This is a genomic window from Pseudenemella bisphenolivorans (assembly GCF_051133435.1).
GTDB lineage: Bacteria > Actinomycetota > Actinomycetes > Propionibacteriales > Propionibacteriaceae > JAAYAO01.
In genome coordinates this window covers 114,459-168,947 of record NZ_JBPGNY010000006.1, presented here as the reverse complement: position 1 = coordinate 168,947, position 54,489 = coordinate 114,459, and the positions used below count along the sequence as shown (strand labels likewise).

Annotated in this window: 57 protein-coding genes and 2 tRNA genes (2 of these 59 running past the window's edge); 24 read left to right on the top strand and 35 right to left on the bottom strand. The window is 67.7% G+C overall.

Features of this window, described 5'->3' with window-relative positions:
- The 6 genes in view from ACR4XW_RS14840 to ACR4XW_RS14815 are tightly spaced (at most 54 nt apart) and all read right to left on the bottom strand, a layout consistent with a single transcriptional unit that may run on beyond the window.
- Positions 1–620 carry the 5' portion of a hypothetical protein gene (locus tag ACR4XW_RS14840; RefSeq protein ID WP_434761344.1) on the bottom strand. 262 nt of this gene lie to the left of the window's left edge, so the window shows 620 of its 882 coding nt (coding positions 1–620); the start codon lies at positions 618–620; the stop codon falls past the left edge of the window.
- The gene (locus ACR4XW_RS14835; protein ID WP_434761343.1) at positions 620–955 is read right to left on the bottom strand and encodes a hypothetical protein; all 336 of its coding nucleotides are present in this window, start codon (positions 953–955) and stop codon (positions 620–622) included. Before ACR4XW_RS14835 ends, ACR4XW_RS14840 begins: the two co-directional genes overlap by 1 nt.
- Positions 952–1,368 carry a YbaB/EbfC family nucleoid-associated protein gene (locus tag ACR4XW_RS14830; protein ID WP_434761342.1) on the bottom strand — a complete coding sequence of 139 codons (417 nt, stop codon included), beginning with the start codon at positions 1,366–1,368 and terminating at the stop codon, positions 952–954. Before ACR4XW_RS14830 ends, ACR4XW_RS14835 begins: the two co-directional genes overlap by 4 nt.
- Entirely contained in the window at positions 1,365–1,736 is a 372-nt protein-coding gene (locus tag ACR4XW_RS14825; protein WP_434761341.1) for a hypothetical protein, read from the bottom strand. Before ACR4XW_RS14825 ends, ACR4XW_RS14830 begins: the two co-directional genes overlap by 4 nt.
- A 10-nt stretch (positions 1,737–1,746) precedes the next feature.
- Positions 1,747–2,367, bottom strand: coding sequence for an oligoribonuclease (gene orn / locus ACR4XW_RS14820; protein ID WP_434761415.1), 621 nt, complete (start codon positions 2,365–2,367; stop codon positions 1,747–1,749).
- Positions 2,368–2,421: 54 nt separating this feature from the next.
- Positions 2,422–3,600 (bottom strand): MFS transporter, encoded by a 1,179-nt coding sequence (locus tag ACR4XW_RS14815; protein ID WP_434761340.1) that lies wholly within the window; start codon positions 3,598–3,600, stop codon positions 2,422–2,424.
- Between the two features lie 88 nt (positions 3,601–3,688).
- Here ACR4XW_RS14815 and ACR4XW_RS14810 point away from each other — a divergent pair, with 88 nt between their 5' ends.
- Entirely contained in the window at positions 3,689–5,611 is a 1,923-nt protein-coding gene (locus ACR4XW_RS14810; RefSeq protein WP_434761414.1) for a penicillin-binding transpeptidase domain-containing protein, read from the top strand.
- A gap of 9 nt (positions 5,612–5,620) precedes the next feature.
- Here ACR4XW_RS14810 and ACR4XW_RS14805 read toward each other — a convergent pair.
- Positions 5,621–5,697, bottom strand: a tRNA-Arg gene (locus ACR4XW_RS14805).
- A 318-nt stretch (positions 5,698–6,015) separates the two neighbouring features.
- Here ACR4XW_RS14805 and ACR4XW_RS14800 point away from each other — a divergent pair.
- From ACR4XW_RS14800 to ettA, 5 genes are all read left to right on the top strand, one after another.
- Entirely contained in the window at positions 6,016–7,455 is a 1,440-nt protein-coding gene (locus tag ACR4XW_RS14800) for a PrsW family intramembrane metalloprotease (RefSeq protein WP_434761339.1), read from the top strand.
- Between the two features lie 13 nt (positions 7,456–7,468).
- Entirely contained in the window at positions 7,469–9,394 is a 1,926-nt protein-coding gene (locus ACR4XW_RS14795) for a dynamin family protein (protein WP_434761338.1), read from the top strand.
- A complete protein-coding gene (locus ACR4XW_RS14790) occupies positions 9,394–11,091 on the top strand; it encodes a GTPase (protein WP_434761337.1) in 1,698 nt (565 codons plus the stop codon). The genes ACR4XW_RS14795 and ACR4XW_RS14790 overlap by 1 nt, the downstream gene beginning before the upstream one ends.
- Before the next feature lie 141 nt (positions 11,092–11,232).
- A complete protein-coding gene (locus ACR4XW_RS14785; RefSeq protein WP_434761336.1) occupies positions 11,233–11,724 on the top strand; it encodes a single-stranded DNA-binding protein in 492 nt (163 codons plus the stop codon).
- A 278-nt stretch (positions 11,725–12,002) separates the two neighbouring features.
- The gene (ettA, locus tag ACR4XW_RS14780; protein ID WP_434761335.1) at positions 12,003–13,685 is read left to right on the top strand and encodes an energy-dependent translational throttle protein EttA; all 1,683 of its coding nucleotides are present in this window, start codon (positions 12,003–12,005) and stop codon (positions 13,683–13,685) included.
- 76 nt (positions 13,686–13,761) lie between these two features.
- Here the strand turns inward: ettA and ACR4XW_RS14775 are convergent, their stop codons facing one another.
- Together ACR4XW_RS14775 and ACR4XW_RS14770 are read right to left on the bottom strand one after the other, a co-directional pair.
- Positions 13,762–13,983 carry a helix-turn-helix domain-containing protein gene (locus ACR4XW_RS14775; RefSeq protein WP_434761334.1) on the bottom strand — a complete coding sequence of 74 codons (222 nt, stop codon included), beginning with the start codon at positions 13,981–13,983 and terminating at the stop codon, positions 13,762–13,764.
- Positions 13,983–14,594: a DUF2975 domain-containing protein gene (locus ACR4XW_RS14770; protein WP_434761333.1), complete on the bottom strand. Its 612-nt coding sequence runs from the start codon at positions 14,592–14,594 to the stop codon at positions 13,983–13,985. The genes ACR4XW_RS14775 and ACR4XW_RS14770 overlap by 1 nt, the downstream gene beginning before the upstream one ends.
- Positions 14,595–14,731: 137 nt before the next feature.
- Between ACR4XW_RS14770 and ACR4XW_RS14765 the strand changes: the two genes are divergently transcribed.
- Positions 14,732–15,514, top strand: a complete 783-nt coding sequence (locus tag ACR4XW_RS14765; protein ID WP_434761332.1) for an alpha/beta fold hydrolase — start codon at positions 14,732–14,734, stop codon at positions 15,512–15,514.
- Positions 15,515–15,584: 70 nt separating this feature from the next.
- Here ACR4XW_RS14765 and ACR4XW_RS14760 read toward each other — a convergent pair whose 3' ends face one another.
- Positions 15,585–15,926 carry a non-heme iron oxygenase ferredoxin subunit gene (locus ACR4XW_RS14760; RefSeq protein ID WP_434761331.1) on the bottom strand — a complete coding sequence of 114 codons (342 nt, stop codon included), beginning with the start codon at positions 15,924–15,926 and terminating at the stop codon, positions 15,585–15,587.
- A 10-nt stretch (positions 15,927–15,936) separates the two neighbouring features.
- The gene (locus ACR4XW_RS14755) at positions 15,937–16,407 is read right to left on the bottom strand and encodes a MarR family winged helix-turn-helix transcriptional regulator (RefSeq protein ID WP_434761330.1); all 471 of its coding nucleotides are present in this window, start codon (positions 16,405–16,407) and stop codon (positions 15,937–15,939) included.
- Positions 16,408–16,536: 129 nt separating this feature from the next.
- Between ACR4XW_RS14755 and ACR4XW_RS14750 the strand changes: the two genes are divergently transcribed.
- Positions 16,537–18,372: an AMP-dependent synthetase/ligase gene (locus ACR4XW_RS14750; RefSeq protein ID WP_434761329.1), complete on the top strand. Its 1,836-nt coding sequence runs from the start codon at positions 16,537–16,539 to the stop codon at positions 18,370–18,372.
- A gap of 54 nt (positions 18,373–18,426) precedes the next feature.
- Here the strand turns inward: ACR4XW_RS14750 and ACR4XW_RS14745 are convergent, their stop codons facing one another.
- The 6 genes from ACR4XW_RS14745 to pyrR are packed head-to-tail and all read right to left on the bottom strand — an operon-like array spanning position 18,427 to position 23,164.
- Positions 18,427–19,143: an HAD family hydrolase gene (locus ACR4XW_RS14745; RefSeq protein WP_434761328.1), complete on the bottom strand. Its 717-nt coding sequence runs from the start codon at positions 19,141–19,143 to the stop codon at positions 18,427–18,429.
- Positions 19,136–19,987, bottom strand: coding sequence for an acyl-CoA thioesterase (locus tag ACR4XW_RS14740; RefSeq protein ID WP_434761327.1), 852 nt, complete (start codon positions 19,985–19,987; stop codon positions 19,136–19,138). Before ACR4XW_RS14740 ends, ACR4XW_RS14745 begins: the two co-directional genes overlap by 8 nt.
- Before the next feature lie 6 nt (positions 19,988–19,993).
- A complete protein-coding gene (locus ACR4XW_RS14735) occupies positions 19,994–20,392 on the bottom strand; it encodes a globin (RefSeq protein ID WP_434761326.1) in 399 nt (132 codons plus the stop codon).
- Entirely contained in the window at positions 20,389–21,672 is a 1,284-nt protein-coding gene (locus ACR4XW_RS14730; protein WP_434761325.1) for a dihydroorotase, read from the bottom strand. The genes ACR4XW_RS14735 and ACR4XW_RS14730 overlap by 4 nt, the downstream gene beginning before the upstream one ends.
- Positions 21,669–22,616 (bottom strand): aspartate carbamoyltransferase catalytic subunit, encoded by a 948-nt coding sequence (locus tag ACR4XW_RS14725; RefSeq protein ID WP_434761324.1) that lies wholly within the window; start codon positions 22,614–22,616, stop codon positions 21,669–21,671. Before ACR4XW_RS14725 ends, ACR4XW_RS14730 begins: the two co-directional genes overlap by 4 nt.
- Positions 22,616–23,164 (bottom strand): bifunctional pyr operon transcriptional regulator/uracil phosphoribosyltransferase PyrR, encoded by a 549-nt coding sequence (gene pyrR / locus ACR4XW_RS14720; RefSeq protein ID WP_434761323.1) that lies wholly within the window; start codon positions 23,162–23,164, stop codon positions 22,616–22,618. The genes ACR4XW_RS14725 and pyrR overlap by 1 nt, the downstream gene beginning before the upstream one ends.
- A 68-nt stretch (positions 23,165–23,232) precedes the next feature.
- On the opposite strand from pyrR, the gene ACR4XW_RS14715 reads away from it, so the two are divergent.
- Positions 23,233–23,517, top strand: coding sequence for a hypothetical protein (locus tag ACR4XW_RS14715; protein ID WP_434761322.1), 285 nt, complete (start codon positions 23,233–23,235; stop codon positions 23,515–23,517).
- Entirely contained in the window at positions 23,504–23,902 is a 399-nt protein-coding gene (locus tag ACR4XW_RS14710) for a DUF5130 family protein (protein WP_434761321.1), read from the top strand. The genes ACR4XW_RS14715 and ACR4XW_RS14710 overlap by 14 nt, the downstream gene beginning before the upstream one ends.
- A gap of 481 nt (positions 23,903–24,383) precedes the next feature.
- Here the strand turns inward: ACR4XW_RS14710 and ACR4XW_RS14705 are convergent, their stop codons facing one another.
- Positions 24,384–25,514, bottom strand: coding sequence for a Nif3-like dinuclear metal center hexameric protein (locus tag ACR4XW_RS14705; protein WP_434761320.1), 1,131 nt, complete (start codon positions 25,512–25,514; stop codon positions 24,384–24,386).
- A 35-nt stretch (positions 25,515–25,549) separates the two neighbouring features.
- Positions 25,550–28,213 (bottom strand): aminopeptidase N, encoded by a 2,664-nt coding sequence (gene pepN, locus ACR4XW_RS14700; RefSeq protein ID WP_434761319.1) that lies wholly within the window; start codon positions 28,211–28,213, stop codon positions 25,550–25,552.
- 124 nt (positions 28,214–28,337) lie between these two features.
- Between pepN and ACR4XW_RS14695 the strand changes: the two genes are divergently transcribed.
- Positions 28,338–28,946 carry a mycothiol-dependent nitroreductase Rv2466c family protein gene (locus tag ACR4XW_RS14695; protein ID WP_434761318.1) on the top strand — a complete coding sequence of 203 codons (609 nt, stop codon included), beginning with the start codon at positions 28,338–28,340 and terminating at the stop codon, positions 28,944–28,946.
- Between the two features lie 22 nt (positions 28,947–28,968).
- Here the strand turns inward: ACR4XW_RS14695 and ACR4XW_RS14690 are convergent, their stop codons facing one another.
- Positions 28,969–29,148 (bottom strand): hypothetical protein, encoded by a 180-nt coding sequence (locus tag ACR4XW_RS14690; RefSeq protein WP_434761317.1) that lies wholly within the window; start codon positions 29,146–29,148, stop codon positions 28,969–28,971.
- A gap of 47 nt (positions 29,149–29,195) precedes the next feature.
- Between ACR4XW_RS14690 and ACR4XW_RS14685 the strand changes: the two genes are divergently transcribed.
- The 5 genes from ACR4XW_RS14685 (at position 29,196) to ACR4XW_RS14665 (ending at position 32,723) form a co-directional block, all read left to right on the top strand.
- Complete coding sequence (locus ACR4XW_RS14685) at positions 29,196–30,038, top strand: Fpg/Nei family DNA glycosylase (RefSeq protein WP_434761316.1); 843 nt, start codon at positions 29,196–29,198, stop codon at positions 30,036–30,038.
- Entirely contained in the window at positions 30,038–31,573 is a 1,536-nt protein-coding gene (locus tag ACR4XW_RS14680) for a hypothetical protein (protein ID WP_434761315.1), read from the top strand. The genes ACR4XW_RS14685 and ACR4XW_RS14680 overlap by 1 nt, the downstream gene beginning before the upstream one ends.
- Positions 31,574–31,741: 168 nt before the next feature.
- Positions 31,742–32,188, top strand: coding sequence for a hypothetical protein (locus ACR4XW_RS14675; RefSeq protein ID WP_434761314.1), 447 nt, complete (start codon positions 31,742–31,744; stop codon positions 32,186–32,188).
- On the top strand, positions 32,185–32,520 hold the full coding sequence (locus tag ACR4XW_RS14670; RefSeq protein WP_434761313.1) for a winged helix-turn-helix domain-containing protein: 336 nt from the start codon (positions 32,185–32,187) through the stop codon (positions 32,518–32,520). Before ACR4XW_RS14675 ends, ACR4XW_RS14670 begins: the two co-directional genes overlap by 4 nt.
- A 2-nt stretch (positions 32,521–32,522) precedes the next feature.
- The gene (locus ACR4XW_RS14665) at positions 32,523–32,723 is read left to right on the top strand and encodes a hypothetical protein (RefSeq protein WP_434761312.1); all 201 of its coding nucleotides are present in this window, start codon (positions 32,523–32,525) and stop codon (positions 32,721–32,723) included.
- Positions 32,724–32,732: 9 nt separating this feature from the next.
- Here ACR4XW_RS14665 and ACR4XW_RS14660 read toward each other — a convergent pair whose 3' ends face one another.
- From ACR4XW_RS14660 to ACR4XW_RS14640, 5 genes are all read right to left on the bottom strand, one after another.
- Positions 32,733–33,818 carry a branched-chain amino acid aminotransferase gene (locus ACR4XW_RS14660; RefSeq protein WP_434761311.1) on the bottom strand — a complete coding sequence of 362 codons (1,086 nt, stop codon included), beginning with the start codon at positions 33,816–33,818 and terminating at the stop codon, positions 32,733–32,735.
- A 19-nt stretch (positions 33,819–33,837) separates the two neighbouring features.
- Positions 33,838–34,662, bottom strand: a complete 825-nt coding sequence (locus ACR4XW_RS14655) for a glycosyltransferase family 2 protein (protein WP_434761310.1) — start codon at positions 34,660–34,662, stop codon at positions 33,838–33,840.
- A 291-nt stretch (positions 34,663–34,953) separates the two neighbouring features.
- A tRNA-Gly gene (locus ACR4XW_RS14650) sits at positions 34,954–35,027 on the bottom strand.
- 63 nt (positions 35,028–35,090) lie between these two features.
- A complete protein-coding gene (locus ACR4XW_RS14645; protein ID WP_434761309.1) occupies positions 35,091–36,293 on the bottom strand; it encodes a type II toxin-antitoxin system HipA family toxin in 1,203 nt (400 codons plus the stop codon).
- On the bottom strand, positions 36,286–36,498 hold the full coding sequence (locus ACR4XW_RS14640; protein ID WP_434761308.1) for a type II toxin-antitoxin system Y4mF family antitoxin: 213 nt from the start codon (positions 36,496–36,498) through the stop codon (positions 36,286–36,288). Before ACR4XW_RS14640 ends, ACR4XW_RS14645 begins: the two co-directional genes overlap by 8 nt.
- A gap of 286 nt (positions 36,499–36,784) precedes the next feature.
- On the opposite strand from ACR4XW_RS14640, the gene ACR4XW_RS14635 reads away from it, so the two are divergent.
- From ACR4XW_RS14635 to ACR4XW_RS14625, 3 genes are read left to right on the top strand one after another with little or no spacing between them, the layout of a single operon-like run.
- Positions 36,785–37,438, top strand: a complete 654-nt coding sequence (locus tag ACR4XW_RS14635) for a succinate dehydrogenase cytochrome b subunit (protein ID WP_434761413.1) — start codon at positions 36,785–36,787, stop codon at positions 37,436–37,438.
- On the top strand, positions 37,435–39,351 hold the full coding sequence (locus ACR4XW_RS14630; protein WP_434761307.1) for a fumarate reductase/succinate dehydrogenase flavoprotein subunit: 1,917 nt from the start codon (positions 37,435–37,437) through the stop codon (positions 39,349–39,351). The genes ACR4XW_RS14635 and ACR4XW_RS14630 overlap by 4 nt, the downstream gene beginning before the upstream one ends.
- Positions 39,348–40,097: a succinate dehydrogenase/fumarate reductase iron-sulfur subunit gene (locus tag ACR4XW_RS14625; RefSeq protein ID WP_434761306.1), complete on the top strand. Its 750-nt coding sequence runs from the start codon at positions 39,348–39,350 to the stop codon at positions 40,095–40,097. The genes ACR4XW_RS14630 and ACR4XW_RS14625 overlap by 4 nt, the downstream gene beginning before the upstream one ends.
- Positions 40,098–40,114: 17 nt before the next feature.
- On the opposite strand, the gene ACR4XW_RS14620 is transcribed toward ACR4XW_RS14625, so the two are convergent.
- From ACR4XW_RS14620 to ACR4XW_RS14605, 4 genes are all read right to left on the bottom strand, one after another.
- Positions 40,115–40,642 carry a T6SS immunity protein Tdi1 domain-containing protein gene (locus ACR4XW_RS14620; RefSeq protein ID WP_434761305.1) on the bottom strand — a complete coding sequence of 176 codons (528 nt, stop codon included), beginning with the start codon at positions 40,640–40,642 and terminating at the stop codon, positions 40,115–40,117.
- Positions 40,643–40,778: 136 nt separating this feature from the next.
- Positions 40,779–41,423 (bottom strand): cation efflux transmembrane domain-containing protein, encoded by a 645-nt coding sequence (locus tag ACR4XW_RS14615; protein WP_434761304.1) that lies wholly within the window; start codon positions 41,421–41,423, stop codon positions 40,779–40,781.
- A 106-nt stretch (positions 41,424–41,529) separates the two neighbouring features.
- Positions 41,530–42,753: a TsoY family (seleno)protein gene (locus ACR4XW_RS14610; RefSeq protein WP_434761303.1), complete on the bottom strand. Its 1,224-nt coding sequence runs from the start codon at positions 42,751–42,753 to the stop codon at positions 41,530–41,532.
- 206 nt (positions 42,754–42,959) lie between these two features.
- Positions 42,960–45,158 carry a metallophosphoesterase family protein gene (locus ACR4XW_RS14605; RefSeq protein ID WP_434761302.1) on the bottom strand — a complete coding sequence of 733 codons (2,199 nt, stop codon included), beginning with the start codon at positions 45,156–45,158 and terminating at the stop codon, positions 42,960–42,962.
- 149 nt (positions 45,159–45,307) lie between these two features.
- Here ACR4XW_RS14605 and ACR4XW_RS14600 point away from each other — a divergent pair, with 149 nt between their 5' ends.
- Positions 45,308–46,075, top strand: a complete 768-nt coding sequence (locus ACR4XW_RS14600) for a fructosamine kinase family protein (protein ID WP_434761301.1) — start codon at positions 45,308–45,310, stop codon at positions 46,073–46,075.
- Between the two features lie 22 nt (positions 46,076–46,097).
- On the opposite strand, the gene ACR4XW_RS14595 is transcribed toward ACR4XW_RS14600, so the two are convergent.
- From ACR4XW_RS14595 to ACR4XW_RS14575, 5 genes are all read right to left on the bottom strand, one after another.
- A complete protein-coding gene (locus ACR4XW_RS14595; protein WP_434761300.1) occupies positions 46,098–47,369 on the bottom strand; it encodes an AI-2E family transporter in 1,272 nt (423 codons plus the stop codon).
- A gap of 36 nt (positions 47,370–47,405) precedes the next feature.
- Positions 47,406–47,780 carry a hypothetical protein gene (locus ACR4XW_RS14590; protein ID WP_434761299.1) on the bottom strand — a complete coding sequence of 125 codons (375 nt, stop codon included), beginning with the start codon at positions 47,778–47,780 and terminating at the stop codon, positions 47,406–47,408.
- A gap of 111 nt (positions 47,781–47,891) precedes the next feature.
- On the bottom strand, positions 47,892–48,698 hold the full coding sequence (locus ACR4XW_RS14585; RefSeq protein ID WP_434761298.1) for an alpha/beta fold hydrolase: 807 nt from the start codon (positions 48,696–48,698) through the stop codon (positions 47,892–47,894).
- A gap of 19 nt (positions 48,699–48,717) precedes the next feature.
- Complete coding sequence (locus ACR4XW_RS14580) at positions 48,718–49,833, bottom strand: CobW family GTP-binding protein (protein WP_434761297.1); 1,116 nt, start codon at positions 49,831–49,833, stop codon at positions 48,718–48,720.
- Positions 49,830–50,081 (bottom strand): type B 50S ribosomal protein L31, encoded by a 252-nt coding sequence (locus tag ACR4XW_RS14575; protein ID WP_434761296.1) that lies wholly within the window; start codon positions 50,079–50,081, stop codon positions 49,830–49,832. The genes ACR4XW_RS14580 and ACR4XW_RS14575 overlap by 4 nt, the downstream gene beginning before the upstream one ends.
- A 67-nt stretch (positions 50,082–50,148) precedes the next feature.
- Here ACR4XW_RS14575 and rpmB point away from each other — a divergent pair, with 67 nt between their 5' ends.
- Genes rpmB through rpsN form a run of 3 tightly spaced genes read left to right on the top strand, consistent with a single transcriptional unit; the run spans position 50,149 to position 50,854 of the window.
- Positions 50,149–50,385 (top strand): 50S ribosomal protein L28, encoded by a 237-nt coding sequence (rpmB, locus tag ACR4XW_RS14570; RefSeq protein WP_434761295.1) that lies wholly within the window; start codon positions 50,149–50,151, stop codon positions 50,383–50,385.
- Positions 50,385–50,555 carry a 50S ribosomal protein L33 gene (rpmG, locus tag ACR4XW_RS14565; RefSeq protein ID WP_434761294.1) on the top strand — a complete coding sequence of 57 codons (171 nt, stop codon included), beginning with the start codon at positions 50,385–50,387 and terminating at the stop codon, positions 50,553–50,555. The genes rpmB and rpmG overlap by 1 nt, the downstream gene beginning before the upstream one ends.
- Complete coding sequence (gene rpsN, locus ACR4XW_RS14560) at positions 50,555–50,854, top strand: 30S ribosomal protein S14 (RefSeq protein ID WP_434761293.1); 300 nt, start codon at positions 50,555–50,557, stop codon at positions 50,852–50,854. Before rpmG ends, rpsN begins: the two co-directional genes overlap by 1 nt.
- Before the next feature lie 12 nt (positions 50,855–50,866).
- Here the strand turns inward: rpsN and ACR4XW_RS14555 are convergent, their stop codons facing one another.
- Positions 50,867–52,288 carry a TIGR01777 family oxidoreductase gene (locus tag ACR4XW_RS14555; RefSeq protein WP_434761292.1) on the bottom strand — a complete coding sequence of 474 codons (1,422 nt, stop codon included), beginning with the start codon at positions 52,286–52,288 and terminating at the stop codon, positions 50,867–50,869.
- Between the two features lie 402 nt (positions 52,289–52,690).
- Between ACR4XW_RS14555 and ACR4XW_RS14550 the strand changes: the two genes are divergently transcribed.
- On the top strand, positions 52,691–54,489 hold the 5' end (the start) of the coding sequence (locus tag ACR4XW_RS14550; RefSeq protein WP_434761291.1) for a SpaA isopeptide-forming pilin-related protein. 2,572 nt of this gene lie beyond the right edge of the window; the window shows 1,799 of its 4,371 coding nt (coding positions 1–1,799); its start codon is at positions 52,691–52,693; its stop codon lies off the right edge, out of view.

The window sequence follows — 54,489 nt, the reverse complement described above, 5'->3', positions numbered from 1 at the left end:
ATCCACATGAACATGCTCGACATCCGCGCCGCGCACCAGCCGGTGAAGGTGGCGATACTGCCGCCCAGGCTCGGCACCGACGCGGCTAGGGCGATCAGCGCGGACGCGATCACCTCGGCCAGCAGGTCGACGATGGCCCCCCAGATGATCTCGCGCAGGGCCCCGATGATCCCACCGACCATGATCGACGTGTCGCCGAACGACTTCGCGGTCCCCGCAGCGCTGCTGAAGACCTGGCTGATGTAGGGGTGGACGTCGTTGCGGTAGGCGTCCGCGCCGTCACCGGTCCAGCCCGGGAAGTCACCGATGGTGCCTTGGTGTTCCAGGCCGACCTGTTCGAGCATCTCGCCCACCGCGATCCAGTCATCGCCGTTGGTGCGGATCGCGGCGGGGTCGCCGAGCAGGGCGTCGACCACCTCGCGCAAGGGGGTGCACCAGCTCAGGATCCAGTCCAACAGGAACTCGAGCGGAGCCTTGACGACCGCGGCAACCGGGTTCATCACCGCGCCGATCACTTCCAGCCCGGCCGACCCGACCGATGCGGCGGCGTTGATGCCACCGCCGAGCCCTTCGGCCTGCTGACAGGCCTCGACGGCCTGGACGATCTCGTAAACCGGCATCAGCGCACCTTCCCGTCCAGTTCGCCCACCTCGTCCTCGATCTCCTTGGCCTTCTGGGCGTGGGTGAGTTCGGCATCGGCGTAGGTCTGCAGAATGTCGCCGATCGTGGCGGCGGTGTACTCCAAAGCGGTGCCGGTTTCCTTCACCACGTGACGGGTTTCGGCATTGGCCACCATCATCCAGAAGCCGATGATTCCGTAGTACATCAGCCCGTAGGCCAACAGCACCTTCGGGTTGGACGCCTTGGCGACGATGTCCCCTTCGGCCGTCTCCTGCATGCTGACGAGATGGGACCGGTGGCGGTCGAGTTCGTCCGGATCAACGGTGAAACTCATGTCGTCTCCTCATCCTGATCGGGTTCGCCGAAGGGGTTGAAGTCGCTCACGGGCAGGTCGCTGTCGGCGAGGATCTGCTGAATCTGCTCGTCGGCCTCGGCACACGCCGCCTGATACTGCTCGGCGAAGGCGGCGGTCAACTGTTCCCGGGTGGCCTTGCCGGCGTCGGGACGAAAGCGCAGCCCGAGCAGTTGCCCACCGGCACCGACCCGGACGCCGATCACGCGGTCGCCGGCCTCGGCCTCCACCTGCTGGATGCGCTCGTTGAGGGCCGCGCCCTGGCGTCCGATGTTCTCGATCCGGTCCTCGAACCGGCGCTGCCAATCGTGCGGGTCACCGCTTTGGTGGTACTTCAACCGGTCCGGGTCGTTGAGAAAGGCCCGCAGCATCTCGGAGATCTCCGATGAACTCACTCCAGTTCCTCCGCTCGTTCGCGGACATTGCCCGGCATTCCCGACATCAGGTCGATCCCCAGCCCCGACAGGGCATTGGCGTTCTGCGTTGCCAACCGGGCCTGGGCCTCCTCGTACAGACTCATCACGTGCTGCGGCAGGCTGCTCTTGGCCACCGAAACCGCCGCATCGGTGAACTCGAAAGCCACGATCCGAGCCCCTTGAACGCGCATCCGGGCGTAGTTGTTCATCACCTCGACCTCGGTGGCCGCCTGAACGCTCTCGGCCAGCTTGGCCAGTTCTGCAGCCTTGGCCTCGAGTTTCTCGGCGAACGCCACATGGAAGTCGGGCGAGTCCGGGGGCGTGCCGCCGATCGAGTCAGAAGACATGCGCGGGACGTTAGCGACCGACGGGGTCACTGTCGACCGTGGGCGCCAAGCTCCCGGCGTACTTCTCGGACAGGTGCTTCAACGCTTCGGTGCTCAAACCGGGCGGGGCGATGAACACGGCCTCGCGGTAGTACCGCAGCTCTTCGATCGACTCCTGAATGTCGGCCAGGGCACGGTGGTTGCCCGCCTTGGCCGGAGCGTGGAAGTAGGCGCGCGGGAACCAGCGGCGGGCCAATTCCTTGATCGAGGACACGTCCACATTGCGGTAGTGCACGTGGCCTTCCAGGGTGGGCATGTCGCGGGCCAGGAAGGCCCGGTCGGTGCCGATGGTGTTGCCGGCCAGCGGCGCCTTGCGCTCCTCGGGAACCCACTCACGGATGTAGTCCAGGACGAGTTTTTCGGCCTCGGCCATCTCCAGTCCGTCGGCCAGCTGCTCCAGCAGCCCGGAGCTGGTGTGCATCTCGCGGACGAAATCGCCCATGCATTCCAGCGCCTCGGCGGGTGGTTTGATCAGCACGTCGATGCCGTCACCGAGCACGTTCAGGTCACCGTCGGTGACCAGTGCGGCCACCTCGATCAGGGCGTCGGTGTTCAGATCGAGGCCGGTCATCTCGCAGTCGATCCACACCATGCGGTCATTACTCACAGCCAGCACCTTAGACCCGAGTCGGCCTCGGGCGCGCGGTCACTCGGGGTTGCGGCGCGGCAGGAAGTGCCGCAACCAGCCCCCACCGAGGAAGCTCAGTACCCCCACCACCAGGCTGGCGACGAAGAGCGGGAAGGCCACCGTGACCGCACTGATCACCAACGGGCCACCGGCGTTTCCGGCGTCGGCCATCAACCGCCACCCGGCCAGGAATTGGGTGCGACCGACCGCCGGGGAGGCGTCCGAACCCATGGTCATCACCACTCCGGACGAGATGCCGTTGCCCAGGCCCAGCAGCGCACCGACCAGGCCGATGGTGAACGCGGTGGTCGCCAGCGGCAGCACCAACAATCCGACGCCCATGATCACCATCGACGGCAGCACCACGTACCGCCTGCCGAACCGGTCCATGATCGCGCCGCCGAAGTAGAACAGCGTCATGTCGACGCCCATCGAAATGCCGAACAGCAAGGTGCTGACCGCGGGGTCCAATCCGACGTGGTCGGACCACAACGGCAGGATCGCCTGCCGGGCCGAGCGCACCAACATCAGGCTCAACGCACCGACACCCAGGGTGGCGAGCACCCGGCGGTGTTCGTGCAGCACCGACCACAGGCCGACCTTCGGTGGGGTGGTGCCGGCCGGGGTCGGGTCGGCGGGCAGGTCGGGTAGGGCCAGGGTGACCAGGCCGGCGGTGATGCTCATCACCGCTGCCAACAGGTAGGCCGGGGTCATACCCCAGACCGCGACGATGCCGGCGGCGATCAGCGGTCCGACGAAGAACCCGATTCGGAACACCCCGCCGAGGGTCGACAGGGCCCGGGCCCGCCAGTTCGGTGGCACCGCCACGGTCAGGTACGACAATCTGGCCAACCCGACCACTGCGGTCGCGAGGCCGACGACGAACACCGCCGCGCCCAGCATGAACAGGTTCTTGGCCTGCCAGGCGGTCAGCAGGGCGGCGGCGTCCAGCACCGCGGCTGCGAGCAGGGCCCGCTTCTCGCCGATCTTGGCCGCGATCACCCCGGCGGGTAGGTCACCGACGAGTTGGCCGATGCCCATCAGGGCGGTGATGAAGGCCGCCATTTCGAGTGAGCCGCCGAGTTGGCGGGCGGTGAGCGGAATCAGCGGGAGGATTCCGCCGACCCCGATGGTGGCCAGGGTGGTCGGCAAGTACGTCGCGATCAGAAATCGCAGATTGTTCTTCGGTCCGGCCACGAGGCCGATCCTCGCATGAAATGTCGATCCGACCCACCCGAGTGTGCTGCGGTGTGCACCATGCCGGCTCGGTCATACTTGCCGGGTGATGAAGCGGATCGCGATGGTGTTGGCCCTGGTGATGGTGATCGGGCTGGCCGCGTGCACCGAAACGCCGTCCCGTCCGCCGGTGTGGCCGACCGCGCAATCGGTGGCCGAGGCACTCAGCGCCGGTGACCTCTCCGAGGTGGCCGGGCCACCCGGGGTGGATCTGCAGGCCGAATGGGACACCATCATGTCCGGCATGGACGGGATCGTGCCGACCGTCACCCCCGACACCCCGACGCTGAGCGATGACGAGCAGGTGGCCACCGTCCCGTTGTCGATCGAGTGGCCCTTCGAATCCGACCACTGGGCCTACAACACCACCGCCACCTTCCGTCTGGTCGACGACACCTGGCAGTTGCAATGGACCCCCGCGCTGATCCATCCGAAACTGACCAACGGCACCCGGTTGGTGCATCAGTACCTGTCGGCCGATCGGGCCAACATCATCGGACGCGGCGCCGAGCCGCTGGTGATGAGCCGCGAGGTGCTCGAGGTCGGCATCGACAAACAACAACTCGGTGGCGCCGATGCCACCGCCTCGGCCAGGAAACTGGCCCAATTGCTGAAGATCGATGTCAACAACTACGTCGCCAAGGTGAAGGCTGCCGGCCCGATCGCGTTCGTCGAGGCGCTCGTGGTGCGGGGCGGGTCACCGGCGGCGCTGCCCAAGGAGATGTCGGCCATCCCGGGTGCCCGGGCGATCCCGTCGGAGCGGATCCTGGCCCCGTCGCGCACCTTCGCCCAAGGCCTGCTGGGCGGTGTCGCCCCGGTGACCGAGGAGGACGTGAAGAAATCGGGGGGACGGATCAACCCCGGCGACGTGACCGGGGCTTCGGGCTTGCAGGCCCGCTACAACGAACAACTCCGCGGCGAACCGGGCGACCGAGTGGTGCTGGTCGACCGCATACCCGAATCGGCATCACCTTCGCCGAGTACCACCCCGTCACCGCAAACCCCGTCCCCGACCCCGCAGCCGGAGAAGAAGACCTGGGAGGAACTGTTCCGCACCCGGCCCAGCCCCGGGCAGCCGCTGCGGGTGACCCTCGATCTGAATCTGCAGATGAAGGCCGAGAAGTTGCTGGCCGGAGTGAAACCGTCGGCCTCGATCGTGGTGGTCGACAAGCAGACGGGCGCGATTCTGGTCGCGGCCAACAGCCCCGCCGATGGGGCCAACCCGAACGCCAGCTTCGGCCGGTATGCCCCCGGGTCGACCTTCAAACCCGTCACTGCCTTGGCTCTGGTGCGCAAGAAGGGGTACACCGCGAACACGACCGTGAGCTGCACCTCGACCTACACCGTCGACGGACGAATGTTCAAGAACTACGCCGACTTCCCCTCCGGCGCGACCGGACGCACCAGCATGGCCGGGGCAATGGCGACCTCGTGCAACACGGCCTTCATCGCCGAACACCACAAGATCACCCCCAAGGACCTGAGGGAGGCTGCCGCCAGCCTGGGCGTGGGTACCGACTACGACGCCGGGTTCCCGGTCTTCTACGGGTCGGTTCCGGACCCGGTCAACCAGGTGGGCAAGGCCGAATCGCTGATCGGACAGGGCCTGGTCGAATCCTCCCCGGTGGCGATGGCGGGCATGGTCGCCTCGATCGGATCGGGTAAGACGGTCATCCCGTACTTGGTGGAGGGTCAGCAGCCCAAACCATCGGGCAAGCCGCTCACCGCGGCCGAGGCGGCCGAACTGCAGAAGATGATGAAGGCCGTGGTCGACAACGGCACCGGCAGCCGCCTGCGCAGCGTGCTGTTGGCCGGCAAGACCGGCACCGCCGAATACGGCACCGACAACCCGCCGAAGACCCATGCCTGGATGGTCGGGTGGAATCAGCAGGTCGCGATCGTTGTTTTCGTCCACGACGGCAAGTCCGGCTCGGGAACCGCCGGTCCGCTGGTCAAGGCGATGCTGGAGTGACCGGTGCTGTGGCACCCCTGCCCCGACTCGAACGGGGGACCGGCGGATTAGAAGGCCGCTGCTCTATCCAACTGAGCTACAGGGGCAAGCGCGCCCGGCTACGCCGGGCACGACCGAAGAATTATCCCATGACCCACAACCAACCAAAATCCTCGCCACGATGGGGACGGGGTCACCCTGGCTTGGGTCCAGCAGTGGAGTACTGACTCGGCGAGCCGGGAGGGAAGACCACGCCGGCAACCGCACCGTGCCGACCGTCCGGGTACCAAAACCTCCAACTCAGACGCCGAAAACCACGGTTCCGACCCGATTCGCCCGTCCTGAGTTGGGGGTTTGCGTACCCCAACCGCCTCACACCGCCTCGATCGGGCGCGACGCCCTCACCGGCAGGTACCCTGAAACTCATGGCCACCGACCCCGACACCCGAGCGCGCCGCAAATCCGGGCTGCCGCCGAAGCCGAATCCCGGCGTGTCCTGGCCCGAGCGGCTGATCAAGACCCCGTTCACCTGGGTGTCGGTCGGGCTCGTGGTGACCTACATCGTGCTGTTGGTGCTGCTGTACAACCAGGTCGTCCACGACCGCGAGGTTGCCGGCGGGGTGCTGCCCGGCATGGGTGCCGAAGCCTGGGACAAGGGCGCCGCCTGGGGTCTGATCAGCCTGATCCCGTTCGCTCTGGCCTTCATCCTGTCCGACCGTTGGCGTCCGCAACGGCTGTGGATCTGGCTGCTCGCGCTGGGCTGGGGCGCCTGCGTGGCCACCTTCTTGTCGATGCAGATCAACACCTGGGCCGCCGGCAACCTCAGCATCGAGGGCAGCGGCGACCCGGCCACCGCCTCCCGGGCGGCGATCTTCGTCGCCCCCTTCGTGGAGGAAGCCACCAAGGGTTCGGTGCTGTTCCTGCTGGCGATCCTGCTGCGATACCGCTGGGTGTCCCGACTCAGCGCAGTGTCCCTGGCCGGGCTGAGCGCGATCGGCTTCGCCTACGTCGAGAACATCCTCTACTACGGCCGCGCCTACCGGTACGCCGCCGAAACCTACGGGGTGGCGTCCCCGGACGAAGCCCTGCGTCAGATCTTCTTCCTGCGTGGGGTGATGACCCCCTTCGCCCACCCGCTGTTCACGATCATGATCGGCATCGGACTGGGTCTCGCGCTGCGCACCAAGAGCAAAACCGTCCGCATTCTGGCCCCACTGGTCGGCTTCCTGGCCGCCGCCTTCCTGCACATGTCCTTCAACGCCACGGCAACCCTGGTGCAGGGCCCGGTGCTGCTGATGATGTGGGTCACCGCGCTGCTGCTGGTGGTGCGCCTGGCGGTGATGGTGGTCCGTGAGGTCAACAAGCAGGGACGGCTGGTGCACTACCGCCTCACCGAATACGTCCAGATGGGCTGGCTGGAACCCGGCGACCCCGACAGTGTCTCCGGTCTGCGCAAGCGGATCCGCGCCCTGTGGTACGCCATCTGGCACCCGGTGCGGAACCTGCCCCCGACGATCGCCTGGCACAGCACCCTCAGCGAACTGGCCTACCTGCGCGACGCCATGGTGCGCGGCCTGGTCGACCAGGCAGGCTGGCAGCGGGAACGCGAACTACTGGAACAGGCCCGCGCCCTGCGTGGTTCCGGAGCGATCATTACCCCGGAAGGAAAGCCGGATTACCCGTGGCGTGTGCTGCGTCGTCGCGGTGGCCTGAAACAATGGTCGACACCGCAGCAGTGGGCACCTCCCACCGGAGCCCCGGCATCGACCCCACAGGTCACCGCCGGCACCCCGGGAAGTGCGCCACTGGGGCATTCGTCGAAACAGTACTCGGCGGTCGACCCGACATGGGGGCCGCCACAGTAGTAGGGAGGCGCAGGTGGTCGAGAGCCTGGAAGAAGCACTCACCCGTTTGCGCTCCGCCATCGACGACGTGCGGCTACCGCTGCCGTTGCCCGGTGCCGAGCACGCCCAACGCATCGCCCAACAGATGCGCAACCAACTCGACGACTACGTCCTGCCGCGCCTGGCAACCCTGAACGCCCCGTTGCTGGTGGTCGTCGGCGGGTCCACCGGTGCCGGAAAATCCACCCTGGTCAACTCCCTGGTCGGACGGCGGGTCACCACCCCCGGCGTGATCCGCCCCACCACCAGATCACCGGTGTTGGTGCACCACCCCGCCGACGAGCAGTGGTTCAGCGCCGACCGGATCCTGCCCGGCCTGGCCCGCACCGCCACCGAGGCGCACGACTCGTCCACCCTGCGGCTGGTACCCGAACCGTCGCTGCCGCAGGGCATCGCGATTCTGGACACCCCCGACGTCGATTCGGTGGTGGCCGAGAACCGGGCCCTGGCCGCGCAGATGCTGGCCGCGGCCGACCTGTGGCTGTTCGTGACCAGTGCCGCCCGCTACGCCGATGCGGTGCCCTGGGAGTTCCTGCACGAAGCCGCCGCCCGCAGCGCGATGGTCGCGGTCGTGCTCGACCGGGTGCCCCCGGCCGGGATGAACGAGATTCCCGCCCACCTGGGCCAGTTGATGACCGAACGCGGCCTGGGGGAGTCGCCGCTGTTCGCGGTACCCGAAACCACCACCGACGAGGACGGGCTGTTGCCCGATGCGGCGGTCTCTCCGATCCGGGGCTGGCTGGCCGGCCTGGCCGCCGACCGCAGCACCCGCGAGGAAGTGATCCGGCGCACCCTGGACGGTGCGATCGGGGCGCTGGCCGAGCACGCCGTCCCGCTGGCCCAACAGGTCGACGACCAGGTGCACACCGTCGTACAGCTCAGCGAGGAGGCCGACGCGTCCTATGCCGAGGCGGTACGCACCATCGCGGTGCAATCGGCCGACGGCACCCTGCTGCGCGGTGAGGTGCTGGCCCGCTGGCACGAGTTCGTCGGCACCGGCGAGGTGCTGCGGGTCGTGGAGGAGAAGATCAGCTGGCTGCGTGACCGGCTCACCTCGTGGATCCGCGGTCGGCCACCGGGCACCGATGACCTCGAGGTGGCGGTCGAATCCGGCCTCGAAGCACTGATCCGGGACGAGGGGGAGGCCGCCGCCGAACGGGTCGAACGCTCCTGGCACGCCCACGTCGCCGGTCGACAGTTGCTCGACCGCTCCCCGGTCGACCTGGGACGGGCCTCCCCGCACTACTACTCCGGCGTGGCCACCACGATCCGCGACTGGCAGCGGTCGGTACTCGAACTGGTCGCCGGTGAGGGCATGAAACGCCGCTCCCGGGCCCGGTTCGCCGCCCTCGGGGTGAACGCGGTCGGTGTGGCGCTGATGATCTTCATCTTCTCCCAAACCGGAGGTCTGGTCGGTGCCGAGGTCGGCGTGGCCGGCGGCACCGCGGTACTGGCCCAGCGCTTGTTGGAGGCGATCTTCGGTGACGACGCCGTCCGGCGGCTGGCCAAGACCGCCAAGGAGGACCTCGACAACCGCATCGAGGCCCTGATGGCCGGCGAGTTGCTGCGCTACCACGAACGCCTCAGCGAACTGGGCCTCGACACCTCGGCCGGGGATCGGATTCGCGCCGCCGCGGCCGCGGTGGCCAGGGCCCGCGAAGGTGGGCCGTTGATGGTGGGCTCGGGCGGCACTGCCGAACTCGGGGCCGCCGAACAGCCCGCCATCGGTGGGGCACGTCCCGCTCTGCCCGGGGTGAACACCGCCGGAGTGCAGGCCCCGATTCTGGAAGGTGAGTTGTTGCCGCAATCCCAACACGCCGAACCCCAGCTTGCTGAGCCCCAACATGCCCAGCCGCAACCTGCCGAATGGTCCGAGCAATCCGAACGGGACGTGCGCTGATGGCCCGCACGACAAGCCCGTCGCTACCCGAACGCACTCGTGCGCTGGCCGAGGCGGCCGACCTCTCACGCGGACGAGCCCCCGACGCGGCGGTGGAGGAGGCCGAACGGGTGGTGGCCCAGGCCGACCACCGGCTCGCCTTCTCGGGTGAAGCGACCGTGGTGGCGCTCGGTGGGGCCACCGGGTCGGGCAAATCCAGCCTGTTCAATGCCCTCACCGGCACCGAACTGTCCTCGGTCAGCATGCGCCGTCCCACCACCTCGACCACCACCGCCGCGGTCTTCGGATCCGAGCCGACCACCGATCTGCTCGACTGGCTGGACGTGCGCACCCGCCACCAACTCAGCGGTGATGACCCGACCCTGGCCCTGCCCGCGCCGAAACGCCGGCTGGCCTTGCCCGGACGAGCCGGGCCACCCGCCCCGTCGCTGGACGGGCTGGTGTTGCTGGACCTGCCCGACCACGACTCCACCGAGGCCGCGCACCGGCTAGAGGTCGACCGGATGGTGCAACTGGTCGACGCGGTGGCCTGGGTGCTCGACCCGCAGAAGTACGCCGATGCGGCTCTGCACGAGAACTACCTGATCCCGATGGCCCGCCATGCCGGGGTGATGCTGGTGGTGCTGAACCAGATCGACCGGTTGAGCGAGGCCGAACTCGAACGCTGCCTGACCGACCTGCGCCGGCTACTGGACGCCGAAGGTCTGGCCGAGGTGGAGATCCACGCGACCTCGGCGCGTACCGGGGCCGGAGTCGGCGAACTGCGCGCCCGACTGGCCGAACTGGTCACCGCGAAGGCCGCGGCCGCGAACCGGCTCGCCGCCGACGTGCGGGCGGCTGCCGATGATTTGGCCGGCGCCACCGCTGCCGGCCCGCAGACCGAACTGGCCGACACCGATCGCAAACGGCTGATCGGCGCCCTGGCCGAGGCCGCCCGGGTGCCTGCGGTGGTGGACGCGGTCGACAGTGCCTGGCGCCAGCGCGGCGCCCAAGCCACCGGCTGGCCGGTACTGGCCTGGATCGGACGATTCAAGCCCGACCCGTTGCGCCGACTGCACCTCGACCGGCTGCGCAAGGGCGTCGGCGGCGCGGTGGAACGCAAGGAGATCGACCCCTCCCGGGTGGGCCGCACCTCGTTGCCGGCCGCTTCGGGGGTGCAATCGGCCCGGGTCGAGACCGCGGTGCGCGAGATCACCCGCAGCAGCGCCGAGGCGATGCCGCGCGGCTGGTCGATGGCGGTTGCCCAAGCCGGACGCTCCCATCTGCCCGAGTTGCCCGATCGACTCGACCGGGCCGTGGCCACCACCGATCTGGGGATGGATCGCAAACATCGCTGGTGGTCGGCGGTGCGGGTGGTGCAGTGGCTGGTGCTGCTCACCGCCCTGGTCGGACTGATCTGGTTGGGGGTGGCTTTCCTGCTGCTCTACCTGCAGATGCCGCCGCTGCCCGAGGTGTTGTGGTGGGGTGTGCCGGCTCCGACGGTGCTCGCCGTCGGCGGTGTGTTGGCCGGGTTGTTACTGGCACTGTTCTCCCGCGTCGGGGTGGTGGTCGGGGCGAAACGTGCTGCGCACCGGGCCCGCCGGGCGCTGTACCTGTCGATCGCCGACGTGGCCAACGATCTGGTGCTGATGCCGATCGAAACCGAACTCGACCGGCATCGGGACGCCCGCGAAGCCGCCCTGCGCGCCGCAGCCTGAGGGGCGCAGCCACGGGCACGTGGACGACGACTTTCCACAGCTCGAATTCGCCTCGAAGCACTCTCCACAATTTCGTTTCGCCGAGGGAACTCACCGATCCGGGTGCCCACTGTGTTGGGTAAGCAGAAAGGAGGCCCCCGGATGGAGCCCCAGATCACGATCACCGGCAATCTCGGCAATGAGGTCGACCACCGCACGGTGAGCGACCACCTGAACCTGGCCACGTTCCGGTTGGCGAACACCCCACGGGTGATGCGCAACGGCAACTGGTTCGACCAACCCACCACGTGGCTGACCGTGCAGTGCTGGCGACAACTCGCCGACAACGTGCGCGATTCCCTGCGCAAGGGCGACCCGGTCGTGGTGCACGGCAAGTTGCGCACCGCGACCTGGACCTCGAAGGAGGGCGAGGAACGCGAGCAGTTGCACATCGAGGCGTACTCGGTCGGCCACGACCTCACCCGCGGCACCGTCGAAGGGTTCCGCCGCAATGAGAAGGCCGCCAAGGCCCAGGCCGAGCGCGACGAGGCCTCCCGACAGGCGCTCGAGGACGCCGAAGGTTTCGAGGTGGCAGACGCCGAGGTAGCAGGTGCGGCGGCCGAGCCGATCGATTCCGAGGAGGCGGCTGCCTGAGTGAGCGCTGCGGCGTGGCAGGGGTCGGCTGACGTTTCCGGTCCGGGTGCGGGCGTCCGTTGCATGGCACGCGGCGGCTACGCACCCAGGACGTTTCCGGGTTCGGGCGTGGGTCGTCCCCTGCAATGGCCGTGGTTGGACCCCTGTGGGGCCGGGCGGTCCCGTCCGCGTGACCGGGCGGTTCCACCCGGTCGGCGATGCGAGGTGATTTGCGGTTCGGGTAGGTTGGGTGCCGCCTGTGTCCGGGCACCCCACGATCACGCACTGAAGGTTGGTTCATGGCTGAGTTCATCTACACGATGCACAACGTCCGCAAGGCGATCGGCGACAAGGTCATTCTCGACAACGTCACCCTGTCGTTCTTCGAAGGCGCGAAGATCGGCGTCGTCGGCCCCAACGGTGCCGGTAAGTCCACCATGCTCAAGGTGATGGCCGGTCTGGAGACCCCCAACAACGGTGAGGCGATGCTCGCCAAGGGCAAGTCGGTGGGCATCCTGCTGCAGGAGCCGCCGCTGACCGAGGACAAGACCGTGCTGGAGAACGTCCAGGAAGCGGCCGCCGAAACCAAGGCCATGCTGGACCGGTTCAACGAGGTCTCCGAGGCCATGGCCGACCCGGACGCGGACTTCGACGCCCTGCTGGAGGAGATGGGCAACCTCCAGACCGAACTCGACCACCGCAACGCCTGGGACCTCGACTCCCAGCTCGATCAGGCGATGGACGCGCTGCGCTGCCCGCCGCCGGACACCCCGGTCAGCGTGTTGTCGGGTGGTGAGCGCCGTCGGGTGGCGCTGTGCAAGCTGCTGTTGCAACAGCCCGACCTGCTGCTGCTCGACGAGCCCACCAACCACCTGGATGCCGAGTCGGTGAACTGGCTCGAAGGCCACCTGAAGACCTACCCGGGTGCCGTCCTGGCGATCACCCACGACCGGTACTTCCTGGACAACGTCGCCGAGTGGATCTGTGAGATCGACCGCGGCCGGCTGCACCCCTACGAGGGCAACTACTCCACCTACCTGGAGACCAAGCGCAAGCGGTTGACCATCGAGGGCCAGAAGGACGCCAAGCGCGCCAAGATCCTGGAACGCGAGCTCGACTGGGTGCGATCCAGCCCGAAGGCCCGTCAGGCCAAGAACAAGGCCCGTCTGGCCCGCTACGAAGAACTCGCCGCCGAGGCCGAGCGCAACCGCAAGATGGACACCGCCGAGATCAACATCCCGCCCGGCCCGCGCTTGGGCACCGATGTGCTGCAGGCGGTCGACCTGACCAAGGGCTTCGGCGACCGAGTGCTGATGGACAAGCTCTCGTTCACCCTGCCGCGCTCGGGCATCGTCGGCGTGATCGGCCCCAACGGTGTCGGCAAGTCGACCCTGTTCAAGATGATCGTCGGCGAGGAGACCCCCGACTCCGGCGAACTGAAGGTCGGCTCCACCGTGTCGATCTCCTACGTCGACCAGGGCCGTGGCGGTCTGGACCCGAACAAGAACGTGTGGGAGGTCGTCTCCGACGGTCTGGACCACATCAAGGTCGCCAACTTCGAGGTGCCCTCGCGCGCCTACGTCGCGTCCTTCGGGTTCAAGGGCCCCGACCAGCAGAAGCCCACCGGCGTGCTGTCCGGCGGTGAGCGCAACCGACTGAACCTCGCCCTCACCCTGAAGATGGGCGGCAACCTGCTGCTGCTCGACGAACCGACCAACGACCTGGACGTGGAGACCCTGCAGTCGCTGGAAGACGCGCTGCTGGAGTTCCCGGGCTGTGCCGTGGTGATCTCCCACGACCGCTGGTTCCTTGACCGGGTGGCGACCCACATCCTGGCCTGGGAGGGCACCGAAGAGGATCAGGCCCAGTGGTTCTGGTTCGAGGGCAACTTCGCCGACTACGAGAAGAACAAGATCGACCGGCTCGGCGAGGAAGCGGCCCGTCCGCACCGCGCCACCCACCGCCGCCTCACCCGCGACTGAACCGCACCGACTGCTGAGAGTCGGCCGCGTCCGACGAGGGCCGCCACCGGATGTACTCGGTGGCGGCCCTCGTCGGTCATGGCTCGATGCTGAACACATCTCCCGGCGAGCACTCCAGCGCCTCGCACAGGGCGGTCAGGGTGGTGAACCGGACGGCCTTGGCCCGGTTGTTCTTCAGGATCGACAGGTTCACCGGGGTCACCCCGACCTGCTCGGCCAACGCCGTCAGCGTCATCGACCGGGCCTCGAGCAACTCGTCGAGGTGACACACGACCCGGTGCGGCTCGTCGGCGCCCATCAGATCACGCCCTCTGCGTCTTCCTCCAACCGCACCCCGCGCTGGAAAACCTCGGCCACCACGGTCAGCAACACTCCGAATCCGACCACCAGCAGTGAGCCATACGACAACTGCGCCAGCCACATCACACCGTGGGCCGGCACCACCTCACCCAGCAGAATCGGATTGATCAGACCGTTGTAGAACATCCACACGATGGCCCCGGCCATCACCACCACGCCCGCGACCCGCAACCGGGTGACGTTCTCGGCCCGGAACGGGGTGCCGTCCTGAACCGAGCGCAGCAGCCGTCCGAGCAGATACAGCACCCACCACACCACCGCGGTGAGCAGCACTCCGCGGCCCAGGTGCGCCAGCCAGGCGGTGGTCGAGGCCTGAGCGATCTCGACGGTGAGGGTGCTCTCCCAGACCCGCGCACCCGACAGCGGGGTGGTCAGATCCATGCCGTGGGGGAGCATCACCGACGTGACCAGAGTGCTGCCCCGGATCCACTGCACCAGCGGCCGGATAATCGTGAGCACCGGCAGGGTGATGGCCACCAGCGCCATCAGCAGATAGCTCCAACCGAAATCCGACTGGCTGAAGGCCGGTATCCGCAAGCGTTTGGGCATCGGGGTCTCCTCACTGGGGCTCATATCGAAAAACGATAACAATGAATCTCGATATGCGCAACGACTTTCGATATGCCCGGGTCCGACACTCGACGGAGGTGCTCCGAGCCCCCAGGGGCGCGTGACATCCTTGGGGTATGACTCTCACGATGCATCGTTTCGGCCCGGCGACCGGTCTTCCCGTGGTGCTGCTGCACGGCTTTCCGCTGGATTTCCGGATGTGGGAAGCGGTGATCGCCGAGTTGCCCGGGGTGCCGGTGATCGCGGTCAATGCCCCCGGTTTCGGTGGCTCGGGCATCCCCGAGGGTGAGCCCTCTCTCGATGCCTATGCCGAACTGCTGGCCGCAGGCTTGGCCGAGGAGAGCGTCACCCGGGCGGTCGTGGTGGGCCTATCGATGGGTGGGTATGCCGCGATGGCGCTGGCCGAATCGCATCCGGACCTGGTTGCCGGGATCGGCCTGCTCGACACCAAGGCCGGGGCCGACCCCGAGGAGGCGAAGCAGAACCGGTTGGCGATCGCCGATGCCGCCGAGGGGGAGGACGGCGCCGATGCGGTCGCGCCGATGGTCAATGCCGTGCTCGGTGCCACCACCCACGCCGAGCGTCCCGAGGTGGTCGAGGTGTTGCGCGCATGGCTGGCCGAGGCCCCGCCGGCCGGCATTGCCTGGGGGCAGCGGGCGATGGCGGCCCGGCCCGACCGGCATGCGGTGCTCGAGAAGCTGGACGTGCCCGCCCTGGTGTTGCGTGGCGACGAGGACGACATGTCACCTGCCGAGGACGCCCAGCGGATGGCCGATGCCCTCGGCAAGGATGCCGAGCTGATCACCGTCCCGCGAGCCGGGCACATGTCGGCGATCGAAACCCCCTATGCGGTCGCGGTCGCGATCCGCCGACTGCACGAACACGTCGACTCCGACTGAGCCACCCAACAGCCGTGGGGGGAGCGGCGCTTGCTCGCGCCCTCAAGAGGTTCGACCGCAGGCAGCAGTGTCAGTCGTTCTCGGTGACCGGTTCGCCCACGTGCAGCCAGAGTTCGTCCCCGCGCACCTCGACCCGGTGGGTGTCCACCGGGACATTGGCCGGCAGGGTTTGCGGCTTTCCGCTGCGCAGGCAGAACTCCGAGCCGTGCAGGGGGCATTCCACCAAGCCGTTCTCGATCCATCCCTCGGACAGTTTGGCCGCCCCGTGGCTGCACAGGTCGGTCATCGCCCAGACGCCGTCGGAGTGGAATACCGCGATGTCGTCCTCGGTGCCGGCGTCGTCGGCGTCGACCACCAACACCTCGTCCTCGGGTAGTTCGCTGAGCAATCCGACGAGGATTGGTTCGGCCATGGTGTCCCTTCTAGGTCTCGTCCTCGGTGCCGACTGCCAGCACCGCTTCGAAGGCGCGACCCAGGGCTTTGAAGTCCTCCGGGTCGACGGCCTCGACAAGGATACGTCGCACCGACTCGACATGGTCCGGGGCCGCAGAACTGAGCAGCTCAAAGCCCTTGTCGGTCAACTGTGCCCACACCCCGCGTCGGTCGTTGGGGCACGACTGGCGAATCACCAGGCCGGCCTTCTCCATCCGGGCCACGGTGTGGGTCAGCCGCGAGCGCGATTGGTGCACGCTGTCGGCGAGCTCCGACATCCGCATCCGACGGTCGGGGGATTCCTCCAGGCAGACCAGGATCTCGTATTCACCCAGGTCGATACCGTAGGGTCTGAGATCCGCGTCCAAACGTTCACTGACCCGGGCGGACCCGAGCAGGTAGGTTCGCCAGATCTGCTGCTGCTCCTGGGACAGCCATCGAGCCTGGATACGTTCGGTCATACGACGACTTTACCGGACAACTGTTTAGTGTTCAACCGTTTCCCCGCCGATCTTTTCCCCGAACCCCTGCCGGAATCACGCGGATCCCACTAGGATTCGTCCGGAATCTTGCATAAGGAGAGAGCCACTATGACCCGGACCCTTGACCAAATGATGGCTGACAGCGCCCCGTCGGTGGGTGAGATGCTGCGCCGTCGGGCGGCCGAGTCGGCAAGTCGGGAAGCACTCAAGTACCGGGGACCGGACGGCTCCTGGCAGTCGTTCACCTGGGGTGAGGTCGAGAACTACGCCCGCGAGATGGCCGCCGGCCTGATCGCCCTGGGCGTCGAGCACGAAGACCGGGTCGCGATCGCGTCCAACACCCGGATGGAGTGGATCATCGCCGACCTCGCCGTGATGTGCGCCGCCGCGGCCACCACCACGGTGTACCCGACCACCAAGGGCGAGGACGTCGCCTTCATCCTCTCCGATGCGAAGGTGAAGGTCGCGATCGTCGAGAACGCCGAGCAGAGCGACAAGATGATCGCCCAGCGCGAGCACCACAATGTGCACGCCATCGTGCAGATGGACGGCAGCCACGACAACGAGATGGTGCACACCTGGGAGGGCCTGCGCGAACTGGGTCGGGCCCACCTGATGGACCACCCCGATGCGGTGGACGAGGCGATCGACTCCACCCACCACGACTCGCTGTCGACGCTGATCTACACCTCCGGCACCACCGGACGCCCCAAGGGTGTGCGGCTGAACCACAGTGTGTGGGCCTACGAGGCGATCGGGGTCGAGGAACTCGGCATCATCACCCAGGACGATGTGCACTTCCTGTGGCTGCCGCTGTCGCACGTGTTCGGCAAGTGCCTGATCACGGTCTGGGTGTCCTCGGGCATGCTCACCGCGGTGGACGGGGACCTGACCCGCATCGTCCAGGGTCTCGGCGAGGTCAAGCCCACGATCATGGCCGGCGCCCCCCGGATCTTCGAGAAGGTCCGCAACACCGTGATGATCGGCAACGCCACCGGCATCAAGTCGGTGATCGCCCGCAAGGCCTTCTCGGTCGGTATGAAGACGATTCCGTACCGGGTCGCGGGCAAGAAGGTGCCACCCCTGCTGGCCGCGCAGTACGCGGTGGCCGACAAGCTGGTGTTCAGCAAGCTGAAGGCCAAGATGGGTGGCCGGGTGAAGTTCTTCGTCTCCGGCTCGGCCAAGCTCAACGCCCAGGTGCAGCGCTGGTTCTGGGCCGCCGGGATCAACCTGATCGAGGGCTACGGCCTCACCGAGACCGGCGCGATCACCTTCGTCAACGACTACCGCAAGCCCGCCCTGGGCACCGTCGGCCCCGTGCTGCCCGGTACCGAGGCCAAGATCGCCGACGACGGCGAGATCCTGGTGCGTGGGCCCGGTGTCACCAGCGGCTACGAGAACATGGCCGAGGCCACCGAGGAATCGTTCAGCGACGGCTGGTTCCACACCGGTGACATCGGTGAGCTGGACGAACAGGGCAACCTGCGGATCACCGACCGCAAGAAGGACCTGATCAAGACCTCCGGCGGCAAGTTCGTCGCCCCGCAGAAGGTCGAGGGTGCGCTGCTGGCGAACTGCCCCTACATCTCCCAGGCCGTGGTCACCGGTGAGGGCCGCAAGTACATCTCCGCACTGGTCGTGCTCGACCCGGATTCGATCGCCGGCTGGGGCAACTCCAAGGGTTACGAGGGCATGCCCTACAGCGAACTCACCCAGCTCGAGCACACCCGCCGGATGTTGAACCACTACGTCGAGCGGGCCAACGAGCGGTTGGAGCGGTGGGAGACGGTGAAGAAGTTCACCGTGCTCAACCACGAACTGACCGTGGACGACGACGAGGTCACCCCGAGCATGAAGATCCGCCGCGGCGCGGTGGAGAAGAAGTACAGCGACCTGATCGAGCAGATGTACGACAAGGCCGAGGCCAACGGCGACGGCAACTGACCGGACGTCCGGCGGCCGGGGTGATGAGATCCCCGGCCGCGGCCACCGGCCGGCTCAGCCGAAGAGGCTGATCACCTGGTCGGGTTCGGTGAGGGTCGCCTCAGGGGTGACGTCGACCTCGACGATCTGATCCGGCGGCAGACCCTCGTGCGGGAACCACCACCCCTGCATGCCGGCACGCTGGGCGCCGAAGACGTCCTCGTAGCGACGATCACCGAGATAGGCGCATTCGGACGGCTCCAGATCCAACTGCTCGGCCGCGTACTCGAAAATCTTCGGATGCGGCTTGGCCCAGTCCAGGTCGCTGCTGTACACCTGCACGTCCAGCAGATCGCTGACCTGGTCGCGGGCGAACCAGTCCTCGTGCCACTCCCGTGGCCAGATGGTGTTCGACAACACCGCGATCTTCACCCCGCGGGAGCGCAGGTGCTCCCACACACTCGGCCAGGCCGGATGGGTGAAGGTGTGCGGCTCCCAGAAGGTGCGGTAGGCCTCGATCCCGGCCAGGGTGGCGGCGTCGTAATCCTCCCCGGGCCGGACGATGCCGACGGTCTCGAAAATCTCACGCAGATGCCCCGACGAATGATCGTCGTGCACCCGACGCCACAGGCTGCTCTCGGCCGACAACAGGGAGGCGGCCAGGTCGTTGAGGGAACAGGCCATCGTGCCGTAGGCCTCGGCGAAGGTGGTCCACTGGGCGCGGTAATCCACCTGATGCCAGGGGGTGATCGTGCCGCCCCAGTCCAGAATCAGGGCTTTCAGCTCAGTCATCGGTCTCCACTCGGTAGGGGTCCAGGCCGTTGCGCACGACCTCGGGCAGCGGAACGGGACGACCCGACAGATCGGTGCACACCAACACCGTACGGGCCGCGGCGTAGACCGTGCCGTTCTCGTCGCGCAGTTCCGCGGCCAGGGTCATCGAGCTGTTGCCCAGCTTCGGCACCACGGTCACACAGTCGTAGGGCTGATGGCGGAAGGGCAACTGGGTGATGTAGTCGATGTCCTGGCGCACCACCATCCACAGCCGCTGGCCCTTCTCGGCGAAGGCCCCGCGGTTGACCGACTTCAGGGTGCGCATCCGGGCTTCCTGGATGTAGTCGTAGAACATCGCGTTGTTCACATGACCGTAGGCGTCCAGATCCGACCAGCGCACCCGGATCGGGCTGTGATGGCCCTCATCGCCCCACCGGGGCCGGGGCACGTCGCGCAACTCCACCACCGGATCGAGATCGCGGCGGAAGACCTCGCGTTCGGCATCGGTGAGCCGGCGCACCCGTCCGGTGTTGATGTCGAAGGGGGCCAGGTAGGTGCGGGCCCGGGCGCACAGCTCACCGTCGTCCCACAGCTCGTAGCCCAGCGAGAACTTCGCCCCGCCGAGGGTTTCCACCGACACCAGGGCGCGTACCGGCTCCTCGCTGAAATCGATCGGACGCAGGAACTCCAGCTCGGTGCGCACCACCAGCACGCCGTTACCCAGCATGTGGTTGTTCTCGCTGTGTTCCAGGTAGTCCACGCGGGCTTCCTGGAGGTAGTCGACGAAGCGGGCGTTGTTCACATGAACCTGGGCGTCCAGGTCACCCCAGCGCTTGGGGATGTCACATTCGAATCGGGGCACGGCACCTCACAGTTGAAAACCAAGTCGTTGAACAGGCTCCCCCGAGTTGATCATGGCGGTGGCGGCCCGTTCGAAGTATTCCCACATTTCGCGCTCGTGGCGCTCGTCCAGGTCGAGGGCGTCGACGGCCTTGCGCATGTGCCGCAGCCAGGTGTCGCGGGCGGCGATGGTCACCGGAAAAGGTGCATGCCGCATCCGCAACCGGGGGTGGCCGCGTTCGAGCTGGTACTGCGGTGGACCACCGAAGTACTGCTCCAGGAACATCCGCAGTCGGCGTTCGGCCGGGGCGAGATCCTCCTCGGGGTACATCGCCCGGAACTCCGGATCGCTCGCCACGCCCTCGTAGAAGACCCGGGTCAGCTTGGCGAAGGTTTCGTGCCCGCCGACCTCCTCGTAGAAGCTCACGATGCCTCCCTGCGGTAAGTCGGTTTGCCGGCCCAGATCGTGAGCTCGACCGGGTCGGGCAGGTCCAGCCCGTGCCAGGGGTTGTTGCGCGACAGGGACGCCGAGGCATCCCGGTCGACCACCGCGCGGCGTTTCGGGTCGACCAGCACCAGGTTCGCCGGTTCACCCACCGCGATCGGACGACCCTGGTCGGCCAGCCGGGCGATCCGGGCCGGGGTGAAGCTCATCACCTCGGCCACCCGGGCCCAATCGAGAGTGCCCTCGTCGACGAAGAGGTCGATCACCACCGCCAGGGCGGTTTCCAGCCCGAGCATCCCGAAGGCGGCATCACCGAAGGCATGTTCCTTGTCGTGGCGGGCGTGCGGGGCGTGGTCGGTGGCCACGCAGTCGATCGTCCCGTCGATCAGCGCCTCGCGCAGGGCGGCGATGTGTTCGGCCGAACGCAGCGGGGGATTGACCTTCCAGACCGGGTCGTAGTCGGCCAGTCGCTCCACCCCCAGGTAGAGGTGGTGCGGGGTCACCTCGGCGGTGACCTGCACCCCGCGCTGCTTCGCCGCGCGCACCACCGCAACCCCTTCGGCGCTGGTCAGGTGGCAGACGTGATAGCGGGCCCCGGTCAGGGCGGCCAACTCCACATCGCGGGCCACGATCACCGATTCGGCGGCCGGCGGCCATCCGGTCAGGCCCAGGCGTCCCGATTCGGGGCCCTCGTGACAGCAGGCCCCGGTGCCGGCCAGGGACGAGTCCTGGGCATGCTGGGCCAGTACCGCGTCCAGTCGGCGGGCGTACTCCAAGGCGCGGCGCATCACCAACGCGTCCTGCACGCACTTGCCGTCGTCGGAAAACATCCGCAGGCCGGGATGGTGTTCGTCCGCTTCGGCCATCAACCCGAGTTCGGCCAGTTCGGCACCGGCCAGCCCCTTGGTGATCGCCCCGACCGGCTGCACCTGGCAGCTCGCCTCCCGGGCCGCGATTGCGGCGACGTGGGCGGCCGCCTCGGCGGTGTCGGTGACCGGGTTGGTGTTGGCCATCGCGCACACCGCGGTGAACCCGCCACGGGCCGCGGCCCGGGTGCCGGTGGCGATCGTCTCGGCGTCCTCACGGCCGGGTTCGCGCAGGTGCACGTGGATGTCGACCAGGCCCGGCAGCAGCACCTTGCCGGCCGCGTCGATGCGTTCGACATCGGCGGGTGCCTCGGCCGGGTCGGCGAACACCCCGTCACGGACGAAGACGTCCTCGCGTCGGCCGTCGTACAGTTCAGCTCCCGAGATCAGGATCACTGCAAGCCCTCCTCATCGGCACCGCCCAGCAGGTGGTACAGCACACTCATTCGTACCGCGACCCCCGCGGCTACCTGATCCAACACCAACGACGAGGCCGCATCGGCGGCGTCGGCGGAAATCTCCAACCCGCGAACCATCGGCCCCGGATGGCAGATGGCCGAGCCCGGACGCATCCGGGCCAGCCGGTCGCGGGTCAACCCGAAACCGATCGTGTATTCGCGCGGGGTGGGGAAGAACCCGCCGGCCATCCGTTCCCGCTGCACCCGCAACATCATCGCCACATCGACCTGATCGATCACCTCGTCCAGCTCACCGGTGACCTCCACCCCCCAGGTCTCCACGCCGGCGGGCAGCAGGGTCGGCGGGGCGACCAGGATCACCCGGGTGCCGAGCAGCCGGTGCAACAACACATTCGAGCGAGCCACCCGCGAATGGGTGATGTCGCCGACGATCGCGATCGTCTTGGTCGACCAGTCGACCTCGTCCTCGCCGGCGGCCCGGAAGTGGCGGCGCATCGTGAACGCGTCCAACAGGGCCTGGGTGGGGTGCTCGTGGGTACCGTCCCCGGCATTGACCACGTGGGCGTCCACCCAACCGGCGACCTGCTGCGGCGCCCCGGAGGCCATGTGCCGGATCACCAGCGCATCGACCCCCATCGCCGCCACCGTCTTCACCGTGTCGCGCAAGGATTCTCCCTTCGACACCGAGGAGCCCTTGGCCGACACGTTGATCACATCGGCCGACAGCCACTTACCGGCGATCTCGAAGGACGAGCGGGTGCGGGTGGAATCCTCGAAGAAGAGGTTGACCACCGTGCGTCCGCGCAGGGCGGGCAGTTTCTTGACCGCCCGGGTCTGCACATCGGACATCTCCTCGGCGGTGTCCAGCAGGGCATCGACCTGTTCGGTGGTGAGGTCCGCGGTCGACAGCAGGTGCCGCATCAGTTCTCCTCATCGGGTCGGGTGATGATCACTTCACTGACGTCGTCGTGTTCGGCCAACCGCACCGTGACCCGTTCCCTCAACGAGGTGGGCAGGTTCTTGCCGACGTGGTCGGCGCGCACCGGCAGTTGGCGGTGGCCCCGGTCGACCAGTACCACCAGCCGCACGGCCTTCGGCCGGCCCAGGTCTTTGAGGGCGTCGAGGGCGGCGGCGACGGTGCGTCCGGAGAACAGCACATCGTCGACCAGCACCACCACCCGGCCGTCCACCGCACAGGGCAGGTTGGTGCGGCCGACCTTGCGGGTGGGGTTTCGGCGCAGATCGTCACGGTACAAGGTGATGTCGAGGGTGCCGACCGGGATCTCGCTGCCCTCGACCTGGCTCATCGCCGCGCCCAGCCGTTTGGCCAGCGGCACCCCGCGGGTGGGAATGCCGAGCAGCAGCACATCGTTGCCGCCATGGTTCGCCTCGAGCACCTCGTGGGCCATCCGGGTGACCGCCCGGTTGATTTCCCCGTCGTCCAGAACTACGCGCGGCTCGGCGACCATCGACTCTCCTCTCACCTCCGCTTGGGATCGGCCCCCAAGCAGCGGCCATGTGCACTACGGTAGGACCCGTGAGTGACCTCGTGAGCATGCTAGTGCCCCTGCAGACATTGCCGGGGTGGAACAACGTCGAGAGCCCGTCGGTGCTGTGGATCTTGTTGCTGGCACTGGGCATCCCGTTGGCATTCGGACTGCTGGTGACCGTGGTCACCATGGGGCCGTCCTGGGCGCGAGCCGGCCGCGGTGAGGCCGAACTGGACGAAGCGATCTGGTTGGGTGCCGGTGCCGAACCGAAGGCGCTGCCGACCGGGGGCGAGAAGATGACCGTGGTAGGAGGCGCAAGTGACCGGTGGTGAGATTCTGAACGCCAACGATCGAGAGGCGATCGAGGACGCGTTGGCGCAGGCCCGTGAGGTCAGCGGCTACACCTTCAACGTCAGCCTCGACCGAATCATCGAGGACCCGCGGACTCGTGCGGTGGCCCTGCACGCGGCCACCGTTGACCCGGACAACACCGTGTTGATCGCGGTCGACCCGGTCGGGCGCAGCCTGGAGATCGTCACCGGCGCGGCCACCCAGCGCACCCTGCAGGATTCGGAGTGCAAGTTCGCCGCCGCCACGATGGTGACCAGCTTCCGCCACGGTGACCTGGCCGGTGGCCTGGTGCAGGGCATCGGCCAGTTGGCCGAAGCGGCCCGTTCGCTGCGGGTGCTGCACGCCCGCGACGTCGCCGAACTCTGATCGTCAACAACCGCGACGCCCCGAGCCGATGACGGCCGGGGCGTTCGTGATTTCCGGGCGTTTGGTTGCTGGGCGCGGGATCTTCGAGCGTGGTTTCCGGGTCGTGCTCGGACCGGCGCGGATAACACGTATCCGGTCGACTGGCCGGCGGGGTAGGGGACCCTTGCTGCTGCAAAGCGCCTGATTTCGGGTCGGAAAGCTGTCTGCGTGGATGCCTCGCCGAGATCGGGCCGCTTGCAGCAGCACGCCGGAAGAAGTACCCGGCTTCCGGTATCCCGGAGGCAGGTTCGGCGACCCACAGCTGCCAGGTCCGGACGAGTCCGGGCCCGGGGTACCAAAACAGGCAACTCACCCTGCGGATTCGGCCGGAACCGGGGTTTCGGTGGGGGTGAGTTGGGGGTTTTGGTACCCGGGTCGGGGTGAGTTGGGGTGTGGGCTCGCACTCCCCAGCTCGAGGACGGACAGCTCGGGCCCGGCCCGCTCAGCCCAGCCGAAGCAGCCAGGGGTCGGTGTTCAACTCCGAGACGGTGACCTCCGGGGCCGGATCGAGACCACGCAGCTTCTCGGCCAGCCTGGGCAGCCACAACCATTCGGCGGCCCAATGCGCGATATCGATCAGGGCCGGGCCGCCCTCGATCAGAAACTCCGAAGCCGGATGGTGGCGCAGGTCGGAGGTGATGTAAACGTCCACGTCCAGCGCTCGGGCCCGATCCAACAGCGAATCACCGGCCCCCGGCAGCAGGGCGATCCGCCGCACGGTTCGGTCGGGGTTGCCCGCCGGTTCACCCAGCCGCACCCCGCCGCTGGTGGCGGGCAGAACCGCAGCCAGTCGCTCACCCAGTTCGCGCAAGGTGATCGGCTCGGCCACGGTGCCGACCCGACCCAGACCGGTGCTGACCGGCAATCCGGTGTCGGCGTCGGTGAAGTGAAAGGCGGGTTCCTCGTAGGGGTGAGCCTCGCGCAGCGCGGCCAGCACCGCCGAGCGGCGGCCGGCCGGCAGCACCAGTTCGACCCGGGCCTCGGTCACCTGCTCGACCTTGCCGCGTTCCCCGAGGAAGGGATTCGCCCCGTCGAGGGGACGGAAACTGCCGGTGCCCTCGGTCGCCCAATGGCAACGGTCGTACTCACCGACCCGTCCGGCCCCGGCCTCGGCCAGCGCATCGACCACCACGCCGAGATGATCGGCCGGCACGAATACCACCAGGTTCAACATCCGATCGGCCTCGGCGGCCACCAGCGGGCTGCGCTCACCCAGCTCCAACGCATCGGCGAGGGCCTCGGCCACCCCGTCAGCGGCACAGTCGGCATTGGTGTGGCCCGACCACAGCGCCACCCGGTTGCGGATCAACTCGCTGACCATCCGGCCCTTGGCGGTGTCGGAGGTAACGGTGTGCACCCCGCGCAGCATCAGCGGATGGTGCGCCACGATCAGGTCGGCGCGGGCATCGATCGCCTCGGCGATCACCTCCGGGGTGACGTCGACGGTGCACCACACCCGCTCCACCCGGTCGGCCCGGTCGCCGACGGTCAGGCCCACCCGATCCCACGACTCGGCGGTACCCAGCGGGTACCAGCGTTCGAGGTGAGCCACCAGGTCACCAACGGTGTGCATCGGGTGTGCCTCCAATCCGATCGGATCCGATCGAGTCAGTCGCGAACGGCCGGTTGTTCGCTGGTCGGCCAGTCGTCCTCCGAGACCGCTTCCGCGGTCGGGCCGGTCTCGGTCTTGGTGCCCCCGGTATCGCGGTTCGACCAGGCGGCCTGGGCGTTCAGCGACCGCAACAGGTCGTCCTGGCTCTCGGCAATGCTGCGTCGCACCGCGGGCGCCAACTCGGTGGTCGACATCCAGTGCTCCACCCGCGACACCAGCTCGCGGGTCGCATCGGTCGGGAACAGGTAATCCAGTACATTGTCGCGCCGGCTGGTGCCGCGTTCGGGCCACCCGTCGCGTCCGGCCGAGATCGCTTCGGCGACCTCGAAGAAGGAGTTGATGTAGGGACGCAGCACCTCTTCCTGGCCGGGCTGCTGGAAGGCAAAACAGATCGAGCGCTGGGTCTCGTTGGGCACCTCCGGGTCGTCCACCACGGCCCGCCAGGCCTCGGCCTTCGCCTCCGCGGTGGGCCGGGCGGCCCGGGCGGCGGCTGCGGATTCGCGTCCGGTGATGGTGTTGTCGCCTGCCAACTCGGCCTCGATCGTCTCGGCATCGACGCGGCCGAGACGAGCCAGGGCAGTGATCAGGTGCCAGCGCAGGTCGGTGTCGACGGTCAACCCCGCCGGCACCTCCTCGCCGTCCAACCAGGCTTGGAGCAACTCGGCCGCGGCATCGGAGCGGGCGGCGGTGGCCAACTGGCGCACCACCGTGAGCTGGGTGTCCGAACCCGGTTCGGCATCGCGCAACAACTTGGCCAGGCCACGTTCAAAGGCACTGATTGCCTCGGGTCGGGCCTCGGCCGGCAAATAGCGCACGGTCGCGGTCCAGGCCGCGCCCAGGGTGCGCTGCACCGCGGACGGGTCGGTTTCGGTGGCCACCCCGGTCAGCGCCAGTTGCTGGTACTGGTCGGCCGGCAGCTCACCGTCGCGGCACATGTCCCAGGCCGCCGCCCAGCACACCGCCCGGGCCAGCGCGGAATCGATGTCACCGATCCGGTGCACCAGGGTGTCCAGCGACCGCGGATCCAGCCGCACCTTGGCATAGGTCAGGTCGTCATCGTTGAGCAGAATCAGCTCGGGCTGGGCGACCCCGACCAGGTCGGGCACCTCGGTCAGCTCACCGGTGACGTCCAACTCGAGGCGCTGCACCCGGGTCAGTCGACCGTTCCGGTCGGCGTAGAGCCCGATCGCGATCCGGTGATCGCGCAGCACCGGGAACTGTTCGGGCACGCTCTGGCGCACCGCGAAGCTGGTGAACCGGCCCTGGTCGTCCACCTCGAACTCGGCCCGCAGGGTGCTCACCCCGGAGACCTCCAGCCACTGCCGCGACCAGTCGGACAGGTCGCGGCCCGAGGACGCGGTCAACGCGTTGAGCAGGTCGGACAGTTCGGTGTTGGCGAAGGCGTGGTCGGCGAAGTACTGCCGCACCCCGGCCAGGAAGTTGTCCTTGCCGACATAGGCCACCAACTGGCGCAGCGCCGAGGCGCCCTTGGCGTAGGTGATGCCGTCGAAGTTCTGCTCGACCGCCTCCAGGTCGACCATGTCGGCCGCGATCGGATGGGTGGTGGGCAACTGATCCTGACGGTAGGCCCAGTTCTTGCGGGCATTGCAGAAGGTCACCCACGGGCTCTCCAGGTCGTCCACGTACTCCGACTGGCAGAAGTGCGAGGCCCATTCGGCGAAGGACTCGTTCAGCCACAGGTCGTCCCACCAGGTCATCGTGACCAGGTTGCCGAACCACATGTGGGCCAGCTCGTGCAGGATCGTGTTGTCACGACCCTCGTAAGCTGCCGCGGTCACCCGGGAGCGGAACAGGTACTCGTCGCGGATCGTGACCAGTCCGGCATTCTCCATCGCCCCGGCGTTGAACTCGGGCACGAAGATCTGGTCGTAGGTACCGAAGGGGTAGGCCAGGCCGAAGTGCTTCTCGAAGACCTCGAAGCCGGCCTTGGTGGTGTGCCAGAGCCGGTCGGTGTCCAAGTGTTCGGCCATCGATTGCCGGCAGACCAGGGACAACGGAATCTCCCCGGCGACGCCACTGACCGAGTCGGCCACCCGGTGGTATTCGCCGGCGACCAGGCCGGTGATGTAGGTCGACATCCGCCGGGTCGGGGCGAACTCCCAGCGGGCCAGCCCGTTGCCGACCGGCTCGGGGTCGACCGCCGGGGCGTTCGACAGCACCAGCCACGATTCCGGCGCGATCACGTGGAACTCGAAGGTGGCCTTCTGGTCGGGCTGGTCGAAGCAGGCGAACACCCGGCGCGCATCGGCGGGCTCGAACTGGGTGTAGAGGTAGACCCGCTGGTCGGCCGGGTCGACGAAGCGGTGCAGGCCCTCACCGGAACGGGAGTAGCGGTGGACCGCGCCGACCTGCAGTTCGTGATCGCCCGGGGTGACCGGCACCTCGAAGCGGGCGCCGTTGAAGCTGCCGGGGTCGAGGGGCTCTCCGTCCAAGAGCAGTTCGGTGATCTCCTCGGCGATCAGATCGACGTGGCCGACGCCGTACTGCAGGCCCCGGAAGTGCAGGGTGGTGCGGCTGCGGAAGAGATTCTCGGCATCGGAGACCTCGTGCCCGCCGAGATCCAGCAGGACCTGGTAGGACTCGGCCGTCAACAGTGCGGAGCGTGCTTGGGCTTCGGCCCGGGTCAGGTTGGAGGACATACCACCTGTGCTTTCTCTCGATCGGTTGCGCCCGGAGGGGTCGGCCACATATCGATGCGGATCCCGGCGGACTCTATCGCACCGACCCGCAGGACTGTCGGAATCGATGACTACGATGGCGCACATGACGACACCTGTGAAAGCCGAACTGTGGTTCGACCCGATGTGTCCGTGGGCGTGGATGACCTCCCGCTGGCTGCTCGAGGCGGCCAAGGTACGCGATATTGAGCCCGTCTTCCGGGTGATGAGTTTGTCGGTGCTGAACGAGGGCCGTGACCTGTCCGAGGATTACCGCAAGTCGATGGACGAGGGCTGGTTCGCGGTGCGGGTCTGCCTGGCGGTGGAACAGCAGTACGGCTCGGAGAAGCTGAGCGAGTTCTACACCGCCCTGGGCACCCGCTACCACCCGGGCGAGGAGCCCCGCACCCCCGAGACGGTGGCCAAGGCCCTGGCCGATGTCGGGCTGCCCGAGGAGTTGCTGGCCGCGGGCGAGACCGACGCCAACGACGAGGCCCTGCGCGCATCGCACCACGAGGGGATGGATCCGGTGGGCGACGAGGTCGGCACCCCGGTGATCCACATCAACGGCAAGGCCCTGTTCGGCCCCGTGATCACCCCGGCCCCGAAGGGTGAACAGGCCGGACGACTCTTCGACGGCTTCGCGCTGGTGACCGAGTATGAGGGCTTCTACGAACTGAAGCGCACCCGCACCGTCGGGCCGATCTTCGACTGATCTCCCGCGCGAGCCCCGCGGATCAGGGCCGTTTGTGGAGTCGGGCGAGCAGTTCTTCGGCTTCTCGTTCGGCGGCCGCCTCGTCCTCGGGGCTCGGTTTGGAGACGTCCCGGGCCCGCATCGCGCGGTCTTCGTCGACGAGCCCGGAAACGCCGTCGCGTCCGAAATCGCGGGGGCGGGGTTCGTCATGGCCGGAGAACATGGCCCTAGCCTAGGTCGCACGGGCCGTTCGCGATACAAGGGGAGCAGATGCCGGAGGGACATGTCCTGCACCGACTCGCCGGCGACCTCAACCGCCATTTCGCCGGCCGCGAGGTTCGGGTCAGCTCACCCCAGGGGCGCTTCGCCGACGAGGCCGCGATCGTGGACCGACGGGAACTCATCGGCGCCGAGGCCTACGGCAAACACCTGTTCATCGCCTTCGACGCCGACGCCTGGATTCACGTCCACCTCGGCCTAATCGGCACCCTCACCCTCACCGAGCCCGGGCCCGTCCGGGGTGTGGTGCGGTTGCGGATCGCCACCGATGAGCGGGTCGCCGATCTGCGTGGCCCGCAAACCTGCGCCCTGGTCGATTCGGCCCGGGTCGCTCGGGTGCGTGCCGAACTGGGGCCCGACCCGCTGCGTCCCGATGCCGACCCGGACGCCGCCTGGCGGCGGATCCACGCCTCCGCCCGCCCGGTGTCGGCCCTGCTGCTCGAACAATCGGTGCTGGCCGGGCCGGGCAATATCTACCGGGCCGAGGTGCTGTTCCGGGCCGGGGTCGACCCGATGCTGCCCGGCAACCGCCTGCCCCGCACGGTGTGGAACCGAATCTGGAACGATCTGGTCGCCCTGATGGCCGAAGGGGTGCGGACGGGGCGGATCGACACCGTCGCCGCCGAACACACCCCCGAGGCGATGGGCCGCGATCCCCGGGTGGACGACCACGGCGGCGAGGTCTATGTGTACCGCCGCACCGGGCAACCCTGCCTGGTCTGCGGGGCACCGGTGCGCGCCACCGCGGTCGCCGGCCGACAGGTCTATTGGTGCCCGCGCTGTCAACGCTCCGGACGAACCGGAGTGCGCCGTGCGCGCGGAGGTGAGGCGTGATGTTCTCGGAGGACTTCGAGGCCTGGGTGGAAGGCAATGCGGCGGGGGTCGAATGTCGCGGGCTGCGGTGGGTGATCACCGGCTGGCTGGACGAGCCGGAAATGTCACGCGACAGCGACGAGGTGCAGTTTTCCGGGCCCGCCGAAGGGGACCCGGGAATCTGGCTGAGCGTTCGCCATACCTTCGACCGCACCTGGCAGGTGCGGGTGAGTGCCTCGTGCGAGGACTGGGCCGATTGGCCGGGAGCCCGGATCGACCTCAGCCACACCGGTTCGGTCGATGTGGACGCCATCCAATCCGAGCAGCCCGATTCGGGGCGATCGGGCAGCGAGTGGGAGGGCGCCGCCGAGCGGAGAACCGATCCGGCCGAGCCGCCCGGCGCACCCGTGTGGAGTTGGCATCTGGGTGCCGAGGGGTGGCTGATGGTGGCCGACCATTACCACCAGCCGGTGCTGTTCGGCAGCCTGCGCCGCGGCATGGCGACCGACACCGACGAGGGCCTGGTGATACCACCGGCCCGTCTGGAACCGGGGGTGACCCGGGTGACGGCCTGGGCGGTGCAGGAACTGGCCGGGGTGGCGCAGGCCCGGTCGATGCTGCCGTCCTGGTTGCCTGTGCAAACCGGGGTGTGGTCGGCCCGGGAGATCACTCTCGACGCGCCCGATCACGGCCTGTCGCCCGCACCCGGCAGTGACATCGTCATCGCCGAGCGGGACGGGCTGACGATGCTGTCCAGCGAGGAACCCTTCGGCTGCGTCCATGACGTGCTGCTGCACAGTGCCCGGGGGACGATCACCCTGCCGTTGGCCTTCGGCAAGAACCTCGAGGATCTGATCCCCGACTGGGCCCATCACCTGGTGGAGCGGCACCGACATGCCGAGGAACTGCCCGCCGAGGAAGCCGTGATCCTGTCGCTGGGCGCATCGTTCGGGATCGCCGATTCGGCCGAGTTGCTGGAGCGGCTACCGATCCGCACCACCGGCGGGGCCGGAATGCCACTGGTCGTGGACGCCTGCGCGCGGGAACTGACGCGCACCGGTGACCCGGCCTGGGCCGGGCGGATGGCGAACGCGATCGAGTACCTGCCGGCCGTGCCGGGTGCGGTGTCGGCCATGGTGCGCGCCGTGGTCTCGGTGTTCTCGATGGACGGTGAACCCCGGCCCTATCTCGACCACTTGCAAGGCCTGGCGCAGCAGGCCCTTGATGCCCCCTGTCACACGGCGGCGGACATGATCGTGGCCCTCGAGGCCGCGGCGGTGGGTGGCACAACCACCGAGGAGATGGTCGAGCGTGTGGTCGGTCTGCTCGGTTGGGGGATGCCCCTGTCGCCGGTGTTGCCGGTGGACCCCCGCACCGCCGTGCAAGCGATTGCGGCGATCACCCTGGTCGAAGAAGGCCTCGTCACCGATTGGCAGACCTCACCGGCCGAGATCGGCAACCAGGCGATTCGGTGGATTCTCGCCCAGCATCTGTCGGGCTTGGAATCCCCGATGGAGTTGGCGGCCTGGCTGACACTTCCGGTCACCGACCAGTAATCGGAACGAGTCCTCCGGATCGGCCGACCCCAGGCCCGTCCGGTCAAACCCGCACACCCCCAGGACCTCTTTTCAGAAAGTACTTGCCAAACCGGAAAGTGAGTGGGAAAGTTGTTTCCGGAACGGAAAGTAAATCATCTGGGAGCAGCTATGAATACCTTCGACAACATGACCGACAACAGCGAGCACATCGATGCCGAACGTGCCCGCGCGATGCTGGACCGGGCCGACCAGGTCGCCGCAGCAACCAGCGCGGGCGCGTCCTGGCCGCAGATCGCAACCATGATGGTCATCGGCGCCTCCTCGGCGATGGCATTGGTCGGGCTGGGGCTGGCCACCGACCATGCCGGACGCACCGCGGCGATCGCGGTGATGGCGGTGTTCCTCACCTGGCTGGCGATCGCGCTGGGCATGGCCGGGGTCTTCGGACGCACCACCAAGCGCGGATTCTCACGGCGGTGGAACATGGTCCTGGTCCTGTGGGCCGTGGTGTGGGTCGCCGGTGTCGTCCTCGGGTCGACCGTCTTCGCCGGCAACCTGATCTGGCACTTCGCGGTGGCTGCGGTCATCACGATTCTCACCGCAAGCGGTGCGATCGCGGAGGCGCGGCGATGAGTCACCCGCGCAATGATCTGAACGATCAACTCACCCATCCGGTGCGGTTCTCCTTGGCCGCCGCCCTGGCTGCGGCCGAGCAGGCCGACTTCGCCGGCCTTCGCGATCACCTGCAGGTCAGCGACTCGGTACTGAGTCGCCAGGCCTCCCAACTGGAGGCGGCCGGGCTGGTGCAGATCAAAAAGGGATACGTCGGCAAGCGTCCGCGCACTTGGCTGTCCCTGACTCCGGAGGGCAGGCGGGTCTGGGAGCAGCATCTGGCGGCGCTACGGGCGATCGCCGAGTTGGCGCCGTCGGCCACAATGGAGCAAACCCCTGACGAAGGAGACTGACCATGGCTGATGACCTGCTCAAGGACGTCGGAAACAGCGTCAAGAAGGCGATCGACGGACACGAGAGCGTGGTGGGCGGGGCAGTCCTGGGTGCCGCGGCCGGCATGTTGCTTCCCGGCGGATTGGTGCTGTGGGGTGTGGCCGGCGGTGTCGCCGGAGCGCTCAAGGATGCCAAGGAGAAAGGCAAGACCAAGGACGACTGACCTCGAGGGTCACACCAATCTGGTGAGCCACCCGCGCTCGTCGGGACGCCGACCGTACTGAATGTCGGTCAGGATTCCGCGCAGGGCAAGGGTGGCTTCTCCGGGTTTACCGCCGGCGATGCTGTGCCGTCCCTGCTGGTCGGCGATATTGCCGATCGGGGTGATCACCGCGGCGGTACCGCAGGCGAACAACTCGGTGATCGAACCGTCGTCGGCCCGGGAGCGCAGCTCGTCCAACTCGATCGGGCGCTCCACCGCGGTCAAACCCACTTCAGGGGCCAGTTCCAGAATCGCGCTGCGGGTCACCCCGGGCAGGATCGTCCCGGTCAGATTCGGGGTCAGCAACTCACCGTCGGCGGTAACCGCGAACAGGTTCATCCCGCCGAGTTCCTCGACATAGCGCCGCTCGACCGCATCGACGAAGCCGACCTGGGAACAGCCGTGACGTTCGGCCTCCAGTTGGGCGGCCATCGCCCCGGCATAGTTGCCGCCGCACTTGGCGGCGCCGGTGCCCCCGGGGGCGGCCCGGATGTAGTCGGTCGCGAACCAGATATCGACCGGCTGTACCCCGTCACCGCCGAAGTAGGGGCCGGACGGGCTGGCGATGCAGCAGTAGGTCACCTCGGTGGCCGACTGCACCGACATGCCGACCTGGGAGGCGAACATGAACGGCCGCAGGTACAGGCTGGCCCCGTCGTGGGTCGGCACCCAAGCCCGGTCGGCCGCGGTCAGCGCGGTGATCGAGGCGACCATGTCGCCGTCGTCCAGGGCCGGCAAACCCATCCGCGCACAGGAGGCGGCGAAGCGGGCCTCGTTGACCTCCGGACGGAAGGCCCACACCGACCCGTCCGGGTGGGCGAAGGCCTTGAGCCCCTCGAAGACTCCCTGGGCGTAGTGCAGCACCGACGTTGCCGGATCGAGCTGGAAGGGCGCGTAGGCGGTGACCTTGCGGTCGGTCCAGCCGGTGTTCGCCGTCCAGGCGGCCAGGGCCATGTGATCGGTGAAGCGGGTGCCGAAGCCCGGATCGCGCAACACCGCGGCGCGATCGTCCTCCGGGGTGGGGCTCGGGTGGGGCAATACGGGAAAACGACTCATGAACCTTCGGATCTTCCGATCAGCCGACTGCTTCGACCTCCCACCACGGGGTGGCCACGTCGTGCCACACTATCTCGCCCGCGCCCGGCTGGGTGCCCCTGTTCGCCACGCGAGGCGCCACCGCCCGGTTGAGCAGATACTTCAGGATCGGCCGCATGTGGCTGCCGTCCAGGGCCGAAATCTTGGCCAGTTCGGCCGAGGCGTCGGTGTGCTCGGTGTGCACGATCCGCTCCAGGTCGCTGTGCAACACCACTCGCAGGTAGCGGCGGTTGCGGATGAACACCGGACGCATCCGGTACCGCACCGCGCGGATCACCAGATCGGAGTCCTCCCCGGCCCAACCTCGGAAGCGGTCGGACTCGTCGTAGCCGCCGAGCATCGCGAAGGAGCCGTAGCTCAGCGCGACCCTACCCATCGAGCCCTTGTAGAGGCCGGCGTTGAGGCGTTTGTCGAGCCGATCGGTGGCCACGATCGCCCACGGCCACACCTTGAACACCGAGCGCAGGTACTGGGCGAAGCCCGGGCCGGTGAAGTTGTCGGCGTCCAGGTTGCACACATAATCGCCGGTGGCCAGGAAGTGGGCCATGTTCTTGGCGTGCGAGTGCCGGAAGTGGGTCTGGCCCGGGGCGGAGGCGATCTTCAGGATGCCGGCGGCCCGGTAGGGCTGCAGTTGCGGATCGCTGGTGAGCCATTCCACCAAGCCGTCGTCGCTGGAGTAATCGAGCACCACGAACTCGACGTCGTCGGGTCGATTCCAGTCGACGTTGTGGCGCAGATTGGCCAACAGGGTCTGTCGAAGGTGGTGGGTGCGTCCCTTGCAAGTGGTGCAAAAGGAGATCTTCATGGGGTACCTACATCACGGTCGACCAGTTGCCACTGCCCGTCATGCTAGCCACGGTCGGGCCATTCGGCACCTCGGTGACGCGGCATGGTCGCAAGGTGGTGTTTGGGCTTGTCACACGCGGTTTCGTGGATGCCGATATGTCGACCCGAATGGGTGCTCCGGGTTCGCTTCGTCCGGCCGGCCCATCGTCGGGACTGTCCACCCTGAGCCCATATGCAACTCGTACTCGTTCCTGCGCCACATAGTTCGTGACGCAGGAGTGAGTACCGGTTGCATCTGCGAGAAAAGGCTTGGAGCGGATGACGGGAATCGAACCCGCGTAGCCAGTTTGGAAGACTGGGGCTCTACCATTGAGCTACATCCGCGTGCGCGCACCCGAGGGCGATTTGCGCTCTACGAAGTGTAATCGGTGCTCCGCGGTTGTCCAATCAACCCGCATCCGGCGGCAGCATGTCGCGGCGGCGTCGTTCCAGACTGCGGCAGGCATCGCGCACCACTCGGTCGGTCAACGGCAGGACGCCGGCGCGCAACTCGTCCGGCACCCGTTCGGTCACCGCCAACACCTCGGCGATCGCGGTCTCGGCGGCCCGGGAGGGCAGCCCGATCGCGGCGGCGAAGTCGAGGAATCGAGCCCGCACCAGGTTCTCGAGCTTGCCCTGCAAGGGGAGCGCGGCGGTGCGGTCGCCGTAGAACAGGCCGCTGGGTACGTCGTAGATCGGCGATACCCGCCACTCCTGGCCGCTGCGCAGTACCGAGATGTTCTTCGCGTGCAGGTCGCCGTTGCCGGTCAGCCAGGCAAGTACGAACTGCTGAAAAACCGCCCGCAGGGCCACCGGACGGGCCGCGCAGACCCGGCCCACCGCCTCGGCGACGTCCTCGGAGGTGACCGAGTACTTCTCCGCCGGATAGCGACCGAGCAACTGCAAGGCGTCCTCGACCGCGATCCGACGCATCGTGCCGTTCTCACTGACCCGGTCGAAACGTGTCACCAGCAGGCCGGGACGTTCCTCGCGGTCGAGCACCACCCGGGCTTTCGCCACCGGGTGTCGCAGCCGGCGGGCGATCGAGAGGAAATACTCCTCGTTGCGCACCACGTCGGCGTACTCCGGCGGATCGAGTTTCAGGATGTAGCGCTCGGTGGCCGAGGCGACCGGCACCGAGAGCATCCGCGCCGACACCTTGTCCTGCATTCCGGCGATACCGACCGGGTCGATGATGCCCGACTCGGCCAGCAGGTCATGAAAGGACACATCGGAGAAATCGTGGCCGTGGTGTACCAGCGGTATCGGTTCATGTGGTTCTTCGCCCTCGGGCAGCACCTGGACGTCGCCGATCAGGTCGGCCCCCACCGCCAACAACAGGGATAGCTCGTCATCGGGGGAGGCCTTGAGGGCGCGCCGCACGTTGCTGAGCCGACGTCCTTCCGGCAGCAGGCCGGCGAAGAAAGGCGGCACCGCACCTCCGGGACGATCCTCGGGACGGTCGGTCAGCGGCAGGGTGGTGGCCACCGCCGGGCCCGAATAGTCGGGCAGGTAGCTGAAGCGGGTGCCCGAATCGGTGCGCTCCAGGGTCGCGGCCGCGACCCCCTGTTTGTGGACCGTGGCCCGGCGCACCTGTCGCAGATCAGTCATCGGTGCCCCGTAGGCCCACCCGCAGTTCCAGGCCGAGGGCGTCCAGCACCGCGCGCAGCCGGTCGAGTTGTACCGATTCCTTGCCGGTCTCCACCGCCCGGACGAAGCGTTCGGAGACTCCGGCCAGGTCGGCCAGATCGCGTTGGCCCAGGCCCAGGGCCCGGCGCCGGGTGCGCACCGCGGTGGGCAGATCGGTTTCCTGCATACCGCACCCCCTGGATTCCGGCGCGTTCGTGCCGGTTTCATCAGTGTTGCGCGTTATCGAGGATGAGTCAACGCCGAAACGGCAAGAACGTGCCGCTTTGTAGGTGATCGGCCATCCGGGCCGCCCCCGAAGTCGAAAGCGGTTCGCTCGTGCCGGTCTTGGGTGCCAATGCCCGAAACCGGTCAGGGCAGTCGCTAGGGTCGAGGACATGACTGTGGTGCGGGCCGAAGAGAAGCGAAGCGCGCTTCGCCGCCCCCGGCCGTCCACCTTCGTGTTGAAGCTGGCGATGGCGATCACCGGGGTGATCTTCGTCGGCTTCGTCTTCGTGCACATGATCGGCAACCTGAAGGTCTACCAGGGCGCCGAGGCCTTCAACTCCTACGCCCAATGGCTGCGCGAGGTCGGCTATCCGCTGATCCCGCACACCGGGGTGCTGTGGACGCTGCGAGTGGTGCTGGTGGTCAGTCTGCTGGTGCACGTGGTGGCCGCGGTACTGCTCTGGCTGCGCGGACGCTCCGCCCGCGGTTCGCACCGGCGTCGCCGGATGGCCGGTGGGCTGATGGCCTTCGGGGCGCGCACCATGTTGCTCGGCGGGGTGATCATCGCGGCCTTCGTGGTCGTCCACCTGCTCGACCTCACGATCGGGGCCGGGGTCGCTCCCGAAACCCTGCGCCACGCCGACCCGGACGGCACCATGCACGCCTACCAGAACCTGGTCGCCAGCTTCTCCCGCCCGGCGATGGCAGCCTTCTACGCGATCAGCATGGTGGTGCTGGCCCTGCACATTTTCCATGGCTGGCGCACCGTCGCCCAGGACGTCGGCCTCACCGGACGACGTCTGCGCCGGGTCTGGGTGACGATCGGTGCGGTGCTGGCGATCGCGGTGCTGATCGGGAACGCCCTGATCCCGGTGCTGGTGCTCGCAGGGGTGATCCGATGACCACCCTCGGCCCCCGGCTGCCCGGCGGCGACCCGCTCACCGGCTGGGATCGACGTCGCTCCGAATACCGATTGGTCAGCCCCGCCAACCGCAAGAAGTACACCGTGATCGTGGTCGGTACCGGGTTGGCCGGAGCCGGTACGGCGGCCGCCCTGGGTGAACTCGGCTACCAGGTCGAGTGCTTCACCTTTCACGACGCCCCGCGCCGCGCGCACAGTGTGGCCGCCCAGGGCGGCATCAACGCCGCCCGCGCCCGCAAGGTCGACGGTGATTCCGTCACCCGCTTCGTGGTCGACACCATCAAGGGCGGCGACTTCCGTGGCCGGGAGGCCGAGGTGGTGCGCCTGGCCCAGGAATCGGTGCGGGTGATCGACCACCTGCAGGCGATCGGCACCCCCTTCGCCCGCGAATACGGCGGCCAACTCGCCACCCGCTCCTTCGGCGGGGTGCAGGTCTCGCGCACCTATTACTCCCGTGGTCAAACCGGCCAACAACTCCAGGTCGCCGCCTCCCAGGCGCTGCTTCGCCAGGTCGAACGTGGCACCGTCCGGTTGCACACCCGCACCGAGATGCTCGACCTGATCGTCGCCGACGACCGGGCACAGGGCATCGTCACCCGCAACCTGGTGACCGGCGAGATCCGGGCCTGGCCGGGCCATGCCGTGGTGCTGGCCACCGGCGGCTACGGCTCGGTCTATTTCCATTCCACCCTGGCGATGCAGTCCAATGTCACCGCCTCCTGGCGGGCCCATCGGCGCGGGGCGCTGTTCGCCAGCCCTTCGTTCGTCCAGTTCCACCCCACCGCGGTGCCGGTGTCGTCACACTGGCAATCCAAGACCACCCTGATGAGTGAATCGCTGCGCAATGACGGACGGATCTGGGTGCCCAGGCAGCCCGGTGACGACCGCGCCCCCGAAGACATCCCCGACGACGAGCGCGACTACTACCTGGAGCGTCGCTACCCGGCCTACGGCAACCTCACTCCGCGCGATATCGCCTCCCGGGCGGCACGCACCGAGATCGAGGCCGGCCGCGGGGTGGGGCCGTTGCGCAACTCGGTCTACCTGGATTTCCGGGACGCGATCGAGCGGCTCGGACGCGACACCATCGCCTCGCGCTACGGCAACCTCTTCGAGATGTACCACGACGCCACCGGTGAGGACCCCTACCTCACGCCGATGCGGATCGCCCCCGGCGCCCACTTCACCATGGGCGGGCTGTGGAGCGATTACGACCTGATGACCTCGGTCAGCGGACTCTTCGTCGGCGGCGAGGCCGGCAGCAACTACCACGGGGCGAACCGGCTCGGGGCCAACTCGCTGCTCAGTGCCTGCGTGGACGGCTGGTTCACCCTGCCCTTCTCGGTGCCCAACTACCTGGCCGGACTCACCGGCACCGAACTGATCGAACCGGATGCCCCCGAAGTGACCTCCGCGGTGCGGGCGGTGCGCGAGCGCGCGGAGTGGTTCATCGCCAACAACGGCACTCGCCGTCCCAGTGCCTTCCACCGCGAACTTGGCGAGATTCTGTACCGGGGCTGCGGGGTCTCGCGCTCCGAACCGGGGCTGCTCGAGGCCCGCGACCGGGTGCGCGCGCTGCGCGAGGAGTTCTGGGCCGACGTCACGGTGGCCGGCGCGGCCGACCGGCTGAACCAGGAACTCGAAAAAGCCGGACGGGTGGCCGATTTCCTGGAACTGGGCGAGTTGATGATCGACGACGCCCTGGACCGCACCGAATCCTGCGGGGCCCATTTCCGGGAGGAATACGCCACCGACGAGGGTGAGGCCCAACGCGACGACGAACGGTGGGCCAATGTGTCGGCCTGGGAAACCACGCCTACGGGCGAACACATCCGCCACCTCGAACCGCTGCGCTTCGACCTGGTGCCGCTGCAAGTGAGGGATTACCGATGAGGGTCGAACTCGAGGTCTGGCGTCAGGACGGTCCGTCCACCCCCGGTGCTTTTGAGACCCATGTGATCGAGGACGCCACCCCCGAGATGAGCCTGTTGGAACTGCTCGATCGGCTGAACGATCAGCTTGTCGAACAGGGCCTCGAGCCGATCCAGTTCGAATCCGATTGCCGCGAGGGAATCTGTGGGGCCTGTGGGGTCACGGTGAACGACCGTCCGCACGGCCCGGTACCGCAGACCCCGTCCTGTCTGCAGCATCTGCGCAGTTTCGGGTTGGCCACCACGCTGCGCATCGAGCCGCTGCGGTCGGCGGGGTTCCCGGTGATCCGCGACCTGGTGATCGACCGCTCGGCCCTCGACCGACTGATTCAGGCCGGCGGGCATGTGGACGTGGCGACCGGCACCGCCCCCGACGCCGATGCCGTGCTGGTCGGCCACGAAGAGGCCGATGAGGCCCTGGATTTCGCCGCCTGCATCGGCTGTGGGGCCTGTGTCGCGGCCTGCCCGAACGGGGCGGCGCACCTGTTCGCCGGTGCGAAACTGGCGCATCTGTCGCTGCTGCCGCACGGCGAACTGGAACGCGGCCGGCGCAGCCGGGCGGTGGTCGACCAACTCGACGCCGAGTTCGGGCCATGCTCGAGCTACGGCGAATGTGTCGAGGTCTGCCCGGCCGGGATCCCGCTCACCGCGGTCGCCGCGGTGCACAAGGAACGGCTGCGCGGAGTGTTCCGGGGCCGTCCCGACTGAACCGGTGGGGGAGCGCCTCAGGCTGGTCCGATGGTGACCCTGCCCTGCAGGCCGGCCGCCATCTCCAGATGCGCGATCAGTCCGCCCCGGCGCAGATGCTCGGGGCTTTCGACGCCACCCTGGGAGAGCAGGGGCACATAGTAGAAGCATTCGGTGAAATCCGGCACGCCCAACCGTTCGGCGGCGGGGCGGAAATCGTGCCATCGGAAGTCCTTGTCCAATAGGTAGGGGTCTTCCAGAAAGCGCAGCACATACTCGGGTTTGGAGTGGCTGAGGGAGTGTGCGACGCCCAGGCGGGTGCTGAGGTTGAAGAAGTAGCCGCCGCGCCAGACCACGACGTCGGCCAGGGCGGTGGTGAAGATCGGGACGCAGTCCTGCGGGTCGGCCACGAAGGACGGCAGAACCGGCAACAGCGCGTGCGGGTCGGCCAGGCGCAGGAATCCCTCGCCGATGAAGCCCGCCCCGTGGACGCGCCACAGGTGTTTGATCTCGTCGGGGCAAGTCAACCCCTCGGGATTCACCGGGCCCACGGACTGAATGCGCATGGGGCGAAGATAATGTCGCGAAGGAGCAGTACCGTGCAGACCAGTGCCGTGATGGGCCAGTGTCGTGACAGATCAGTGCCGTGCTGGATCATCCGGTCGGCAGCAGGCGCTGCACCCCTTGTCCCGGACGGCACCCTTAGTCGTCGTCGATCTCTTCACCGGCCAGGGCCCGCGCGGCGAGGCGTTCGTCCTCGGAGATCTCCCAGACCTCCCGGGCGGCCCGCACATTGATCACCACGATGATCAGGCCGAGCACCACGTCCGGCCAGGGGCTGTTGGTCAACCAGGTGACCAACCCCAGGATGATGATCGCGGCATTGGAGATCAGGTCGTTGCGAGCGGCCAGGAAGGCCGCCGCGGTCAGTGAACCGCCGTGTCGACGCACTCGGGACAGCAGCAGGGTGCAGATCAGGTTCACGATCAGCCCGCCACCGGCGGTCAACGCCAGAGCCAGGGGGTCCGGGGGTTCGTGGCCGACGATGATCGCCCGTCCGGCCTGGAATACCGCGGCCAGGGCCGGCAGGACGATGATGCCGGCCATCACCTTGCCCAACACCGCCCGCTTGTGCAGCGACCACGACAGGGCGATCGCGATCAGCGTGTTCACCGCAGTGTCTTCGAGGAAGTCCACCGAATCGGCGAACAGCGCGACCGATCCGATCGAGGCTGCGACCGTGGCCTCAACCCCGAAATAGGCGAGATTCAGCGCTGCGACCAGCAGCACCGTCCGGCGCAGCATGCCGGGGGAGATGATCGGCTCGTCGAGGTCGTCGGTGGACACGACCGGCAAAGTTACCCCAAACGCAACCGGTACTCGTTCCTGCGCGGCGTAGTACGTGCCGCAGGAACGAGTACCGGTTGCATCTGCCAAGTGGCGGAAGTGGTGATCAGGCGGTGGCGAGCTCCTCGCTCTTCACCGACCGCTGGGCGTCACCCTTGGACGAGCCCATCAGTCGCCGATCGAGCTGGAAGAGCGTCTGAATCGTGCGGGCCTGCAACAGCACCACCGCGGCGAGCAGCACGAAGTGGGTGACCCCGAACATCTCCACCACGCCGGTGCGCACCAGGCCCCAGTGGATGAAGAACATGCTCAGCACCGACAGCGCCACACCCGGGCAGATCAAACCGTAGGACGGGATGCTGCCCTCGGTACCACGCACGAAGCGGGCGAAGTATCCCTGGCGACGCATCACCGACCAGCCGATCAGGCCCATCACCAGTTGGCCGGCCACCAGCAGGCCCAGCACGATGAAGGCCAGCACCGGGCTGAGCACGGTGTCGAGCAGGTTGTGGCTGATGCCCGAACCGAGCCGGATGAAGGTGATACCGAGCAGGGTGAAGATCGGGATGCCCATCCACAGGGTCGGGCCGCCCTCGATCGCCAGGCCGTTGCGCAGGATGGCGGCGAAGCTGATCGGCAACTTCACCACGATCCACGCCGCGGTGGCCGCCAGGAACAGGAAGCTGCCGACCATCCCGAGCACCGACACCGGCAGCACCTTGCTCATCGCGGCCGGGCTGGCGAAACCCACCGCCAGCATTGCGAAGGCGAAAGCGGGCAGGATCTGCGAGAAGTGATTGGTGTCCTCGTTGTCGAAGCCCGGACGGGCGATCAGTCGGGTCAGGTAGCGGCCGAAGAGGAACAGAGCCAGCGCACCGATGGCGGCGAAGGCCACCAGGGCGAAGGGGAAGAGGTACTCGACATTGACCCACAGGCCGGGGACGCCGAGGGCTCCGACGATGAACAGCACGTTGACGGTCATCGCCAGGGTGAGCGGAATGGCCATCAGGGTGACTTCGCCGTTGGAGCTGCGCAGCGCGTCGTAGGCGGGGGTGCGGCGCAGGGCGTTGAAGGCGCGCAGGTTCGCCACCAGTACCAGCACGTGCTTCACGGTGAAGAAGGCGATGCCGAGCAGCGCCAGGGTGGTCATCACCTGCAGGCCGAGACCCTCGTTGCGGTACACCGCGGTCACATCGGTGAAGGTCGGGATCGGGCTGTTCGGGTGCGGGATCAGGAACATCAGGTACATGAAGAACGTCACCGCCAGTCCGCCGGCACCGAGGGCGGCGAGGAAGTACAGCGGACGATATTCGCGGGCGAACCGGGGCACAGCGAACTCCTTCGAGAGTGCGATCATGGATACCCATGGGGGTATGTCCGTGAAGCTATCGGATGCCCCTGGGGGTATAAACCGAAGGGCTGTGATTGTTCCCGTTCGCGGAACAACGCCTGCTCGACCCGTCCCTGCACATCCCACATGAAACAGGAAGATGGCCCGGCCGCCGTGGAAGCGACCGGGCCATCGGAGGGGTGTTATCAGGCGGCGTTGCGATGTACCGAACCGCTCAGCGCGCCGGTGTCCGGCAGACCGGTCGGACGACGCTTGGGCGCAGCCGTCGACTCATCGGCCTCCGGGCTCGTGCTCGCCGACGGGGACGAGGTCGGCGACTGGGTCGGGTCGGGCGACGGTGACGGCGACGGAGTCGGATCCGGCGTCGGGGTCGGGTCGAGATCGCCCTCCACCTTCGGCTGCACGAACGGATTCGCGATCGTCACCGAGCGCAGTTCCTCGTTGATCGAGTTGTCCATCCCGTTGTCGGCCACGGTGCCGAAGTCCCGGGCGGTGACCACCAGGCGATCGTCGTACAGGTCGACGGTCAGACCCCGGTTGATGTCGCGGGTGGTGACCTCCTTGATGCCCTGGGTGTTCTCACCCTTCGCGTCCCACTCGATGTGCATGGCCAGGGTGTTGATCGCCCAGAACCCGTCCGGGTGCCCCTCGGCGGTGCGTCGCTGCACCGCCCAGTCACCCAGCTCGGCCGGGTAATGGGTGTGCCCGTTCATCATCACCGCATTCGGGTGGTCGGCCATGATCTCGGTGATCAGGTCGTTGTACTGGTAGGCCTTGTGGTACCAGGGAATCCACGATGCCGAGTGGGTGTCACCCAACGGGAAGTGCGAGATCACCAGCACCATCTTCTTCTGCTTCGACCAGTGGTCGAGGCGCTCCGACAACCAGGCCACCTGCTCGGCCGACATCGGCACCTCCGGGGAACGCGCGAACTCCTGTCCGATCACCAGCACGGGCAGGTCACCGGCGGCACCCTTCAGGACGTACTCGCCCCAGACCTTGTCGCGCTCGGCGAACTCCAGGAAACGATCCCGCAGCACCGGCCAGCCGCCCTGGGCGTAGGACTCGTGGTTACCGATCGCGGCAGCGGTCACCGGCGGCAGGATGTCCTTGCGCTCTTCCATCACCTGGTAGATCTCGTTCCACTCGGCCTCGGTGCCGGTGGCGACAATGTCGCCGACCATCAGCAGGCCGCCGGCCTCGGGGCGAACCTCGTGCAGGTCGGTCAGGCCGTGCGAGAGATCCTGCGGGTGGCCCTGAATGTCGGAGACCACCCAGGCGCTGGTGCGCTTCGACGGCTGCTCGGCCAGGTCGCCACGGACGGTGACCGAGTCGATCGCCCAGTACCAGGAGTCCTCCTTGGACTCGAACTTCCAGGCGAAGGTCGCGGTCTTGGCGCCCTCGGGCACCTCGATGCGGTGGGTTTCGTTGGAGTTGATCTTCGAGCCGTCGTAGTCATCGGTGACGGTCTTCGAGTCGAAGCGCACCACTTCCCGCTCCTCGCCCTGGTCGAAGGACACGGTCACCACGGCGGTCTGATCGGCGGCGCCACGGTAGTGCGAGTCGAAGGACAGCTCGATCGCCTTGTGGTTGGCCACGTCGACCGGGGTCGAGGTGAGGGTGGCGGCGAAGTTGTGCGGCACGTTGTTCGCGTCGGCGAACTCGTCGGAGTCGACCACCGCGATCACGTCCTGGGAACGGCCGAAGCGGAAGCGCATCTGGTCTTCGGCGGCGGTCCAGAACTCACGGGTGGTGAACGACCAGCCACGCCATTCGGTGACCCCGATGCCTTCCATCGACTCGTCGTAGCTGCTCTCCCAGCCCTCCGGCGTGGTGTGGGTGAACCCGACCTTGCCGGCCGGGATGGCCGGATCGTCGACCCGCGGTTCGAGCTGGTCGGACAGCGCATCGAAGGATTCCCGGAAGATCACCCCGTCGGTGTCGGCGGTGTTCAGCGGGGCGGGGGTGTGCGGATCGGCCGGGGTGGGCTTCTCCGGCGGGGTGCCGACGGTGAACTCGATCGGGGTGGCGAGCTGGGTGTACCCGTCGTTCTCCAACAGGTGGGCCACCCAACGGCCCTCACTCACATCGGGAAAGGTGACGGTGCCGGAGGCGTCGGGGGTGTACTCCCAGTAGGTCGAGTTGACGCTGCCGGGCTCCTGGCCGGGCTTGTAGATGCCGACCCAGTTCTTGGCCAGCGGCTTGACGGCGGTGTACTCGATCACCACCGGGGCACCCTTCTCGATGGTGGTGGAGGCCATGGACAGCGTGCCGCCGGTGGCCGCACGGGCCTGTGACGGAGCAAGCAGGGCTGCGGTCGCGAGCAAGGCAAGAGCCAACAGCACGCGCGTCAGCCGTCCCAGCGAATGCTGAGCAACGGACATGAATGAGCCTTTCTCAGGGGGTGGTAGACGGGCTTGTGCACCGACCATCCCTTCACGAGTGGGTGAGGCCCAGCCACAGGAATGGTGAACACCGGCTGACGGGAATGTGTCCGCGGGGATGGCTTGTCCGGCCGCTTAGGGTTTGGGGCATGACCAGCTATGCCAAGACCGTCCGGGACGCGCCCGCGGGGTATTTGCACTGGGAAGCCGCCGGGCTGGCCTGGCTGGCCGAGGTCGCCGACGGAGCCCGGGTGGTCGAGGTGATGGATGTGTCGGACACTGTGCTGCACCTGCAACGGCTGCAGCCCGTACCTGCCTCGAGCGAGGCCGCGCGCGACCTGGGGGAGCGGCTGGCCCGCACCCACGCCGCGGGTGCCCCGGCTTACGGGGCGCCACCGGTCGGCTGGCAGGGTGACGGCTTTCTGGGGCCGGCCGATGAACCGCTACCTCTGGTGCTGCGCCCGACCGCGTCCTGGGGAGAGTTCTGGGCCGAACAACGGTTGTTGCCGATGGTCGCCCGCTGCCGCGACCGCAATGTGTTGTCGGCCTCGCAGGCCCGGCTGGTCGAACGGGTGGCCGAGCGCTGCGCCGCCGGGGAGTTCGACACCGACGACCCGCCGGCCCGGATCCACGGTGACCTGTGGTCGGGCAATGTGATGTGGACCCCCGACGGTGCGGTGCTGATCGATTGCGCCGCCCACGGCGGACACCGCGAGACCGACCTGGCGATGCTGGCGCTGTTCGGTTGCCCCCACCTGGACGAGATCACGGCCGCCTACCGGGCGGCGACCCCGCCGGCCGAGGGCAGTGCCGAACGTGTGGCCCTGCACCAGTTGCATCCGCTGTTGTTGCACCTGGCACTGTTCGGTACCGGCTACCTCGGGCCGGTGCTGGACGCGGCCGGACGCTACGCCTGAGCCCCGCGCCACACGGCCACGGTCACTCCTCGTCGTCGACGGTCTTGTCCCAGCGCCGACGACGCATCCGGCGGGCCTGCAGGTCGATCTGGCCCTGCACCCAATCGGGGGTGGCCTGCCCGATCCGCGGTGGAAAGCGCATCTTGCCCTGATTCCCCATCAACCGTTTCGGCGATTCGGTGAGCGCACTGCGGCCCTCGTTCAAACCGGGGAAGGGATCGCGTCCGGCCAGGTAGTTCATCATCGTGTTCATCGTGGCCAGGAAGGGCACCGCGAACAGGGCGCCGATCAGACCGAGCAGATAGGTGCCGGTCGCCACCCCGAGCAGCACACCGATCGGATGGACGTTGACCGCCTTGCCCATCAGCAGTGGGCTGAGAATGTTCGACTCCAACTGCTGTACCGCGACCACGATGACCAACATGATGATCGCGGTGGTGAGGCCCTCGAAGGTCATCGCCACCAGCACCACGATGGCGCCGGACAGGATCGCGCCGACCATCGGGATGAAACACAGGATGAAGGTGATCGCGATGATCGGCAGCACCAGCGGCAGCCCGAGCACAGCCGCGCCGATCCCGATCCCGATCGCGTCCACCGCCGAGACGATCAACTGGGTCTTGGTGTAGGTGCCGATCGTTACCCAGCCGCGCCGGCAGGCCTGGTAGACCCGCTCCCGCGAGCGCTTGGGCAGCAGCATGATGAACCAGGTGCCGATCCGGTCACCCTCGGCCAGGAAGAAGAACGTCCCGACCAGGCACAGCACGGTGGCCACCAGCAGATTCGCCGCCCCGGCACCCAGGCCGGTCGCCTCCTGGGCGATCTCGGCCTGGTGATTGCGCAGCCAGGCCTCGATCTGGGTCAACACGTTGTCGACCTGTTCGGCCTGGATCGGCAACGGCGAGTTGGTCAGCCAGTTCTTCAACTGCTGCAGCTCGAAGGTGGTGGCCGCCAGCAGTTCTTGAATACCGGCCGCGATCTGGGCCCCGGCCAGGGTGAGCAGCCCCGCCACCACGGTCAGCGCGATCAACAAGGTCACCGCCGCAGCCAGGGTGCGCGGGAACTTCAGCCGGTGGTTCAACAACACCATCAACGGCATCAACAAGGCGGTCAACAGCACCGCCACCGCGGTGGGCACCAGTACCGCCCGAATCAACGCCGCACCCTCTGCCAGGGTCTGCAGCGCCAGCCCGACCAGAACGATGGTGGCGGTTACCAGCAGGACGGTTCGGGTGCGGGGATGCTCGGCCAGAAATCCGGTGGGACCGGCGTTGTCGCTGGGTTCGTCGCTCACGGGTCTCCGTCTAGGAACAGTTGTGCGGGTGGATGCTCACTCCGGGTGACCCAGCCAATCCTCGTCGGCCGGAATCGCATCGGGGTCGTCCCCGCCGATCATCACGCGCCGGCCGCCGGGCTGATCATCGGCCTCACCGCCACGCGAGGGCGCGCCGTAGGCGGTGCCGTCCTCGGGCTCTTCCTGGCGCAGCCGCTGCTCGATGGACTCGCCGTGCTCGTCGGTGAACTGGGCACCCAGCGGACGTCGTTCCGGCGGTGACCACGGCACATCGTCGACGGCCTCCGGGTCTTCGAGATAGAGCTTGGCGTTGCGCTCCTGCTCGTCGGTCAGATCGAGGTCGGCGATGTTTTCACCGTAAGTGTGATCGACATCCTCCGGTGCTTCGGGAAACTCGGGCTGTTCGGTCATACTCCACCGTCTCTCGCCCGGTCAGCCGGGTCAACCACCGACATGGGTGAGATTGCCGACGTCGAGCCGCTTTCCGGGCGTCGTGGCCCGCCGACTCAACGGCCCCGCGTCTCAGCGGCCGGCGGCGTGCAGGGTGGCCGCGACGAACAGGTCGTCCAGAGCCTCCGGCTGCTGATGCCCCAGGCCGGGCACCAGATGCAGTTCGGCCTGCGGCAGCAACCGGGCCAGCAGTTCGGCATTGGCCGGCGGGGTCAACGCGTCGGCTGCACCGTGCACGATGGCAACCGGCACCCGCACCCCGGTGAGCGCCTCGGCCCAGGCCGGCTCTCGCCACATCGCCCGGTGCTGGCGCTGGTAACCGTCCCAGTCGACCCCGCGGGCCCACTGGGTACGTGCCAACCACTCGAGATACTCCGCCGAGTAGGGATGGTCGGGCCCGGCGATCGGCGGCAGGGAGCGCTGCAACCAGGCGCGGTACTGAGCCGGGCCGGTGAAGGGGGCGGAGCTCTCGGGTGGAATCCGACCGGCATGGTGGTGCTTGGTGAAGGTGTAGAACAGCCCCAGCCCGAGCACCGATTCGGGGTGATGGACGGCGAGCAATTGGGCGATCGCCCCGCCCATCGACCGTCCGCACACCACCGCCGGACGGCCCAGCACCTGCAACAGGCCGTGGATGTCCTCGGCCATCTCGGTGAGGGTGTATTCCACGCCGCTGAAGCGCTGGGACCGTCCGACATCACGGTTGTCGACCCGGATCACCCGCAGGCCGGCATCGGCCAGTCGGTGACAGTAACTGTCGGGCACCGACACCAACTGGGCCTGATGCCCCTCCAACTGCACCACCAGGGGAGCCTCGGGGTCACCGAACTCGTCGATGCACAGTTCGGTGCCGTTGCTCGCGGTGATCAGACGTTCCACTCGGCGAGCCTAAACCGGCTCAGGCCACGTTGTGGATCGCACCCAGCCAGGGCTCCAGGCCGTCGTACACGGTCTCCCAGATGGTGCCCCGCCCGGCCAGCTCGGCATCGGTCAGCAGGCAACTGTCGAAAGCGGCCCGCAACTCCTCGCGCGGATCGCCGTGCATCATCAGGCCGGTGAACACCAGGTGGGTGACCGGGGTTCGTTGCTGACCCCGGCGACCGACCGAGCCCAGGCTGACCTGACCGGCCGCACCGTCCCAGGCACAGATCGACCCGGGACGGGTGGGCAGCCAGAAACAACCGCGGCTGCGGTGAGTGCCCGCACCCATGTCCTCGACCAGACCGAGGAACCGGTCGGGGTGGCAGGGGCGATCCGACTGCAGGCTCAACCGCCAGACCGCCTCGTTGCCGGTGGTCGAGGCCGGGAAATCCGGTACCGGGTGTACCCACGATTCGGTGTACGGGTGGTCGTGGATACCGGCCAGCAACTGGCGTCCGTCGAAGCCGGGCCAGTCGGTGACCACCATCGAGCCCGGCCGGGCCAGCCCCCGGACGAAATGCAGCAGGTCGGCCTCGGCCGGTTCCGGTTGGCCGAAAACGGCAACCACGTCGGCGTACTCGATCTGGGCGCAGGCAACCTCGGCTACCCCGCGCTGATCGTCCTCCATCGACAGGTTGCGTTCGACCAGCCAGTCCGGCCCGGTCAGGTCGTCGGTCAGGGTGGCCGCGTCCAGGGCGCTGATAACCCCGGCGATCCGCACCCGTGGGGCTCGACGGGGTTCGCGGGCGAGCACCCGGCACACCTGGCCGGCCTCGGCGCCGATCGGTAACCGGGCCACGATCGAACTCCACCTGCCGTCGGCGGCGAGCCGGGCCAGGGTCGGAATCACGTCCTCGCGGATCGCGCACTGGGTGCAGGCGTGTTCGAGTTCGATCTCCACCCGTTCCAGTACGCCGGTGATGTCGCTGACGGTGCGCACCAGCAGGCCCCGGGCGGGGTCGAGGTCGTGCACCACCATCACCGGATGGGGCAGGTCCCATTGCAGGCCCATGCCGGCGGCGGTCATCGGGGTATCGGCCACGCCGGTGACCAGCATCACCGGTACTTGGGCCCATCCAACCGAGGGGTTCATCGCCGGCCCTGTTGGCCGTAGCGGCGCCGGAAGCGCTCCACGCGGCCCTCGGTGTCGATCTCGCGATGGCGTCCGGTCCAGAACGGATGGCTGGCCGCGGTCACGTCCACCCGAATCAGCGGGTAGGTGCGTCCCTCGTATTCGACGGTCTCCTCCGACGTCATGGTCGAACGGGTCAGCACCAGATCACCGGTGGTGCTGTCGCGAAAAACCACCGGCTGGTAACGGGGGTGGGTGTTCTTCTTCATCGCTGAGATGCGTCCTGTTCCATTCGCGTGTAACAATAATGAGAATCATTCTCAAAAGGAGGGGTGAATGTCAAACACCTGCATGGTCACCGGGGCCGGCCCGGGCTTCGGAAACAACGTCAGTCACAGCCATCGCCGCACCAAGCGGCGGTTCGACGTCAACATCCAGCGCAAGCGCTACTGGGTGCCGTCCCTGGGGCGGTATGTGACCTTGCGGCTGTCGGCGCGGGGCATCAAGACCGTCGACCAGCGTGGCATCGACCGCGTCGTGGCCGACCTCACTGCGCGGGGGGTGCGGCTGTAATGGCACGCAAGAGCGGCGAGGTGCGCCCGAAGATCACCCTGGAATCGACCGCCGGAACCGGCTACCGCTATGTCACCCGCAAGAACCGGCGCAACACCCCCGACCGGCTGGTGGTGCGCAAATACGACCCGATGATCCGCCGGCACGTCGAGTTCAAGGAGACCCGCTGATGGCCAAGAAATCCAAGATCGCCGCGCAGCGCCGACGCGAGCAGATCGTCGCCCGCCATGCCGAGCGCCGCGCCGAATTGAAGGAGCAGATCCGGGTCGGTGACCCCGACCAGGTGGCGGCCGCGGTGCGGGCGCTGAGCAAGCTGCCGCGCGATGCCTCCCCGGTGCGGCTGCGCAATCGCGATGCGGTGGACGGTCGGCCTCGAGGATTCGTCGGCAAGGCCGGGGTCTCCCGGGTCCGGTTCCGCACCCTGGCCCACCGCGGCGAACTGCCCGGGATCACCAAGTCGAGCTGGTGACAGCGCCGGCGCTCAGCCGGTGCAGGAGACCGTGGTCGGCCCGTCCTCACCCGTCGCCAGTACGTGGCGCAGGGCATCGGCCAGGTTCGGATAGCCGAATCGGAAGCCGGCCGCGGTGAGCCGCTCGGGCACCATCCGCTGGCCGGCCAGGGCGAAGTCGTCGGCGCCGTCCTTGCCCAGCAGCAGGGCGGGCGCGAACTTCGGCACCCGCACCCAGGCCGGACGCCCCACGACCTCGGCCAGGGTGCGGGCATAGGTGTTGCCGTCGACGATGCCGGGGGCCGCGGCGTTGAACGGCCCCTCGTTGTCGGTCAGCGCCAGGAAGGCGTAGGTGTAGGCGATGTCATCGATCGCCAGCCACGGCATGAACTGGCGGCCATCACCCAGTGGGCCGCCCAGCGCGGCGGTGAACAGCGGCAACTGCAAGCCCAACTGCCCACCGGCCGGTGACTGGACGATGCCCGTGCGCACGCACGCGACCCGCACCCCGGCCTCGGCGGCCGGTCGGGTCGCCTCCTCCCAGGCCCGGACGATCTCGGCCAGCGGGCCGGTGCCCGGAGCGGCATCCTCACTCAAGAGCTCATCGCCCCGATCGGAGCCGTAGTAGCCGCTGGCCGAGGCGTTGATCAAAGCCCGGGCGCGCCCATCGGCGGCCCGCTCGGCCAGGGCCCCGGCCAGCAGGGCTGTGCTCGCCACCCGGGAACGGCGCACCCGGTCGAGATGCGCCGGGGTGAATCGGCCGGCGATCGGATGCCCGGCCAGGTTGATCACCACGTCCACCTCGTCCAGCACCGCCGAATCGAACCGGCCGGCCTCGGGATCCCAGAAGACCTCATCGCGATGCGGGTCGGTGCGGCCCCGCACCAGCCGACGCACCCGGTGCCCGCCACCACTCAGCAGAGCAGCCAGTTGGCTGCCCACCAGACCGGACGCCCCCGCGATCAGGACGGTGCGCCGCTCGCCCGAATAGCGGGCATGAAAGTCCAGATCCGCGCTGAGTGCTCGTCCGCGATAGGCGAAGAACTGCCCGAGCCGTTGCTCGATCGAGCTCCCGGCGACCCGGGCCCAACGGGGTAGTTCGTAGCTGACCCGATCAATCAGCAGGGTCCGGCCGTCCACCTCGGCGAAGTCGTGCTCGTGCCGCCACGACCGCAGCGGCCCCGAGGTCATCTCGTCGGTGAACGACCGCGGCGGGTCGTATTCCACGTGCCGGGCCACCCAGCGGGTGGAGACGGGGCGACCGATCGGCAGCTTCGGTCCCGGCAGGTTGATCCGCATGGTGGCGGTGGCACCCGGGCGCAGACTCGGGCTCTCGGATTCGACCCGGCCGAAGCCCGGCGGGGTCAGCCGGGTGAAGGCGCCGGCGCGTTCGTGCCAGGCGAAAACTGCATTGCGGTCGTGGGCCAGGGGAGTGCTTGCGACCAGTGTCGGCATGTCTGCAGTGTAATCCGGCCCGCCAGCGGCGGTGGCGGCCAAGCGGTGCCGGGTGAGGTTCCCAAAGTTGTTTACAGATCACCTCCGTCGAGGCCCGCGGGCTCATCCCTCATGTCGGTATGAAGACATTACGGGTGAAGCGCGGGTGAAAAAGAGGGTGAATTTCTGAGGATTCCGGGTGAGGGGTCTCAGGAAATTTCACCCGATCACACTTGTATTCATCTGCATCTCCCCTTGTCAACTCCATGTTCCAGGGGGAGGGGTGTTGTCGCCGCGGGTTCAGGATTCTCTCAGCCTGGCGTGGACGGGTGGGTTGCGAGTGGTGCCGCCGTAGCGAAATGTTCAGGACAGTTACTACTACAGGCGAGAGTGTTCCTGGTCGAGTGGCCCACAGGGGGTGACGTGAAGAGGCGAGAGGCGCAGCGTTCCACCCGAGTCGTGCACTCATTGGCATTGGTGCTCGCCCTCGTGGCGATGCTCGCCGGCCTTTTCGTCAGTCCCCAGAATGCCGAGGGGTACACCCCCGAGGAATTCGAGATCGAGGCCGCGGCCGACCCCACCGTCGAGGTGGACGTCTCGCATTCGCCCACCAATCCCGATCCCGAGCAGGGCGATCAGTTCACCTACACGATGTCCTTCGCCTTCGACAGGATGGTCGAGCAGGGGCTGACCCGCTGGACCGACGTGACGGTCTACGCCGATGCCGCTGCCCCCTTCGACTCGGTGCCATCGGGGGGCGACTGGAGTGGACTCAACGGGGGCACCGTTGCGGTGAAGGACGGTGCGACCTGTGACACCAGGGAGTGCACCTTCCGGCTCACCAACCTGCCGAATACCGTCACCCCGGTCTTCACCAAGACGGCGACGGTCCAGACCGACCTGCTGCCGGGCACGCCCGTGATGGCCAGTGCCCGCGCCGATGTCGATGGCACCTTGGAGATCGGCCTCGAGATGGTCGAGTCCTCGGCCCCCTCCCTGCAGTGCACCGGCACCTACACCTTCAAGCAGAGGGTCACCAAGGGCGGCGGCTGGCTGGCCGACATCAAGTTCAACGACACGGCCGGTCAGGGCAAGGTGATGCTCGCACCCGGTGACCGGACGATCCGGGCCTGGAACGATCCGCTCGCCGACCGCGACACCATCAAGGTGTTGGACGCCGACGGCAACGACATCACCGCCCAGGTGATGGAGAACGCCACCTACATCGCCAACGACCCCTCGGTGCCGATCTACCTCGAGGAACTCTCGGGGCAGGGTGGCCTCTACCGGAATGCCAAGTGGCTGGATTCGCTGAACTGGCCCTACGACCCGGAGACCAGAACGGGCAACACCTGGCTGCCGGCGGGTTCCACCATCGAGGTCAAGCGCCTGGTCACCTACGCCAACTGCCTGGACGGTGGTGTTTCCACCGATTTCACGCTGTCGAGGCCTTTCGGTATCTCCACCCAGATCGGTCGGATGGGCAAGGTGGTCTCCGATTCGGACGCCGACGTGTTCACCACCCCCGGTGTGGCTCCGCCGGCGTCGTGTGTCGACAACATGTTCGTCACGTCCAGCACGCTCAAGAACACCACCGGTAACGACAGTTCGTTGTACCTGTGGGAGCCCGCCGAGCGGCGAACCAGGACGCTGCTGGCCAAAGCGCTCCCGCAAACCGACGCCTTGGCCGCGACGGACCGGTACCCGACGAAGGCCTTTTCGTTGTCGAGGCCTGGCGATCTGCGGGTGACCGAAACGGGTGAGTCCTCGTTCACCACCACCGTGCTGAACGTGCCGAGGCCGAGCACCAGCTACGGCCCGGTGTGGGCGGCGAACTTCGCTCCCGACGGGTCGTTGTACATCATCACCGTGAATGGGCGGGTGCTCTGGCTGACCGAGAGTGACATCAGCACCCTGTTGGCGGGGGGTTCGGCCACCTGGAAGGTCGGCGGCACGCTGCAGATCGAGTACAAGCCCCTCCTGATCACCTATACCGCCCCTGTCACGGCACTCGATATCGCCTTCGACGGGTCGGGCAATCTCTACATCGCCGGGCGACGCTACTCCGAAGGTGCGACCGGTGCGTTCCGAGAGCAGTACCTCGCCAAGATGCGGGTTTCCGATCTGCCCGCCGACGGCCAGACCTACATCGTGCAGGGCCGCAACAACATCGGCGAGATGGGTGGCGAGCGGATGCGTGCCATGGCCTTCCTGGGCGACAC

What these genes read in the sequence shown, in the direction of transcription:
- ACR4XW_RS14835 (WP_434761343.1), bottom strand. Translation starts at nt 955, where the DNA reads ATGAGTTTCACCGTTGATCCGGACGAACTCGACCGCCACCGGTCCCAT.
- ACR4XW_RS14825 (WP_434761341.1), bottom strand. Translation starts at nt 1,736, where the DNA reads ATGTCTTCTGACTCGATCGGCGGCACGCCCCCGGACTCGCCCGACTTC.
- orn (WP_434761415.1), bottom strand. Translation starts at nt 2,367, where the DNA reads ATGGTGTGGATCGACTGCGAGATGACCGGCCTCGATCTGAACACCGAC.
- ACR4XW_RS14810 (WP_434761414.1), top strand. Translation starts at nt 3,689, where the DNA reads ATGAAGCGGATCGCGATGGTGTTGGCCCTGGTGATGGTGATCGGGCTG.
- ACR4XW_RS14800 (WP_434761339.1), top strand. Translation starts at nt 6,016, where the DNA reads ATGGCCACCGACCCCGACACCCGAGCGCGCCGCAAATCCGGGCTGCCG.
- ACR4XW_RS14790 (WP_434761337.1), top strand. Translation starts at nt 9,394, where the DNA reads ATGGCCCGCACGACAAGCCCGTCGCTACCCGAACGCACTCGTGCGCTG.
- ACR4XW_RS14785 (WP_434761336.1), top strand. Translation starts at nt 11,233, where the DNA reads ATGGAGCCCCAGATCACGATCACCGGCAATCTCGGCAATGAGGTCGAC.
- ettA (WP_434761335.1), top strand. Translation starts at nt 12,003, where the DNA reads ATGGCTGAGTTCATCTACACGATGCACAACGTCCGCAAGGCGATCGGC.
- ACR4XW_RS14775 (WP_434761334.1), bottom strand. Translation starts at nt 13,983, where the DNA reads ATGGGCGCCGACGAGCCGCACCGGGTCGTGTGTCACCTCGACGAGTTG.
- ACR4XW_RS14770 (WP_434761333.1), bottom strand. Translation starts at nt 14,594, where the DNA reads ATGCCCAAACGCTTGCGGATACCGGCCTTCAGCCAGTCGGATTTCGGT.
- ACR4XW_RS14765 (WP_434761332.1), top strand. Translation starts at nt 14,732, where the DNA reads ATGACTCTCACGATGCATCGTTTCGGCCCGGCGACCGGTCTTCCCGTG.
- ACR4XW_RS14760 (WP_434761331.1), bottom strand. Translation starts at nt 15,926, where the DNA reads ATGGCCGAACCAATCCTCGTCGGATTGCTCAGCGAACTACCCGAGGAC.
- ACR4XW_RS14755 (WP_434761330.1), bottom strand. Translation starts at nt 16,407, where the DNA reads ATGACCGAACGTATCCAGGCTCGATGGCTGTCCCAGGAGCAGCAGCAG.
- ACR4XW_RS14750 (WP_434761329.1), top strand. Translation starts at nt 16,537, where the DNA reads ATGACCCGGACCCTTGACCAAATGATGGCTGACAGCGCCCCGTCGGTG.
- ACR4XW_RS14745 (WP_434761328.1), bottom strand. Translation starts at nt 19,143, where the DNA reads ATGACTGAGCTGAAAGCCCTGATTCTGGACTGGGGCGGCACGATCACC.
- ACR4XW_RS14725 (WP_434761324.1), bottom strand. Translation starts at nt 22,616, where the DNA reads ATGCGGCACCTGCTGTCGACCGCGGACCTCACCACCGAACAGGTCGAT.
- pyrR (WP_434761323.1), bottom strand. Translation starts at nt 23,164, where the DNA reads ATGGTCGCCGAGCCGCGCGTAGTTCTGGACGACGGGGAAATCAACCGG.
- ACR4XW_RS14705 (WP_434761320.1), bottom strand. Translation starts at nt 25,514, where the DNA reads ATGCACACCGTTGGTGACCTGGTGGCTCACCTCGAACGCTGGTACCCG.
- pepN (WP_434761319.1), bottom strand. Translation starts at nt 28,213, where the DNA reads ATGTCCTCCAACCTGACCCGGGCCGAAGCCCAAGCACGCTCCGCACTG.
- ACR4XW_RS14695 (WP_434761318.1), top strand. Translation starts at nt 28,338, where the DNA reads ATGACGACACCTGTGAAAGCCGAACTGTGGTTCGACCCGATGTGTCCG.
- ACR4XW_RS14690 (WP_434761317.1), bottom strand. Translation starts at nt 29,148, where the DNA reads ATGTTCTCCGGCCATGACGAACCCCGCCCCCGCGATTTCGGACGCGAC.
- ACR4XW_RS14685 (WP_434761316.1), top strand. Translation starts at nt 29,196, where the DNA reads ATGCCGGAGGGACATGTCCTGCACCGACTCGCCGGCGACCTCAACCGC.
- ACR4XW_RS14680 (WP_434761315.1), top strand. Translation starts at nt 30,038, where the DNA reads ATGTTCTCGGAGGACTTCGAGGCCTGGGTGGAAGGCAATGCGGCGGGG.
- ACR4XW_RS14675 (WP_434761314.1), top strand. Translation starts at nt 31,742, where the DNA reads ATGACCGACAACAGCGAGCACATCGATGCCGAACGTGCCCGCGCGATG.
- ACR4XW_RS14670 (WP_434761313.1), top strand. Translation starts at nt 32,185, where the DNA reads ATGAGTCACCCGCGCAATGATCTGAACGATCAACTCACCCATCCGGTG.
- ACR4XW_RS14665 (WP_434761312.1), top strand. Translation starts at nt 32,523, where the DNA reads ATGGCTGATGACCTGCTCAAGGACGTCGGAAACAGCGTCAAGAAGGCG.
- ACR4XW_RS14660 (WP_434761311.1), bottom strand. Translation starts at nt 33,818, where the DNA reads ATGAGTCGTTTTCCCGTATTGCCCCACCCGAGCCCCACCCCGGAGGAC.
- ACR4XW_RS14655 (WP_434761310.1), bottom strand. Translation starts at nt 34,662, where the DNA reads ATGAAGATCTCCTTTTGCACCACTTGCAAGGGACGCACCCACCACCTT.
- ACR4XW_RS14645 (WP_434761309.1), bottom strand. Translation starts at nt 36,293, where the DNA reads ATGACTGATCTGCGACAGGTGCGCCGGGCCACGGTCCACAAACAGGGG.
- ACR4XW_RS14640 (WP_434761308.1), bottom strand. Translation starts at nt 36,498, where the DNA reads ATGCAGGAAACCGATCTGCCCACCGCGGTGCGCACCCGGCGCCGGGCC.
- ACR4XW_RS14635 (WP_434761413.1), top strand. Translation starts at nt 36,785, where the DNA reads ATGGCGATCACCGGGGTGATCTTCGTCGGCTTCGTCTTCGTGCACATG.
- ACR4XW_RS14630 (WP_434761307.1), top strand. Translation starts at nt 37,435, where the DNA reads ATGACCACCCTCGGCCCCCGGCTGCCCGGCGGCGACCCGCTCACCGGC.
- ACR4XW_RS14625 (WP_434761306.1), top strand. Translation starts at nt 39,348, where the DNA reads ATGAGGGTCGAACTCGAGGTCTGGCGTCAGGACGGTCCGTCCACCCCC.
- ACR4XW_RS14620 (WP_434761305.1), bottom strand. Translation starts at nt 40,642, where the DNA reads ATGCGCATTCAGTCCGTGGGCCCGGTGAATCCCGAGGGGTTGACTTGC.
- ACR4XW_RS14605 (WP_434761302.1), bottom strand. Translation starts at nt 45,158, where the DNA reads ATGTCCGTTGCTCAGCATTCGCTGGGACGGCTGACGCGCGTGCTGTTG.
- ACR4XW_RS14600 (WP_434761301.1), top strand. Translation starts at nt 45,308, where the DNA reads ATGACCAGCTATGCCAAGACCGTCCGGGACGCGCCCGCGGGGTATTTG.
- ACR4XW_RS14590 (WP_434761299.1), bottom strand. Translation starts at nt 47,780, where the DNA reads ATGACCGAACAGCCCGAGTTTCCCGAAGCACCGGAGGATGTCGATCAC.
- ACR4XW_RS14580 (WP_434761297.1), bottom strand. Translation starts at nt 49,833, where the DNA reads ATGAACCCCTCGGTTGGATGGGCCCAAGTACCGGTGATGCTGGTCACC.
- ACR4XW_RS14575 (WP_434761296.1), bottom strand. Translation starts at nt 50,081, where the DNA reads ATGAAGAAGAACACCCACCCCCGTTACCAGCCGGTGGTTTTTCGCGAC.
- rpmB (WP_434761295.1), top strand. Translation starts at nt 50,149, where the DNA reads ATGTCAAACACCTGCATGGTCACCGGGGCCGGCCCGGGCTTCGGAAAC.
- rpmG (WP_434761294.1), top strand. Translation starts at nt 50,385, where the DNA reads ATGGCACGCAAGAGCGGCGAGGTGCGCCCGAAGATCACCCTGGAATCG.
- rpsN (WP_434761293.1), top strand. Translation starts at nt 50,555, where the DNA reads ATGGCCAAGAAATCCAAGATCGCCGCGCAGCGCCGACGCGAGCAGATC.
- ACR4XW_RS14555 (WP_434761292.1), bottom strand. Translation starts at nt 52,288, where the DNA reads ATGCCGACACTGGTCGCAAGCACTCCCCTGGCCCACGACCGCAATGCA.